General features: G+C 43.1%; 57 protein-coding genes, 1 pseudogene, 1 riboswitch and 1 other annotated feature (2 of these 60 cut by a window edge). Of the genes and pseudogenes, 16 read left to right on the top strand and 42 right to left on the bottom strand.

Annotation, left to right across the window (positions count from 1 at the left end):
- From ACFQ0V_RS05335 to ACFQ0V_RS05295, 9 genes are all read right to left on the bottom strand, one after another.
- Nucleotides 1–1,376, bottom strand: partial view of a DNA translocase FtsK gene (locus ACFQ0V_RS05335; protein ID WP_381010624.1) — the start only. 1,507 nt of this gene lie to the left of the window's left edge; the window shows 1,376 of its 2,883 coding nt (coding positions 1–1,376); it begins with the start codon at nt 1,374–1,376; its stop codon lies off the left edge, out of view.
- 117 nt (nt 1,377–1,493) lie between these two features.
- Complete coding sequence (gene ytpR, locus ACFQ0V_RS05330) at nt 1,494–2,093, bottom strand: YtpR family tRNA-binding protein (protein WP_381010622.1); 600 nt, start codon at nt 2,091–2,093, stop codon at nt 1,494–1,496.
- 1 nt (nt 2,094) lies between these two features.
- Nucleotides 2,095–2,913, bottom strand: a complete 819-nt coding sequence (locus tag ACFQ0V_RS05325) for a DUF1444 family protein (RefSeq protein ID WP_381010619.1) — start codon at nt 2,911–2,913, stop codon at nt 2,095–2,097.
- A complete protein-coding gene (locus ACFQ0V_RS05320) occupies nt 2,910–3,488 on the bottom strand; it encodes a hypothetical protein (RefSeq protein WP_381010616.1) in 579 nt (192 codons plus the stop codon). The genes ACFQ0V_RS05325 and ACFQ0V_RS05320 overlap by 4 nt, the downstream gene beginning before the upstream one ends.
- A 116-nt stretch (nt 3,489–3,604) precedes the next feature.
- Nucleotides 3,605–3,733: a YvrJ family protein gene (locus tag ACFQ0V_RS05315; protein ID WP_381010613.1), complete on the bottom strand. Its 129-nt coding sequence runs from the start codon at nt 3,731–3,733 to the stop codon at nt 3,605–3,607.
- Nucleotides 3,734–3,798: 65 nt separating this feature from the next.
- A complete protein-coding gene (locus ACFQ0V_RS05310) occupies nt 3,799–4,014 on the bottom strand; it encodes a DUF2922 domain-containing protein (protein ID WP_381010612.1) in 216 nt (71 codons plus the stop codon).
- Between the two features lie 13 nt (nt 4,015–4,027).
- Nucleotides 4,028–4,243: a DUF1659 domain-containing protein gene (locus tag ACFQ0V_RS05305; RefSeq protein WP_381010610.1), complete on the bottom strand. Its 216-nt coding sequence runs from the start codon at nt 4,241–4,243 to the stop codon at nt 4,028–4,030.
- 61 nt (nt 4,244–4,304) lie between these two features.
- Entirely contained in the window at nt 4,305–5,021 is a 717-nt protein-coding gene (locus tag ACFQ0V_RS05300) for a replication initiator protein A (RefSeq protein WP_381010607.1), read from the bottom strand.
- A 250-nt stretch (nt 5,022–5,271) separates the two neighbouring features.
- Complete coding sequence (locus ACFQ0V_RS05295; protein WP_381011855.1) at nt 5,272–6,330, bottom strand: M42 family metallopeptidase; 1,059 nt, start codon at nt 6,328–6,330, stop codon at nt 5,272–5,274.
- A 233-nt stretch (nt 6,331–6,563) separates the two neighbouring features.
- On the opposite strand from ACFQ0V_RS05295, the gene ACFQ0V_RS05290 reads away from it, so the two are divergent.
- A complete protein-coding gene (locus ACFQ0V_RS05290) occupies nt 6,564–6,878 on the top strand; it encodes a PepSY domain-containing protein (RefSeq protein WP_194561281.1) in 315 nt (104 codons plus the stop codon).
- A gap of 97 nt (nt 6,879–6,975) precedes the next feature.
- Here ACFQ0V_RS05290 and ACFQ0V_RS05285 read toward each other — a convergent pair whose 3' ends face one another.
- From ACFQ0V_RS05285 to ACFQ0V_RS05275, 3 genes are read right to left on the bottom strand one after another with little or no spacing between them, the layout of a single operon-like run.
- A complete protein-coding gene (locus tag ACFQ0V_RS05285) occupies nt 6,976–7,827 on the bottom strand; it encodes a YtnP family quorum-quenching lactonase (protein ID WP_381010603.1) in 852 nt (283 codons plus the stop codon).
- A gap of 15 nt (nt 7,828–7,842) precedes the next feature.
- On the bottom strand, nt 7,843–8,484 hold the full coding sequence (gene trmB, locus ACFQ0V_RS05280) for a tRNA (guanosine(46)-N7)-methyltransferase TrmB (RefSeq protein ID WP_381010600.1): 642 nt from the start codon (nt 8,482–8,484) through the stop codon (nt 7,843–7,845).
- Nucleotides 8,485–8,487: 3 nt separating this feature from the next.
- A complete protein-coding gene (locus ACFQ0V_RS05275; protein ID WP_381010597.1) occupies nt 8,488–9,447 on the bottom strand; it encodes an NERD domain-containing protein in 960 nt (319 codons plus the stop codon).
- A gap of 120 nt (nt 9,448–9,567) precedes the next feature.
- On the opposite strand from ACFQ0V_RS05275, the gene ACFQ0V_RS05270 reads away from it, so the two are divergent.
- The 3 genes from ACFQ0V_RS05270 (at nt 9,568) to ACFQ0V_RS05260 (ending at nt 13,402) form a co-directional block, all read left to right on the top strand.
- A complete protein-coding gene (locus ACFQ0V_RS05270) occupies nt 9,568–11,313 on the top strand; it encodes a GGDEF domain-containing protein (RefSeq protein WP_381010595.1) in 1,746 nt (581 codons plus the stop codon).
- Nucleotides 11,314–11,440: 127 nt separating this feature from the next.
- Nucleotides 11,441–11,662, top strand: a complete 222-nt coding sequence (locus tag ACFQ0V_RS05265) for a DeoR family transcriptional regulator (RefSeq protein WP_194561276.1) — start codon at nt 11,441–11,443, stop codon at nt 11,660–11,662.
- 186 nt (nt 11,663–11,848) lie between these two features.
- Entirely contained in the window at nt 11,849–13,402 is a 1,554-nt protein-coding gene (locus ACFQ0V_RS05260; RefSeq protein ID WP_381010592.1) for a BCCT family transporter, read from the top strand.
- Between the two features lie 46 nt (nt 13,403–13,448).
- Here ACFQ0V_RS05260 and ACFQ0V_RS05255 read toward each other — a convergent pair whose 3' ends face one another.
- Both ACFQ0V_RS05255 and ACFQ0V_RS05250 read right to left on the bottom strand, forming a co-directional pair.
- Nucleotides 13,449–14,165, bottom strand: coding sequence for a 16S rRNA pseudouridine(516) synthase (locus tag ACFQ0V_RS05255; RefSeq protein WP_381010589.1), 717 nt, complete (start codon nt 14,163–14,165; stop codon nt 13,449–13,451).
- Entirely contained in the window at nt 14,162–15,793 is a 1,632-nt protein-coding gene (locus ACFQ0V_RS05250) for a putative polysaccharide biosynthesis protein (protein WP_381011853.1), read from the bottom strand. Before ACFQ0V_RS05250 ends, ACFQ0V_RS05255 begins: the two co-directional genes overlap by 4 nt.
- A gap of 169 nt (nt 15,794–15,962) precedes the next feature.
- On the opposite strand from ACFQ0V_RS05250, the gene ACFQ0V_RS05245 reads away from it, so the two are divergent.
- Nucleotides 15,963–17,222 (top strand): BaiN/RdsA family NAD(P)/FAD-dependent oxidoreductase, encoded by a 1,260-nt coding sequence (locus ACFQ0V_RS05245; protein WP_381010586.1) that lies wholly within the window; start codon nt 15,963–15,965, stop codon nt 17,220–17,222.
- Between the two features lie 12 nt (nt 17,223–17,234).
- Nucleotides 17,235–17,888 carry a hypothetical protein gene (locus ACFQ0V_RS05240; RefSeq protein WP_381010583.1) on the top strand — a complete coding sequence of 218 codons (654 nt, stop codon included), beginning with the start codon at nt 17,235–17,237 and terminating at the stop codon, nt 17,886–17,888.
- Between the two features lie 42 nt (nt 17,889–17,930).
- Here the strand turns inward: ACFQ0V_RS05240 and ACFQ0V_RS05235 are convergent, their stop codons facing one another.
- The 8 genes from ACFQ0V_RS05235 to ACFQ0V_RS05200 form a co-directional block, all read right to left on the bottom strand.
- Nucleotides 17,931–19,214 (bottom strand): nucleobase:cation symporter-2 family protein, encoded by a 1,284-nt coding sequence (locus ACFQ0V_RS05235; RefSeq protein ID WP_381010581.1) that lies wholly within the window; start codon nt 19,212–19,214, stop codon nt 17,931–17,933.
- Between the two features lie 71 nt (nt 19,215–19,285).
- A riboswitch (purine riboswitch) is annotated at nt 19,286–19,390 on the bottom strand.
- A gap of 129 nt (nt 19,391–19,519) precedes the next feature.
- Nucleotides 19,520–20,803, bottom strand: coding sequence for a GntP family permease (locus ACFQ0V_RS05230; RefSeq protein ID WP_381010578.1), 1,284 nt, complete (start codon nt 20,801–20,803; stop codon nt 19,520–19,522).
- Nucleotides 20,804–20,883: 80 nt separating this feature from the next.
- Nucleotides 20,884–22,344, bottom strand: coding sequence for a CoA-acylating methylmalonate-semialdehyde dehydrogenase (locus ACFQ0V_RS05225; RefSeq protein WP_381010576.1), 1,461 nt, complete (start codon nt 22,342–22,344; stop codon nt 20,884–20,886).
- Nucleotides 22,345–22,702: 358 nt separating this feature from the next.
- Complete coding sequence (locus ACFQ0V_RS05220; protein WP_381010573.1) at nt 22,703–23,878, bottom strand: iron-containing alcohol dehydrogenase; 1,176 nt, start codon at nt 23,876–23,878, stop codon at nt 22,703–22,705.
- Between the two features lie 145 nt (nt 23,879–24,023).
- Nucleotides 24,024–25,766, bottom strand: coding sequence for a sigma 54-interacting transcriptional regulator (locus ACFQ0V_RS05215; protein WP_381010570.1), 1,743 nt, complete (start codon nt 25,764–25,766; stop codon nt 24,024–24,026).
- Nucleotides 25,767–25,926: 160 nt separating this feature from the next.
- Nucleotides 25,927–26,370, bottom strand: coding sequence for a GNAT family N-acetyltransferase (locus ACFQ0V_RS05210; protein ID WP_381010568.1), 444 nt, complete (start codon nt 26,368–26,370; stop codon nt 25,927–25,929).
- A gap of 52 nt (nt 26,371–26,422) precedes the next feature.
- On the bottom strand, nt 26,423–28,837 hold the full coding sequence (gene leuS / locus ACFQ0V_RS05205) for a leucine--tRNA ligase (protein WP_381010566.1): 2,415 nt from the start codon (nt 28,835–28,837) through the stop codon (nt 26,423–26,425).
- Nucleotides 28,838–28,885: 48 nt separating this feature from the next.
- Nucleotides 28,886–29,075: a binding site (T-box leader), on the bottom strand.
- Nucleotides 29,076–29,142: 67 nt separating this feature from the next.
- Nucleotides 29,143–30,318 (bottom strand): MDR family MFS transporter, encoded by a 1,176-nt coding sequence (locus tag ACFQ0V_RS05200; RefSeq protein WP_381010563.1) that lies wholly within the window; start codon nt 30,316–30,318, stop codon nt 29,143–29,145.
- Nucleotides 30,319–30,460: 142 nt separating this feature from the next.
- Between ACFQ0V_RS05200 and ACFQ0V_RS05195 the strand changes: the two genes are divergently transcribed.
- The 5 genes from ACFQ0V_RS05195 (at nt 30,461) to ACFQ0V_RS05175 (ending at nt 33,858) form a co-directional block, all read left to right on the top strand.
- Nucleotides 30,461–31,402 carry a TIGR01212 family radical SAM protein gene (locus ACFQ0V_RS05195; RefSeq protein ID WP_381010560.1) on the top strand — a complete coding sequence of 314 codons (942 nt, stop codon included), beginning with the start codon at nt 30,461–30,463 and terminating at the stop codon, nt 31,400–31,402.
- Complete coding sequence (locus ACFQ0V_RS05190) at nt 31,399–32,007, top strand: tRNA (mnm(5)s(2)U34)-methyltransferase (RefSeq protein WP_381010558.1); 609 nt, start codon at nt 31,399–31,401, stop codon at nt 32,005–32,007. Before ACFQ0V_RS05195 ends, ACFQ0V_RS05190 begins: the two co-directional genes overlap by 4 nt.
- Nucleotides 32,008–32,087: 80 nt before the next feature.
- Nucleotides 32,088–32,570: an RNA polymerase sigma factor gene (locus ACFQ0V_RS05185; protein ID WP_381010555.1), complete on the top strand. Its 483-nt coding sequence runs from the start codon at nt 32,088–32,090 to the stop codon at nt 32,568–32,570.
- A gap of 2 nt (nt 32,571–32,572) precedes the next feature.
- Nucleotides 32,573–33,112: a zf-HC2 domain-containing protein gene (locus tag ACFQ0V_RS05180; RefSeq protein ID WP_381010553.1), complete on the top strand. Its 540-nt coding sequence runs from the start codon at nt 32,573–32,575 to the stop codon at nt 33,110–33,112.
- Nucleotides 33,109–33,858 carry a YfjL-like protein gene (locus ACFQ0V_RS05175; RefSeq protein ID WP_381010551.1) on the top strand — a complete coding sequence of 250 codons (750 nt, stop codon included), beginning with the start codon at nt 33,109–33,111 and terminating at the stop codon, nt 33,856–33,858. The genes ACFQ0V_RS05180 and ACFQ0V_RS05175 overlap by 4 nt, the downstream gene beginning before the upstream one ends.
- Before the next feature lie 192 nt (nt 33,859–34,050).
- On the opposite strand, the gene ACFQ0V_RS05170 is transcribed toward ACFQ0V_RS05175, so the two are convergent.
- The 11 genes from ACFQ0V_RS05170 to ACFQ0V_RS05120 form a co-directional block, all read right to left on the bottom strand.
- A complete protein-coding gene (locus tag ACFQ0V_RS05170; protein WP_381010548.1) occupies nt 34,051–34,392 on the bottom strand; it encodes a hypothetical protein in 342 nt (113 codons plus the stop codon).
- Complete coding sequence (locus ACFQ0V_RS05165) at nt 34,386–34,646, bottom strand: hypothetical protein (RefSeq protein WP_381010545.1); 261 nt, start codon at nt 34,644–34,646, stop codon at nt 34,386–34,388. The genes ACFQ0V_RS05170 and ACFQ0V_RS05165 overlap by 7 nt, the downstream gene beginning before the upstream one ends.
- A gap of 432 nt (nt 34,647–35,078) precedes the next feature.
- Nucleotides 35,079–35,336 (bottom strand): hypothetical protein, encoded by a 258-nt coding sequence (locus ACFQ0V_RS05160; RefSeq protein WP_381010543.1) that lies wholly within the window; start codon nt 35,334–35,336, stop codon nt 35,079–35,081.
- A complete protein-coding gene (locus ACFQ0V_RS05155; RefSeq protein WP_381010541.1) occupies nt 35,297–35,572 on the bottom strand; it encodes a hypothetical protein in 276 nt (91 codons plus the stop codon). Before ACFQ0V_RS05155 ends, ACFQ0V_RS05160 begins: the two co-directional genes overlap by 40 nt.
- Entirely contained in the window at nt 35,535–36,254 is a 720-nt protein-coding gene (locus tag ACFQ0V_RS05150; protein ID WP_381010538.1) for an SDR family NAD(P)-dependent oxidoreductase, read from the bottom strand. The genes ACFQ0V_RS05155 and ACFQ0V_RS05150 overlap by 38 nt, the downstream gene beginning before the upstream one ends.
- A 58-nt stretch (nt 36,255–36,312) precedes the next feature.
- The gene (locus ACFQ0V_RS05145) at nt 36,313–36,690 is read right to left on the bottom strand and encodes an SET domain-containing protein (protein WP_381010535.1); all 378 of its coding nucleotides are present in this window, start codon (nt 36,688–36,690) and stop codon (nt 36,313–36,315) included.
- A gap of 64 nt (nt 36,691–36,754) precedes the next feature.
- A complete protein-coding gene (locus ACFQ0V_RS05140) occupies nt 36,755–39,826 on the bottom strand; it encodes an AAA family ATPase (protein WP_381010532.1) in 3,072 nt (1,023 codons plus the stop codon).
- The gene (locus tag ACFQ0V_RS05135) at nt 39,823–40,977 is read right to left on the bottom strand and encodes an exonuclease SbcCD subunit D (protein WP_381010529.1); all 1,155 of its coding nucleotides are present in this window, start codon (nt 40,975–40,977) and stop codon (nt 39,823–39,825) included. Before ACFQ0V_RS05135 ends, ACFQ0V_RS05140 begins: the two co-directional genes overlap by 4 nt.
- 132 nt (nt 40,978–41,109) lie before the next feature.
- The gene (locus tag ACFQ0V_RS05130; protein WP_381010527.1) at nt 41,110–42,078 is read right to left on the bottom strand and encodes a metal ABC transporter solute-binding protein, Zn/Mn family; all 969 of its coding nucleotides are present in this window, start codon (nt 42,076–42,078) and stop codon (nt 41,110–41,112) included.
- Between the two features lie 24 nt (nt 42,079–42,102).
- Entirely contained in the window at nt 42,103–42,963 is an 861-nt protein-coding gene (locus ACFQ0V_RS05125; protein ID WP_381010524.1) for a metal ABC transporter permease, read from the bottom strand.
- The gene (locus ACFQ0V_RS05120) at nt 42,960–43,706 is read right to left on the bottom strand and encodes a metal ABC transporter ATP-binding protein (RefSeq protein WP_381010521.1); all 747 of its coding nucleotides are present in this window, start codon (nt 43,704–43,706) and stop codon (nt 42,960–42,962) included. Before ACFQ0V_RS05120 ends, ACFQ0V_RS05125 begins: the two co-directional genes overlap by 4 nt.
- 265 nt (nt 43,707–43,971) lie before the next feature.
- On the opposite strand from ACFQ0V_RS05120, the gene ACFQ0V_RS05115 reads away from it, so the two are divergent.
- The gene (locus ACFQ0V_RS05115) at nt 43,972–44,511 is read left to right on the top strand and encodes a DUF1269 domain-containing protein (RefSeq protein WP_381010518.1); all 540 of its coding nucleotides are present in this window, start codon (nt 43,972–43,974) and stop codon (nt 44,509–44,511) included.
- Between the two features lie 41 nt (nt 44,512–44,552).
- On the opposite strand, the gene ACFQ0V_RS05110 is transcribed toward ACFQ0V_RS05115, so the two are convergent.
- On the bottom strand, nt 44,553–45,269 hold the full coding sequence (locus ACFQ0V_RS05110) for an NAD-dependent protein deacylase (protein ID WP_381010515.1): 717 nt from the start codon (nt 45,267–45,269) through the stop codon (nt 44,553–44,555).
- An 80-nt stretch (nt 45,270–45,349) separates the two neighbouring features.
- On the opposite strand from ACFQ0V_RS05110, the gene ACFQ0V_RS05105 reads away from it, so the two are divergent.
- On the top strand, nt 45,350–45,763 hold the full coding sequence (locus tag ACFQ0V_RS05105; RefSeq protein WP_381010513.1) for a phosphatase domain-containing protein: 414 nt from the start codon (nt 45,350–45,352) through the stop codon (nt 45,761–45,763).
- Between the two features lie 44 nt (nt 45,764–45,807).
- Here ACFQ0V_RS05105 and ACFQ0V_RS05100 read toward each other — a convergent pair whose 3' ends face one another.
- Nucleotides 45,808–47,364 carry a BCCT family transporter gene (locus tag ACFQ0V_RS05100; RefSeq protein WP_381010510.1) on the bottom strand — a complete coding sequence of 519 codons (1,557 nt, stop codon included), beginning with the start codon at nt 47,362–47,364 and terminating at the stop codon, nt 45,808–45,810.
- Between the two features lie 101 nt (nt 47,365–47,465).
- Entirely contained in the window at nt 47,466–48,677 is a 1,212-nt protein-coding gene (locus tag ACFQ0V_RS05095) for an MFS transporter (protein ID WP_381010509.1), read from the bottom strand.
- A 170-nt stretch (nt 48,678–48,847) separates the two neighbouring features.
- Between ACFQ0V_RS05095 and ACFQ0V_RS05090 the strand changes: the two genes are divergently transcribed.
- The 3 genes from ACFQ0V_RS05090 (at nt 48,848) to ACFQ0V_RS05080 (ending at nt 50,956) form a co-directional block, all read left to right on the top strand.
- Nucleotides 48,848–49,939, top strand: a complete 1,092-nt coding sequence (locus ACFQ0V_RS05090) for a nitric oxide synthase oxygenase (protein WP_381010507.1) — start codon at nt 48,848–48,850, stop codon at nt 49,937–49,939.
- Nucleotides 49,940–50,056: 117 nt separating this feature from the next.
- A complete protein-coding gene (locus ACFQ0V_RS05085; RefSeq protein WP_381010504.1) occupies nt 50,057–50,254 on the top strand; it encodes a YkvS family protein in 198 nt (65 codons plus the stop codon).
- A 45-nt stretch (nt 50,255–50,299) separates the two neighbouring features.
- Nucleotides 50,300–50,956 (top strand): hypothetical protein, encoded by a 657-nt coding sequence (locus tag ACFQ0V_RS05080; RefSeq protein WP_381010501.1) that lies wholly within the window; start codon nt 50,300–50,302, stop codon nt 50,954–50,956.
- Between the two features lie 46 nt (nt 50,957–51,002).
- Here the strand turns inward: ACFQ0V_RS05080 and ACFQ0V_RS05075 are convergent, their stop codons facing one another.
- The 6 genes and pseudogenes from ACFQ0V_RS05075 to ACFQ0V_RS05050 all read right to left on the bottom strand — a co-directional run.
- Entirely contained in the window at nt 51,003–51,443 is a 441-nt protein-coding gene (locus ACFQ0V_RS05075) for a MarR family winged helix-turn-helix transcriptional regulator (RefSeq protein ID WP_381010498.1), read from the bottom strand.
- 17 nt (nt 51,444–51,460) lie between these two features.
- Nucleotides 51,461–52,816 carry a TrkH family potassium uptake protein gene (locus tag ACFQ0V_RS05070; protein WP_381011850.1) on the bottom strand — a complete coding sequence of 452 codons (1,356 nt, stop codon included), beginning with the start codon at nt 52,814–52,816 and terminating at the stop codon, nt 51,461–51,463.
- Between the two features lie 118 nt (nt 52,817–52,934).
- Nucleotides 52,935–53,075: pseudogene (locus ACFQ0V_RS05065) on the bottom strand (SDR family oxidoreductase); the annotation flags it as partial.
- Nucleotides 53,076–53,193: 118 nt separating this feature from the next.
- Complete coding sequence (locus ACFQ0V_RS05060; RefSeq protein WP_381010496.1) at nt 53,194–53,958, bottom strand: TerC family protein; 765 nt, start codon at nt 53,956–53,958, stop codon at nt 53,194–53,196.
- Nucleotides 53,959–54,194: 236 nt separating this feature from the next.
- Nucleotides 54,195–57,269 carry an efflux RND transporter permease subunit gene (locus tag ACFQ0V_RS05055; protein ID WP_381010493.1) on the bottom strand — a complete coding sequence of 1,025 codons (3,075 nt, stop codon included), beginning with the start codon at nt 57,267–57,269 and terminating at the stop codon, nt 54,195–54,197.
- A 127-nt stretch (nt 57,270–57,396) separates the two neighbouring features.
- A protein-coding gene (locus ACFQ0V_RS05050; protein ID WP_381010491.1) for a peptide chain release factor 3 crosses the window boundary here: on the bottom strand, nt 57,397–57,671 show its 3' end. 1,291 nt of this gene lie beyond the right edge of the window; only the last 275 of its 1,566 coding nucleotides appear in the window; its start codon lies off the right edge, out of view; the stop codon is at nt 57,397–57,399.

Below are 57,671 nucleotides of genomic sequence, written 5' to 3'. Positions count from 1 at the left end.
TGCGTCGCTTGATGTTGGAGCGTCTCTCGCTTCTGTAATTTCTCTTTGTCTGATTTCAACATGACAACATTGAATGGAATCGTCGATGGTTTTTCTTCTTTTTCTTTTTCTTCTTCTAATTGTGTCATCGTCGAAATTTCATTCGATACGTGTTCGATTTTTTCATCTAATTGTTTTAAATGATCGAAGCGCTCTTCCAATGCATGCCCTAACTTTTCCGGACATATTTCTTCCTCTAACGCGCTGTTAGGTAAGTTTTCCGTACTTGCCACCTCAACCTGTTCTACTTCTGGCGTTGACGGCTCTTCGATATCTTCCGTCTCGTTTATGACAACATTCGTATTCTCTTCATCATTAGCAACGACTTCTTCTTGTTCTTCTATTGTTGAAGTCGATACTGTTCGTTCATCTGAAAAATCATCTTCTATCTTTTCTACTTTACGTAGTCGTTCGCTCATTTCATTTTGCAAAGCTCGTTCCTGTTGTTCTTCGCTGACAGGCACATCTTGCGGTTTTTTTGGGGCAGCGACTACTTTTTTCTCCTCTTGCACAATGACATCGTCCGTTCGTTGATTGTCATCATTTCCCCCTACTTGTTCATCAGAAGGAGCATAGGCACTCGTTCGTTGTGGAGACGGTGCTTCACTTAATTTTTCATCTCGTTTGGAAGAAGGCAATTTCTCTTCATTCATACTGTTAGCGATGCGATGTGCTTGTAATTTTTTAACGTATGGAACCGTTTGTTCTTTGTAAGTATTGTAAGAACGTTGATCTTCATCGATCGGTCGATTCGGATGTTTCTCAACCTCTTCTTGTTGTCTCCATTCGTCTTTTAAAGGGAGTGGTTCGTCCTTTAACTCTTGCAACGTTCGAATCGGTTGTTGAAAACCGTAAATCGGCGAAGGGACATCGCTCAATTTAAATGGTTTTCGCTCTTCTTGTGAGCTCTCAAATACTTTCGGACGCTCTACTTCCACCGTAGCAGGTTTTGACGGTCGCTCTACATGTCGTGGAACTTGTCTCACCTCTTTTTTTCTTCGCAATATTTGACGGTCGACGTGCGCTTGTTGTCGAGAACGATGATTCCTTCCGGGCCAACGCTCATTTTCATACAATGGACGTGGCACAAAATCTTCCAATTCATCCGTACAAAGAATGCGTTCTTCCCATTTCATTCGCTCTCTCGATACGTCTTGTTGACGTTCTACTAGTGGAAAAGTGAACGGTTTCGTACGTCCGCCTTTCTTCGCCGGAACTTGTTTCACTTCGGGTTGCGGTGCTTCTTGAACGACTGCGCGTTCTTCTTCTTGCTCAATATATTCATCTCGTTCGTCTTCAGTGTGAAATACTTTTTTTATTTTATTAAAGAAACTCATATTTAATCACTCTTTCAATTTCAGACATCTACTTATTTTATCATAGTTCCGATATTGACTTCAAAAATGTTACGTAAAAAAACGCTATGTGAGACTTCCCTCACATAGCGCTCTCTATTATGCGAAAAAATCTTCGCCCACTTGTCGTGATTCTTCCAATACGAGAATACCTTTTTGTTGTTCACCGTTCGGTAAATTCAATTCTTTCGCCGAGCAAATCATTCCTGTTGAAGGTACTCCGCGAAGTTCTGCGTCTTTAATGACGAGTCCAGAAGGCATGACCGCGCCTACTTTCGCGACGACGACTTTTTGGTCCGCATCGACGTTCGCCGCTCCGCAGACGATTTGTAACGGCTCTTCAGCCCCTACATCGACTGTACAAACGCTTAATTTATCTGCGTTCGGATGCTTTTCACGCGTCAACACATGTCCGACGACAAATTTCGGTGAAAGGTCCACGTCGAACTTGTAAGTGAAGCCTTCTTTTTCTAACACCGCTTCTAATTGTGCGACGAACTCTTCCGTTAATTTGATCGGTCCTTCCGTTTCGAGCGTTAATTTCTCACTCGCATTGAATACGTTCATGCCGACAACACGGTCGTCCATACGTACGACCGCGACGTCACCAAACTTTTCAACTGTCGGCTCTCCTGTCGCATCCTCTAAATCGATCATTAATGTGTCACCTAAATGTGCTCGGTTGTAAAATACGTTCATGTCAGTTGTCTTCTCCTTCGATTCGTTGATTTTTCGCTAAAATAAAGATCGGGTCTAACTTTCCTTCATCGTAAATGAAAGATAAAGAAGTGATCGGGACAGTACCGACTGTGAAGAAGTGCATCGTCATTTGCGCCAATACGTCATAACCGACGTTATTGCGTAAATCACCGATAATTAACACGTCTTGATGTGGCACGGATACTGTCATATGGCCTTCTACTTTTTCGCTCATCTCTTTTAAAAACGCGCGATTTAAAATACGTGTCGCATCGTAACCGTCGTTCATATTAAGAAAATAAAAAATATTGCCGTCCACTTCATCTTCTTTCATCTCGATCGGTAATGCTTGCGCTTTAAATAAGGCACGTTCTTTCAATTGTTCTTCACTCATGCCGAGTTGCGCTAAAACGTGTTCATCGATTAAACGGTACGTCGAGCCTAAATCGAGCGCGTAATAAATGCGCGTCTCCGCTGTATGATATTCCGTAATGAAACGATGACCTTCTTTTGATTTCTCGGGAAATGATGTCGAACGAATGACCGGTAATACGACCGCTTCTTCTCCGTTAAACCCTTCCGCTCGTTCGCGTGCCATCGAGCGAAATGTTTCATTAATAATATAGACGACTTCGTCTAACGCTTCAACTCCACGTGCAGTAATTTTCGCGCTAATTTCTGAAATGCCGAGCGTTAATCCTTGATGCCATTCACGATGGGTAATTTTCACACGCTCTTCTTTTCGGTTATAATCCCAATCGAGCTGATCTGCCATTTCGATTTTTTGTTTCAATGCTTCGATAATTTCTAATGGTTTCAAGCTGCTTCATCCTTTTCTTCTTTCAGCTCTTCTAACGGCTTTTCTTCAGGTTCTACGTCATTCTCTTCTTCCATAATTTCTAAAGAACGAATGAGTTGTACCATCGGCTCTACCGCTTTAGCGAGCTTTTTGTTTTTGTCGTACGTCGTTAACTTTCTTCCACCGACACCGACTGTCAGTTCTGAACGATTGTCATCGAGTTGCGTGACGATCACGTACATAAATTGACCGTCTTGCTCGTACACTTTCGTAATTTCGCCTTCTGTTTTTTCAATCGTCGTTTCGTACAACTGTTTACTTCTTTCATCTTCATTCGGATTGACAAATAAAATGTACGGGTTTTTTCCTTTTTCAAATAAAATATTAAACTCGTCAACTTCTTCCTTCATTTCAAACTTTTCTGGAACGTATAGTTGATAATGACCGATCGTTTCATTCGTTTCTGGAATCGGTTCTTTTACGAGCTCATCCATCTTTTCGAACGCGGCATCCGCTCCTTCTTCTGTCGTCGCATTACACGCTGCGAGAAGAAAAGTAAATGTTAACAGTAAGCCGAGTATTAACTTCTTATTCATAAGCACGCTCCTCTACATATTCGTCTTTTCATTTTAAAGCGAGTCGGAAACGTATGCAAACTTGTCGACTTAAAAAAGCGCAAGCCTACATTATTGTAGCAACTTGCGCTTTTCGGTCATTTCTGATTCGTTTCTAATAGTGCATGATGAATGGCCGTCAGTTTTTCTTCAATGCGGTGCAATAAATAAAAGGATAAAAATATTGGAAACCCGATTGTTTCGATAAACTGTAAAAATTCATTCATGCCTCTCACTCCTTTCTTACACGAAAAAGCCGAATGAAAGCGCTCGGCTCTCATTCGGCTTCTCTTTAGCGTGCATAGATGACGGACGTATCGCGAGCGACTACTTTCGCTTCGAGCGCTTCTGTTAACGCTGCGCCGTCAATGACGAAAGCGTTCGTCGCGATCACTTCCTGCATCACATCGACGACTTCTTCTTCCGTCACCGACTCTCGCGGATCAGGAATCGCATACGTGACACGTTTCCCGAGTGACGTTAAAAAGACGAGTTGTAATTCTTTCATCAATTATTCCTCCTTAATAAATTTCTGACGTTTGGCTCGTTTCCACTTGGAACAAAGCGCGTTCACTCAATGAAAACAGAGCATTCGCCGCTTGACGTAATGAATTGGCATCCGCTTCTGGATTGACGTTCGCGTACGTTTTAGAACGGAAGACTTCTTTTCCTTCATCGTTCAAGCCATTTTCATACGTGCATTTTAACGTTTGACGTTTAAAATGAAACTGCATCATCGCACTCCCTCCTTTCTACACCTCCTATATTCCGAGGAGCGGTTTCAATCTGGACTCTTTTTTATAAAAGATGCGGATAGTTGCTTGAAAACCATTTAAACAACGTGAAATAAATCGCTTCATACAAGTAACCAGACGGACTTCTCACTTCGCCGGAATGTTCGATATGGCGCACAGCTCGAATGAATGAACGACATACTTCTCTTTCTAATTGTTCATCTTCTTCCCAGCGAACAGGAAAATTCGCTCGCATTGAAAATTTACGTTTCGCTCCGTTCATAATGCCATAATATCTTTTCGCATCTTCAGGTGTGTGGCTATACAGGCGTATCGTTTCTCGAATGCGCTCTGGTAATTCGGTTGAACTGTAAAACGCTTCTTCTTCCAACTGTTCTTTTTTCTTCTGTCGTTCATGTTGTCCTTCATCCACTAAATCATCAGTAATATTCAACCCTTGTACTTTTTTCGGAAATAAAACGTATAAATAATTCGGCTCATTATTTCCTCTTCGTCTTTCTTTCAATAAATCAATCGCTTTTAACTCGCGTTTTACTTTCGCAATCGTCTGTCTACTTTTGATCCCTAGCCATTTCCCTAACGTATCATTCGTACAAATGACGTACACTTTTCCTTCGCTATCTTTCCATCCGTTTTTCACCGATAACTCGTGTCGGTGACGAAGTAAGCTCCACATCACTTTCGCTTGTAAACTAAGTTGATCGTACGGTGCTGTCGTAAAGAAAAAATGTGGCAATTGATAAAAGGCGTATCGATACAATTTGGCTCATTCCTTTCAAAACGTATCGGTGACGTTTCTTATTTTTTATCGTTCTACTTGTATGATTATATTTTGTGTGTCATTTTTGGACATCCGACGTCGTCTTTTTTAACGAACGGACGACAAAAAACTCACCGTCGCAAAAAGGGTGAGTGAATGTTCGTTGAAAAATGATAAATGGTGATGTTGCTTTTTATGTAATGAAAAAGCACCTTTCATCCGATTTTGAATGAAAAGTGCTTTCTGCAAATTATACGTTTTGTTTAATCGTTTCGACTGTCGTACGGTCGAGTGAACGGACGAGTTTCACGATCATTTCTTTCGCTGCTGCGTAGTCATCCGTATGGATGATTGAAGCGTGCGTATGAATGTAACGTGAGCAAAGTCCGATGACTGCGCTCGGCACTCCTTCGTTCGATACGTGAACTTGTCCTGCGTCTGTTCCACCTGGAGAGATGAAGTATTGATACGGAATGTTGTTCGTTTCCGCTGTGTCGAGAATGTACTCGCGAAGTCCGCGGTGTGTCACCATCGTTCGGTCATAAATGCGGAGTAAGAACCCTTCTCCGAGTTGTCCGAATTGGTTTTTATCGCCTGATGCGTCGTTCGCTGGGCTCGCGTCGAGTGCGAAGAAGATGTCCGGCTTAATCATGTTCGCTGCTGTTTGTGCACCGCGAAGACCGACTTCTTCCATGACGTTCGCTCCTGAATATAAATGGTTCGGAAGCTTGTCGTCTTTCACTTCTTTTAACAATTCGAGCGCAAGTCCACAGCCGTAACGGTTATCCCAAGCTTTCGCCATAATTTTTTTCGGGTTTTTCATCGGCGTGAATGGGCAAATCGGTAAAATTTGTTGTCCTGGACGGATGCCCATATTGTCCATTACGTCTGCTTTGTCGTCCGCACCGACATCGATCAACATATTTTTAATGTCCATCGGTTTATTGCGCACTTCATCGCTTAATAAATGTGGAGGAATCGAGCCGATTACCCCGATGACTGGTCCTTCATCCGTAATAATTTGAACGCGTTGTGCGAGAAGCACTTGACTCCACCAACCGCCGAGCGTTTGGAAACGAATCATACCGTTATCTGTAATGCCTGTTACCATGAAGCCTACTTCGTCCATATGGCCCGCTACCATAATCGTTGGCGCGTCCGCTTCTTCACTTTTACGCACGCCAAAAATGCTTCCGAGTCCGTCTTGAATGATATCGTCGACGAGCGGCTCCATCTCTTGACGCATGTAGTCGCGCACGAGGTATTCGTTCCCTGGTGCACCTGGTAATTCTGTTAATGTTTTAAACATATTTAACGTATCTTGTTTCAAAAAAATTGCCTCCTCCAGTTTAGTCTTCTTCATTGTACGCAATTTTTCGTCAAATTTCTACTTAAGTCTTTCGGAAAACGAAATATATCGACTTGTTGAAAATTTGTAAGGAAAATGGATTTTTTTCTTATTGAAAAGAGATGTCCTTAACGCTTTTTGATACAACTATGGTAAAATAGAAATGAGTTCAAACTTTTTAGGAGGTCATACAGATGAAATTAAAAGATTTTATTCTCGGGATCGCAACAGGTGTGGCAGCGACAATCGCTGTTCAACAAGCGATGACGCAAATTTCGAAATATGCGCCAGCGGACAACGTTTTAAATGAAGTGAAAAACGCGTTCTTAAAAGAAGGTCCAATCGAAGGTTCTTGGATCGTTATGCAGCCGGAAGAATACCAAAACGGTATTTTAACGACTGAAGTATACCGCGGTGGAATTACACGTCTCGACAACGGAAACTTACAACAGTTCGAATTCGTTGCGGACGCAAAAACAGGTACACTTTTAAACGTTACAGAAAAATAAGCACGACAAAAAATAGCGCAGCATTCGTTGCGCTATTTTTTATTTCATTCAAAACCCGCCTACTATCGAGTCGTCTCATGAGTAGGCGGGTTTTGAATTAGCGAGGTGCTGTGCTCTCGAGTGATTCCGTAATCGAGCGACCGTCTTCGCTAAATTGTACCATGCGATAAATCGCATCGTGATAAAAAATGAAGCGATACTGATTGTTTAACGCTTCTTCCATGTAACGTTGTTTCGCATAAATCGACGTCATCGGATAGTCATCATACGCGAGCACCCAAAGCGGGTTTTGATGCGCATGCGTCGGCATAATATCTGCCATATGGATGACTGTTTCTCCTTCGCGATCGATACGAATGACCGCATGCCCGTCGCTATGTCCTCCCGTATGTTCCATCGTCACACCAGGTGCGACGGTGCACGTTTTGTCGAAAGTTTTCACTTGCGAGACGAGTGGCTCCCAATTTTCGCGCCAATACGCATTGCGTGAGCGAATGTTCGGGTTGCGCAACTCGTCCCATTCCGTTTGTGAAACATAAATATCCGCATTCGGATAGATCGACGTCCATCCATCACCGTCACGCTTCGTCAAACCGCTCGCATGATCATGATGCATATGGGTCATCCAAATCATATCGATCTGTTCGGGCGTCAAGCCGAGTTCCCCTAAACTTTGCTCGACGCGTGATTCAGACTGAATGCCGAGATTGCGCTTCGTTTTATCCGGCCATTTATTATAGCCGACCCCTGCATCGATGAGTGCGTACTTCCCGCCTACTTCTACTAAAATTGGATCCGTTCGGAGCGGAATCGTATTGTTTTCAACTTCTGGATATTTTCGACTCCAAAGCGCTTTCGGTACGACGCCGAACATCGCGCCCCCATCTAAATAACAAAGTCCCCCGTCCAACCAAGTAAATGTTACGTCGTGAAATTTCCATACATCCATTTCTCCATCCCCTTTTTATTCATATTTCGCTTCTAAACGATAAATCGGATGCCCTTTTTCCGAAAACTTCTCTTCATATTCCGTCATAACATTGTCTGGAACATCATCTTCGTGAAGGTCGAGCGAAACGTCGAGCAATTGCATCCCATAATTCGTCATTGAGACGAGCGAGTATTCAAATAATCCACGGTTGTCCGTTTTGAAATGAATTTCGCCACCGTCTGGCATGACGTTCCGATATCTCGTTAAAAATGTTTTAAACGTGAGGCGGCGCTTTTCGTGACGCGCTTTCGGCCAAGGGTCTGAAAAATTTAAATAGACGAGCGCGACTTCCCCTTTGTCAAACATCTCTTCTAATTTCTCCGCATTGCCTCGAATTAAACGCAAGTTTGAAGGCGTCCCTAATTCAATCGCTTTTTCTACTGCAGAGACGACGACATTGTCGAAATGCTCGATGCCGATATAGTTGACATTTGGATTATTTTTCGCCATATTAGCGATAAATTGACCTTTCCCCGTACCGACTTCGATATGAATCGGATGGTCGTTCCCAAACTCTTCTGCCCACTTTCCTTTCAATTGTTCTGGTTGTAATTTTGCGATGTGGTCATTTTCTTGTAAGTAATCAAGAGCCCACGGTTTATGGCGTAAACGCATAATTTAAATTTCCTCACTTTCTTCTACATCCTCTTCCTCAGTCGGGAAAAGCATACTGTCTGCAGTCGTCTGGCAAAGTTGCAATAGACGATTTGCTGCACGATATTGCGCAAGTTTCATCGGAGCTGTCGATTGGCGACGCAACTGTTCGAACCATTCATCGAATGTGCGACGATCGATAATCGTCGTATCGAAAGGCACTCCTGGATAATCGATATACCCATTGCGTGAAAGCAACACTTTTTTAATCGGAAGCTCAATTTCTTCCTCCTGAAAAATTTGTTGCACGATCGACTCATTACGACTTAGTTCAATGAGTGGATTGAGCAATTTCTGTTCATGTTCACCATATTTCTTCACCCAAAAACGTTCACTTCCTCCGATGAAAGCTGCGACATCTTCGTGCTCAAGTACGGTGATTGTATAACATTGTACGGGCGTGAGCAAGAGTATATTCATCTCAACTGGCGCTTTTTTAATTTGAATGATCGGTTCATACATCATTAAAAAATTGTCAGGTAGCCGTTGTGTAAACTGTTTCATTAACGTATCTCGACGATATTTCGCATGGATCGTGGAACGTGAAAGCAATGTTGAACTCGCCCATTTCAACTGAAAATCATACAACTGCTCCGTATATTGGCGCTTCAATTGTTCAATCGAATTTGCAGATCCTGGAACGAAAGGATCGAACTGATTCAAAATGTCTTCATCGACCCGTTCCTCTTCTTCCTCTCGCTCAGGAGCTTTTTTAAAACGACGCGCAATCGATTGAAATAATGTCGGTTTTTCTTCAATCTCTTCCTCTTCTTCCTCAAAGAAAAAGCCGTCTTTCTGATTTTGCCATTGTAATTTTAAACGATCCCATTGATAACGCTTTAAACGAATAAATTGTGTCGTATAGTGGGATAAATCATTTTCGTAACGTGACACATAATCTAATATTTTTATTAATTGAGCCATTATTACACCTCAGTTTTACATTTTTTTACGATATCTTTACATTCCTTTAACATATAAGTAAATCAATTCATATAAGCTTGCATTATGTATGTTCGATATTTATTAGGGGGTTTTTGAATTATGGTAGTAAAAATCTTTGACGACTGCGCTTGCTTTGAATCTATTTTAACAGAGCGCAACGTCCAAACAGTCTTCCAACCTATTATCTCATTAAAAAACGGAGAAATATATGGCTATGAAGCACTGTGTCGTGGACCAGCTCAAACAAAATTCGTCAATCCTGAAGTGCTTTTCGAATTTGCGACCGAACAACAACGTCTTTGGGAACTTGAATTCCTTTGCCGCACGACAGCGCTCGAACGTTATGCGAACCTTCAGTTGGAAGGGAAATTATTTTTGAACGTCAACCCGAACATTATGAGTGATATTCGCTTTCGTGAAGGGTTTACGAAAGATTATTTAAGCCAGTTTTCCATCGATCCGGATGCGATCGTTTTTGAAATTACAGAAAAAGAAGCGATTCGTCACATCGCTCACTTCCAACAAACGGTCGACCATTATAAAAACCAACAATACCGTGTCGCGATCGATGACGTCGGGTCGGGATATTCTGGGCTAAATATTATTACAGACGTCCATCCTCATTTTTTGAAATTAGATATGCATTTAATTCGCAATATCGATCACGATGAAACGAAGCAATCTCTCGTGAAAAGCTTAGTAGACTTTGCGAATTTAGCGAATATTTTCATCATTGCAGAAGGAATTGAAACGACGGCTGAACTGTTAACTTTAATTAAATTTGGCATCCATTACGGACAAGGGTATCTCATCCAACGTCCTTCTCCACAAAAAGAGCCTCGCAATGAGGAGGTTCACACTATTATCATCCGAGAAAACGAACAAAAAAGCAATCTCGAACCGACACAAATTATTTCGACCTCTGTCGAACAAATTACGAAAGCGACACCGACTGTTCAACCGACGACTGTCATCAAAGAAGTGGCGACGATTTTTAAATCTTTACTCGTCGACGGGCTGTGCGTCGAGAAAGATGGCAAAATTCTCGGAGTCGTGACGAAGCAAAGGCTATATGCCGCACTGAGCGGACCTTTCGGATATAGCTTGTATAGCGATAAACCTGTGAGCGAAATTATGCAAACTGACTTCATTTCCGTCGACCGCTCAACTCCTATTAATATCGTCTCAAAACTCGCAATGATGAGAACAGACGACCAATTGTACGATTTTATTACGGTGACGAAAAAGAACGACTACTACGGGACCGTCACTGTGAAAGATTTATTAGAACAGACGATTCAAATCGAAATTAACTTTGCGAAACATTTAAATCCGCTCTCCGAATTACCAGGTAACTTAATGATTGAACAACAAATTCAACGGAATATCGAAGATGACGAGGGGTGCACAGTTTTATACATCGATTTAGACAATTTCAAACCGTATAACGACGTGTACGGCTTCGAAAATGGGGATGATGTCATTACAGCAGTCGCTCGCATTTTGAAAAAAATCGCCTCTCCTCTCGATTTCATCGGCCATATCGGTGGAGATGACTTCATTTTCATGACGACACAAGATCAAGCCGAACAGTTAGGAAAAGCCATCATTGAAAAATTCGATGACATCGTCCCTTCTTTTTACCGCGAAGAAGATTACGAAACGGGTCATATTCAAGCGACGAATCGTCACGGCGAAAAAGAAACATTCCCGCTTCTTTCCATTTCAGTCGCTGGCGTGCAAACTGCTCATTTTAACAGTTTGCATAAACTTGCGGAACGCGCGAGTGAATTAAAAAAAGTGTGTAAACAGCAATTCGGCAGTTATTTACTGATTGAACGATAATTTTTAACACGTTTTTTACAACTTTTTTGTCAAAATAAGGTATACTAATAATGAAAGGACGAATCGATTTCATAGTGTAGACGGAGTTCATTTGCATCAAGCGAAAAAACGACGGAAGGTGAATGCGATGAGTAATTCAACAGACAGGATGTTACGACGTGTCAAAGATGTGTATTTCTTTATTTTGGACAATGGGGTTGTTACAACGGATCGAATTGTTGAGGAATTCGGCGTCACAGCACGCACAGTCCAGCGCGACTTAAATGTACTCGAATATAATGAGCTCATTAAAAGTCCAACGCGCGGACAGTGGACAACAACTGAAATCGAAGTCGAACTTTCATCATAATGTGACCATGAAAAGCTGCGCGTAGCAGCTTTTTTTGTTCGTTACCTTTATTTTTTTATAAATTTTTACAATGTATAATTTGAATTTTTAAATTAAAAATGGTAAGTTTATACTTATTAAAAATATAAAGGAGTTGGCTCACATTTTTTCTAATCAAGAACCTCACATACTAGGCGGTGGCTTTCAATGAACCGTCACTTCTTAAAACATCCTGTTTTTCTCATTTCCTCAACTATTTTAATTTTATTAATTACATTCGGTTTACTGTTTTCGGAACAATTCAAAGATATTGCAGACGCTTTATTTAATTGGACAACGACGTATTTCGGCTGGTTTTATTTACTTGCGATTTTTGCAATCGTCATCTTTTTACTCGGGCTTGCGTTCACTTCTTACGGCTCCATTAAGCTTGGGAACGAAAATAGCGAACCTGAATTTTCATTTTTCTCGTGGATTGGCATGCTCTTTTCCGCAGGTTTCGGGGCAGGTCTCGTCTTTTGGGGCGTAGCCGAACCGATGAGTCATTATTTCTCTCCTCCATTTGAAGGAGTCGGCTCTAAAAGTGAAGAGGCTGCGCGCATTTCGATGGGGTATGCTTTTTTCCACCAAGGGATTAGCCAATGGTCGGTCTTCGCGTTAATGGGACTTGCGATTGCTTTTTTACAATTTAAAAAGAAAAAAGACGGACTCGTGTCAACAGCGCTTACGCCAATTATTGGGCACAATAAAACGGTGAAACATTCCGTCGATATTTTAGCGGTCATTTCAACGGTGATGGGTGTGGCGACGAGTGTTGGACTCGGTGTTTTACAAATGAATGGTGGATTAAATATCGCGTTTAACACACCGCAAACGCTCCTCATCCAAATGATTTTAATCATCATCATGGCGGTCGCTTACTTATTTTCAACGACGACCGGATTGAAAAAAGGGATTAAATATTTAAGTACATTGAACTTAGGGATGGCGATCGGTTTACTCGCTTTCGTCTTTTTCACAGGTCCTACCCTTTTCATTTTAGAAACATTTACACTCGCAATCGGCGATTTCATCGATCATTTCGTTTCGTATAGTTTACGCCTAGAGCCGTATGTCGAAGGGAAATGGGTGAAAGATTGGACGATTTTCTACTGGGCTTGGGCGATTGCGTGGAGCCCGTTCGTCGGAGCATTCGTCGCACGTGTCTCGAAAGGACGAACGATTCGAGAATTCATATTAGGCGTGATGATTATTCCACCGCTCATCGCTGCGTTTTGGATTGCGGTATTCGGAGGGACTGCACTTTATAACGATATGAATAACGGCACGATGATTGCGGAAGCGGTCGACCAAGATTTGACACAAGCTTTATTCGTCACATTCGACACATTGCCGATGACCGGTTTATTAAACGGCTTTGCGATCATTTTAATTTTCACTTTTTTAGTGACGAGTGCCGATTCGGCGACGTACATTTTAGCGAGTATGACGTCAGGTGGCTCTTCTACCCCACCGCTTGCGAATAAAGTCGTTTGGGGGACGATCATTGCAGCTACTTCCCTCGCCTTATTATCAGGTGGCGGACTCAATGCGCTACAAACCGCTTCTCTCGTATCCGCCTTACCGTTTACGATCATTTTAGTACTGCTCATCTTCTCCATCTTGTCGCTCTTAAAAAATGAAATGCTTCCGATTGAAGAGCGGGACATTCAACGGTTCGAAAAATTACAAGAAAGGGTCGAAGAAAATAATAACGATTAAAAAAAGGTTCACCGCTACTCATTTCAGTAGTGGTGAACTTTTTTCGTTAACGATAATTTTGTAATGCTTCGACTTCTTCTTCTGTCAACTCACGATATTCGCCTTCTCGTAAATGTTCATCGAGTTCAAGCGGCCCCATCGAGCAGCGCTTTAAATAGACGACTTCTTTCTCGACCGCACGGAACATGCGCTTCACTTGATGAAACTTTCCTTCTGTAATCGTGACGAAAATTTCATCAGGTCGCTCTGTCAATTCAAGCTTTGCAGGCTTCGTCTCATAGCCGTCATCCAATGTGACGCCCTCTTTAAAAGCTTCTACATCAGCGGCAGTTACCGCTTCGTCGATGCGCGCAAAATACGTTTTCGGCACATCGTTTTTCGGTGTGAGTAAGCGATGCGCCAGCTGTCCGTCATTCGTCAACAGTAAAAATCCGACCGTATCTTTATCGAGACGTCCGACAGGAAACGGCTCGAAATGACGTAATTCATCATCTAATAAATCGATGACCGTACGCTCTACATGATCTTCTGTCGCTGAAATGACACCGGCTGGCTTATTTAACAAAATGTAGACGAACTCGCGATAATGCACTTCTTCTCCGACAAATGTGACGACGTCTTTTTCGACATCCACTTTCACACTCGAATTTTTCACGATTTCGCCATTGACCGCGATCATCCCTTGTTTCGCATATTGTTTAATTTCTTTTCTCGTTCCATAGCCTAAATGGCCGAGCATTTTATCAATTCTCAATTTCTTCATCCTCTCGAAAACTTACCGACGAGTCGCGTAATGCGATCTCCGAGCAAACGTTGTAACAGTCCTGTACGGTAAGCGAGCACGCCGTAAACGACCGCTCCGACCGCTGCGCCGATTAAGACATATAAAAACGCAAGCCAACGTCCGTCCGCTGGTGCGATGGCACGAAGCCCTGTCAACGTCGCATAAACGACCGCAATCATCACAACGTTTAACAATAAAATGAGCACGAGACGACGGATGACCATCGTTGAGCGATAGTTGACGACTTTCATAATGATGCCGACGTTCATACCGACTGCGATGAAATATCCGACCGCCGTCGCATAAATCGCACCGTTCGCTTCAAACCATTGAATGAATGGAATGTTAATGACCATTTTCACCCATAAACCGAACATCGACGTAAAAATGATCCATTTATGACGGTCAATCCCTTGTAAAATGGCCGCCGTCACACTGTACATCCCGAACAAAATCGCAACGGGTGCGTAGTGCGCTAAAATGGAAGCCCCTGCTGCATCTTTTTCATACAAAAATGTATAAAACTCATCGGACAATACCATTAAACCGAGCACCATCGGAATCGTTAAGAAAAGCATAATTTGAAACGTTTGGTCGAGCGCACGAATAATTCCAGGACGATCTTTCCCGGTGAAATATCCGGTAATAACAGGAATGAGCGCCATCGAAAAGCCTGTCGCAACCATGACGGGAATCATGACGAATTTATGCGTCAATAAGTTGATCATCCCGAGATACATATGCGACACGTCTGCAAGTCCGATCGACGCCATCGCTTTTTTAAACGTCAACATATCGACCGCTTGATACATCGGGTTAATCGTCCCGACGAGCACGAACGGAATTAAATAACCAAACACTTCTTTATACATCGCCCAAAACGACACGTCTTCTCCAGAAGGGATACTTTGACGTCTTAACATATCGAATTCATCACGATATTTTTGCCAGTATCGATAAAGAACGAGCAATCCAGCAATCGCTCCAATGAAAGCCGCAAATACCGCGACATTGATCGCCATATCCGCCGTCCCTTTCATCACATAAACGACGAATGCCGCACCGCCGAGCACGAATAAAATGCGGACAATTTGTTCCACGAGTTGCGAAACGGCAGTCGGTTCCATTTTGTTATACCCTTGGAAAAATCCTCGCGTCAAACTGAGTAACGGCACGACGATTAAAGAGAAACTGACCCAACGAATGACCGTTGCGACTTGTTCAATCGTATACACTTCATCCGCTGGATTTTCAGCGGTTTCTGGGTTGACGATTCCAGCGATCGGTGTCGCTAATAAAAAGAGCGCAACGAATGCTGTCATTCCTGTAATCATCATGAGAACCATACCTGACTTCATTAAACGACGACCGGTTTCATAGTCGCCGAGCGTATTATATTTTGAAACATATTTAGAAATTGCGAGCGGAGCCCCTGACACCGCTATCGATAAAAATAAATTGTACGGAACGTAAGCATATTGATAAAGTGCCATACTTTCTTTTCCGACAATTGCATATAAAGGAATTAAATATAAAAGACCGAGCGCCTTTGATAAAAAGAGGCCGATCGTAATAATCGCAGTACCACGTATGAGAGTTGATGACATCTTCATTTATCATTCCATTCTATAATAATCCTTCTATAGTTTACCGCTCCATCGTCATTTATACAATATTCGTCCAACTGACTAAGACGACTTTCATCCACGAAAAGTTGCAAGTTTCAGCGCCACGTATGGTAAAATGAAACGAGAAAATGATGAAAGGTCGGATAGTATGACGGCATATGCCACAATTGTAATCGGAGGAGGACCTTCTGGCTTAATGGCTGCGATCGCTGCAGCAGAAAAAGGCGCACGCGTCCTCTTGCTCGATAAAGGAAAAAAACTCGGGACGAAACTTGCCATTTCAGGAGGCGGTCGTTGCAATGTGACGAATCGCTTACCCGTCGAAGAAATTATCGCCCACTTACCAGGAAACGGACGTTTTCTATACGGACCTTTTTCCGTTTTTAACAATGAAGACATTATACGCTATTTCGAAAATCTTGGCGTCCCTTTAAAAGAAGAAGATCATGGACGTATGTTTCCAGTTTCTAATAAAGCGAAAGATGTCGTCAGTGCGCTTCTTTCAGAGTTAGAACGATTACATGTCGACGTAAGACTCGAAACGAAAGTCGACAAATTGTTGATGGACGATGAACGAGTGCGCGGCGTGCGCTTAACGACAGGCGAAGATATTCAAGCGGACAACGTCATCGTCGCAGTCGGCGGGAAAGCCGTTCCTCAAACAGGGAGTACGGGCGACGGCTATCCGTGGGCAGAACGCGCAGGACATACGGTCACAACATTATACCCGACGGAAGTTCCTTTACTATCCGATGAGCGTTTCATCCGTTCAAAAGAGCTTCAAGGACTCGCCTTGCGAGACGTTGCGGTAAGCGTCTGGAATGCGAAAGGTAAAAAATTAATTACCCATCAAATGGATATGTTATTCACCCATTTTGGCATTAGTGGACCGGCCGTATTACGATGCAGCCAATTCGTCGTCAAAGAACAAATGAAAACGAAAAACAAACCGGTCAATGTCACAATCGACTCTCACCCAGAACAAAACGAAGAACAATTGTTCCAACAATTGCGCACGACTTGTAAAGAAGACCCGAAAAAAGCGGTGAAAAATAGTTTAAAATCTTTCGCACAAGAACGGTGGCTTTTATTTTTATTCGAACGTGCCGCAATCGAGCCAGATACACAAGGCGCGAGCATCTCTAATGAACAATTGCGCGCGCTCGCTCATGAATTTAAACAATTTACGATTTCGATTACCGGCACACAGCCGATCGAAAAAGCTTTCGTTACGGGCGGAGGCGTCAAAACGAAAGAATTAAACCCGAAAACGATGGAATCGAAGCTGAAACGAGGACTCCATTTTTGTGGAGAAATTATCGACGTTCACGGTTATACGGGCGGTTATAACATCACATCGGCACTCGTCACGGGAAGAGTGGCGGGCATGCATGCCGCAAACAGCTAAGGAGAGAACATGATGCAACCATCTGAACTCATTCCATTCCTCATGGTAGGAATGCTTCTATTATTTATCATCGCGATCGTTTGGCTCACTTTGCGCCAACGACCGAAACTAGCGACGACGATTAGCGCGATTCTTGTCGTTTTATACATCACAGCGTACGCGCTCTTTCCGACGTATCAAAAATACGAACATGAAAGACGCTATGTCACACTCGTAGAAGCGATATCAAGTCCTCATCTCGTCATTGAACGAGCGACGTTCGACCCGAAAACAGGCGACCGTGTCGGTGTCTTTTCCGTGTACGATGAACGGATTCCACAGTTCGGTTGGATGTACAAAGTGTCACGCAACAATGACATTACGAATGACGAAACGTGGTCTCGTTACGACTACCCTGCGAAAGACGAACTTTGGCAAGAAGTCGAATGGCTGTACTGGCAAGAGACAGAGACAGGTGCCATTACCGAACTGGACCGCTCAGAAGATGGTCCACTCGTCGCCTATGCATTTGAAACAGAAACCGAACGCGGCATCGCTCTTTTCCATTACGAAAAAGAAGGGATGACAACGCTCGCTTTCGAACATTCTCCGGAAGGCGCGACCGTCACATCACACAACAAGACATGGACGATTACGCGCTACGATGATACGTTACACATCCAATAATGAAAAACAATCCTTCACTCATACGGGTGAAGGATTGTTCGTTTATACGTGATTCGTCGGTTCACGACGCGGGCCGATCATATTGAAGAAAATATTTAAAACGATCGCCGTCACCGCTGCAGCGACGATACCATTTGACGTTAAAATTGAAATTTGTGAAGGTAATGACTGAAAAATTTCCGGCACGATCGATACACCGACACCGAGTCCAATCGCAACCGCTGCAATCATCGCATTTTCTGCAGAATGAATGACAGCAGGCGCTAACATTTTAACCCCTTGCATAATGACCATTCCGAACATCGCAATCATCGCCGCTCCGAGCACCGCTTCTGGAATGATCGTCGTCAATGCCGCAAGTTTAGGAACGAATCCTAAAATGACGAGCATAATACCGGTAATGACGATGACACGGCGACTTTTCACACCAGACATTTGCGTCAAACCGACGTTTTGTGAAAATGTCGTATACGGGAAGGCGTTAAACAATCCGCCGATAATAGAAGCGAGCCCTTCTGAACGATACCCACGCGCTAAATCTTTTGAATTTAACGGCTTATCACAAATATCTCCGAGAGCGAAATAAACCCCTGTCGATTCGACGAGTGACACCATCGCCACGAGCGTCATTAAAATGATAGAAGACGCGTCAAACGTCGGTACTCCAAAGTAAAACGGTTGAACGACGTGCACGACGTCCGCTTGTTGAACAGGAGTAAAATCGACCATTTTAAAGAAAATCGCAATGATCGTACCCCCGACGAGACCGACTAAAATCGCAATCGCTCGCAAAAAGCCTGTCGCGAAACGATAGACGACTAAAATGATGAGCAATGTCGTAAAGGCGAGCGTCATGTTCGCACTACTTCCGAAATCTGGTGAACCTAATCCGCCTGCCATATTGTTGACCGCAACAGGAAGCAACGAAATTCCGATCGTCGCAACGACTGTTCCAGTCACGACAGGTGGGAAAAATTTCACGAGCATTCCGAATACCCCGCCGATTAAAAAGATGATTGCACCCGATGCGATAATCGCACCGTAAATCGCGCCGATTCCTTTTTCACTTCCGATTTCGATAATCGGAGCAACCGCCGTAAACGTACATCCTAAAACGACGGGAAGACCGATTCCGATAACGCGTCCTGAATACACTTGCAATAGCGTCGCAACCCCACACATTAAAATGTCGATCGCGACTAAGTACGTCATTTGCTCCGAATTAAATCCGAGCTCTTTCCCGATGATGAGTGGCACTAAAATTGCCCCTGCATACATCGCGAGTAAATGTTGGATCCCGAGTGCGGTTTCCTTGCCTAAATTCACTTTCAGTTCCTCCTACTTGAATAGGCACTCTGACGCCATAAGTAGAACGCAAGAAAGTGCGTCACGATGTACGCACTTCTTTTTCTACTCATAGTCGACTTATTTTACGGTAAGTCGGTAGATACTTCTCTAGCCATATTCTAAAGAATTATATGAGTGACACTTTCAACAATTATTATGAAAATAGTATAGCAACATTTCATTCGTTTAGATAGAACAAATATAACGTATTCGTGAATTTTTCATACAATTGCATCGTTTTTCCTGTTCAATAGGAAATTTTTAACGATTCACTCGACAATGTTTTAATAAATTCCGAACGATGCGAAAATGATTGAAATAATTAATGCGAGTATTGGAATCGCAATCGTAATGACCGCGATATCTTTATAACTATCTTTATGCGTCATACCTGTAATCGCAAGTAAAGTGAGGACGGCTCCGTTATGCGGAAGTGCATCTAATCCACCGGAAGCGAGCGCCGCAATACGGTGGAACGCTTCTGGGCTAATGCCCGTTTGAATGGCGATGTCATAATATTGTGCACCGAGTGCTTCAAGCGCAATCCCCATTCCGCCAGATGCTGAACCTGTCGCTCCCGCAAGCAAGTTGATCGCAACCGCTTCTGAAATTAACGGGTTCCCTTTAATATTTAACAACCAATGTGTTAACGTTTCGAATCCTGGTATCGCTTTCACGACTGTCCCGAAACCGACAGCCGCACTCGTATTAATGATCGCTGTAACCGAACCTGTCGCTCCTTCGTTCATCGCTTTTACAAACGATTTGAATTTCGTAATATTCAATAAGAGCAATAAACCGATTCCTGTAAGCAATGCGACGATAACGTCCCATTTCAAAACGTTCAAGCTAATGATGACCGCAACAAGTGGTAAAAGAGATAAAATGACAGACGGTACGACCCCTGTATCTTCCACAATTTTTTGATCTTTCGGCTCTTCAAAGACGAAGCCTTTTTTACGCAACTGTTTTTCGCGTGTAATGAGGTAGAAATATCCTCCTCCGCCCATGACGAGTGTCGCGATGAAGCCCATGATCGGCGCTGCCATCGGAGTCGTCTGGAAATAATTCATCGGAATTAAGTTTTGAATTTGAGGCGTTCCTGGTAGCGCTGTCATTGTGAACGTGAGCGCACCGAGTGCAATCGTTGCCGGCAATATTTTACGGCTAATGTTCGCTTCGCGGAACATCGTTAAAGCGATCGGATAAACAGCGAACACGACGACGAATAAGCTGACGCCTCCGTATGTGAGGAGCGCTGTCGATACGGTAACTCCTAAAATCGCACGCTTCACACCGATGACGCGCGAGAAGAATAACGCGACCGAACGAGCCATCCCTGTATCTTCCATTAACTTTCCGAAAATCGCTCCGAGCATAAATACCGGGAACCATTCTTTCGCAAACCCTACAAAACCGCTCATGTACGTACTTTTATACGCTTCTAAAATGTCGAGTCCACCTGTAATTGCGACAATTCCTGCTGCAATCGGTGCAACCCAAATGATCGACCATCCTAAATAAGCTAATACCATTAAGATGACGAGCCCTAAAACGATACCAAACATCGCATTTCCCTCCTAAACCATCCATTTTTGGGTGAAAAAAAGATGCAGTGCGTACACTGCATCTTTCAACTAGGTATATGTTATACCCAACGACCAGTTAACACTTTTTTACGCGTATAGAAGTTCAATCCGTCTTTTCCGTTTGCGTGTAAGTCGCCGTAGAATGAATCTTTCCATCCTGAGAATGGGAAGAATGCCATAGGAGCTGGTACACCGATGTTTACGCCGAGCATTCCTGCATCGATCGTTTCGCGGAATGTACGTACGCTACCGCCATCTTTCGTGAAAATACATGCGCCGTTTGCGAAACGTGATTTGTTCGCAAGCTCGACCGCTTCTTCTAAGTTTTTCACGCGGCTAATTGAAAGCACTGGCGCGAAAATTTCATCTTCCCAAATTTTCATTTCACATGTTACGTTATCGAAAATTGTCGGTCCTACGAAGTAGCCGTTTTCTTTCGCTGCTTCATCGAGTCGTCCATCGCGAATTAATGTCGCACCTTCTTCTTCTCCTTTTTCGATATATTGGAGTGTGCGCTCTTTATGTGCGTCACGGATGACTGGGCCTAAAAATACGCCTTCGTCTAAGCCGTTACCGATTTGAATGTCGTTCGCTTTTTGAACGAGTGCTTCGATGAACTCATCTGCGATTGAATCTTCAACAGCTACAACCGCACAAGCCATACAGCGCTCTCCTGCTGAACCGAATGCTGCGTTTAAAATTTGTGTCGCCGCATTGTCGATGTTCGCATCGCTCAATACGATCGAGTGGTTTTTCGCTCCCGCTAATGCTTGAACGCGTTTTAAGTTGTCTGTTCCACGCTTGTACACATACTCTGCGACTGGCTGTGAACCGACGAATGAAATCGCTGCAATTTTTTCATGGTCTAAAATACCGTTTACGACGTTATGCGCTCCGTGTACGATGTTGAATACACCTTTCGGGAATCCAGCTTCTTCTACTAATTCAGCTAAGCGGTTCGCTAAAAGTGGTGTACGCTCAGATGGTTTTAATACGAATGTATTTCCTGTCGCAAGCGCCATCGGGAACATCCAGCAAGGAACCATCATCGGGAAGTTGAACGGTGTAATACCGCCAATTACGCCGATTGGGTAACGGTAAACGCCTGATTCAAGTCCTGTTGCGATCGATGGAAGTTGCTCGCCCATCATTAATGTCGGTGCACCTGCTGCGAACTCGACACATTCAATTCCGCGAAGAACTTCACCGTGTGCTTCTGTAAAGTTTTTCCCGTTTTCAATTGTAATTAATTTTGCAAGCTCATCCCAATGCTCAACGAGAAGTTGTTGATATTTGAACATGATGCGTGCGCGACGTGGAACAGGTACTTCTTTCCACTCTTGGAACGCTGCGTCCGCTACTTTTACCGCGTGATTTAATTCTTCTGCTGTCGATAATGGAACGTTTGCGATGACTTCTCCTGTTGCTGGGTTATATACAGGCTCGATGTTCGTTGATTTTGATTCAACCCACTCACCGTTAATGTAGTTTTTAACGACTTTCCGAAAGAAGTCTCCCATCCTCAAGGAATGTGAAGGTGCGAATAGCACCAATGAGTAGGTGGGAGATGAATTTCGGTTGGCTTTAGCCAAAGAATTTGGTAAAATATAGACATAATGTTCTTTGACAACTGGATATATGGAGTTGCATACGGAAATAAGAGCGAAAACCAAGCCCCTCGTATGCGTAAAATATCCAAGGTACTAAAAACATTGCGTATCAGTAGGGTTGGAATGCCCCGAATTCACGCTCGTGGAGAACACATAAGACTTGCTTGCAAGCTATGTTCGTGGAAGCGAGAAGCCCCCACTTCAAACGAAGTTCAGTGGTGGGTAGTTCACTGTTTTGTACTGTCATTGTTAAAATCCTCCTTCAAATTTAAAACGCATATGTGTAGCATGTCGTATACAATGCTTTAATTTCTTCTTTCGTCGGTACTTTCGGGTTGTTCCCTGGGCTACCGCTATCGAGTGCATCGTCCGCCATCTTATCGATCGCTTCATTGAATGCTTCCTCTTCAATGCCCCATTCTTTTAAGTTCGGAATGCTCAAATACTTACATAATTCTTTCACTGACTTAACCGCGACATCTGCCGCTTGTTCATTCGTTAAAACAGTATCTTCTTCTGCGAATAGGCGACCTAGATCAGCGAGGCGCTCGACGCAACTTTCACGGCTATATTCGAGAACGGCTGGGAGTAACATCGCGTTCGAAAAACCGTGCGGTACGTTAAATAAAGCACCGATTGGACGAGACATGCCGTGCACGAGACAAACAGATGCGTTCGAGAATGCCATTCCTGCTTGTAGCGCACCGATGGCCATCCCTTCACGAGCGGCAATGTTTTCGCCATCATCATATGCCACTTTCAAATTGCGCACGATGTATTTCATCGCAGAAAGTGCCATCACATCTGTCATCGGCTGTGCTTTTTTCGAAATGTACGCTTCGATTGCGTGACATAACGCATCGACACCTGTAGCCGCTGTGACACTTTTCGGACTCGATACAGAAAGCAATGGGTCGACAATTGCTACAGTCGGCATTAAGACCGGTTGTTTAATCATCATTTTGACGTGATTCGACGTATTCGTAATGACTGTCACATCTGTCGCTTCTGAACCTGTTCCTGCTGTCGTCGGAATTGCGATGTGGGGAAGACTCGCTTTTGACGCAATTTTTTGCTGGTTCATGTAGTCGCCGATGTAGCCACCATTTGTCGCTAAAATTGCAACCGCTTTCGCCGTATCGATACAGCTTCCGCCTCCGATTGAAACGACGAGGTCACACTGTTCTTTTTCCAAGACACTCATCGCTGCTGCGACATGTTCGTCAGTCGGTTCCGAGTTTACTTCTAAGAAGATAGCGCTTTCAACACCGACCTCTGAAAGTAAATCGATGCACTTTTGTACGTTACCGAGCTCTTCCATAATTTTATCGCTGACGATCAACGCTTTTTGACCGTACTGCTTCGCTTGGAAACCGAGTTTTTGTAACGCATTTTGTTGATAATACAACATTTGGGGAGTTTGAAACGTTTTACATTCTACCATACACACTTGCTCCTTTCTGTTTGAAACCTACACAAGAACTACACTCTTATGTATGAAAGCTACACTTTTATGTAGTTTATGTTGTTTAATTATGTTTTATTAATTTTACAACTAAAATAAGTGTAGCCCTAAGACTACACTTATGTCAAGCATCAATATTATATTTTTTCAACTTTTTATATAAGGTTGTACGGTGAATCCCTAATATTTCTGCGGTTTTCGACTTGTTTCCACCCGTTTTTTTCAATAAAGAAATAATGAGTTCCCGTTCATTTTCCCCTTGTTTCTCTTTAAATTGTTCCAAATTGACCGACACATTGTCTACATGTGTCGACACTTGTTCTTTTTTCTCCGTGAGCAACCAATCTAAATCTTCCACTTGAATCATTTCATCATCGCTCAACGTAATGACCCGTTCGATACTGTTGACGAGTTCCCGAACGTTTCCGGGCCATTCGTAATTTATCAATGCTTGCACAACTTCCGAAGTGAAGGTCTTCTCTGGCACGCGATGTTTCATGCAAAGCTGTTGCATGTAATGCGCGAGCAAAATCGGAATGTCTTCTTGTCGGTTGCGTAACGGTGGAATATCTAAATGGACGATGCTTAACGTTTCGAATAAACGTCGGTCAAATTGTTTAGAATGGAGTAACTCATCGACCGTCGTAGAAGAAGCAACGATGAGCCGAACGTCGATTTGTTGATCGACGAGCACATTGCCTTTCCCTTCTTCTAGAAATTCTAACAATTCATATTGCGTGTCCGCTGGTAATACGTCGATATTTTCAAGGAAGAGCGTTCCCCCGTCCGCTTCTTGAATGCGACGAAACAACATTTGCTTCACTCGTTCAGGTTCGTAACTGCGGCAGTCAAATGCGATAAATACTTCATCTCGGCGCGAGCTCAATTGATGAATCCCTTCTCCGAACGCTTTCTTTCCCGTGCCGCTCTCCCCTGTTAAAAAGACAGGAACTTTCGTGCGCGCTGCTTTACGTGCAAGACGTTTCAATTGGAAAATTTCTTTGCTGACGCCGACGATTTCTTCTAAACTCGCCATTTCTTTTTCCGTGTGTAGCTCTTGTTTTTGACTCATCTTCACGTTTTGTAATTGCAAGCTTTCGTAAATGCGATACACTTGCGACACCCCTTCGAAAATGAGCATTCCGATCGCTGCGACTACTTTCCCGTTGTGCCAAATCGGGATGCGGTGAACGATCATATCTTGTCCTTGAATGTTTTGAATGACTCCACGTTCCGGCATTCCTTTTTGAACCGTTTCATGCAAGTTCGTATTTTCAATTACTTCCGTCACGTGGCGTCCGAGCGCTTCTTCTCGTGGAACTCCTGTAAAATTGCTGTACGCTTCGTTAAATTCGATCAAATATCCATTTTCGTCAACGACCGCTATTCCTTCATACGCTTTTTCTAAAATGACGCTTAAAATTGCAGACATTCGCTCGTCATGCAAATCATTTTCTAGCATTCGAATAATATGTTTGACGACGGTTTCTTTCGTCAACAGTCCGAGTACTTCGCCCACTTCATTTTGGACGACGTATAAATCAATCATCTCTGCTGTACGTAACAATTCTGGCAATGCCACATCTTCTCGTACTGTTTGAATATTATCAAGCCTTGCAATCTCTTTTACAGGTGCTGACATTTCAATACACTGTTCATACGCATATCGCAAACTTGTGTCGTTCATGACACCGACAAACTGTCGCTGTTCGTCAACAATAATGAGCCACTTTTGTTTTAATTGTAATGCTTCTTTAATCGACACAGTTTGTAAAACTGTAACAAACTGTGTCGTCATCCAGTCCCCTACTGCGAGCGACTCTTCTCCTAGTTCCAACTGTATTAACTTATTTAAAAATGTCTCCATTGCTTCCCTCACCTTTTTATATTCTGCTCTATTTTATATGATTTGTAGCATCTTGGCGAATAATGATTGTTTCAAAATAGCGACAATGCTACACTATTTCTCTCTCATTATTTTACACTTCAACCAATTAAAGAGCGAGCACAATGAATAAAAAGGAAATTTACAAAGGGATATCTTTTTTCAAAACGATCATATGTTCAAGCAATACGCCATTTTCAATAATCGGTTCAGCGTAATGCTCTGTGAAAAAATGTTCGATTGTATAGGAATAAGTAAAACCACATGCTTCGTAAAATGGAACGGTGAGCCCGCTATCTCCTGTCCCGACAAACATCGTTCGCCCTTTATAATAGTCAAATAATTGTTCGAGCATTTGTTTTCCGTATCCTTGCTTGCGATAAGGGACGTCGATCGCCATATTTTTTAATTCGACACCTTCTTTTTCTTCTGTGACGACCGCAACGCCAATCACTCGTCCCTCTTCCAACGCGACATACAATGTGCCGCGGTTTAAATATGTGTCGATTTGGCTTTCTTCTTCATCCGCTTGCAATAGTAAAAGTAAGTACTCTTTTTTATGATGGTGAATCGTTTGTAAATGCATCGCTTTCTCCTCATGCAAAAAGCGCTAGCTATGGTAGGCTAGCGCTTCGTTATTAATTTGCTACAATGTTGACGAGACGTCCGGGTACTGCGATTACTTTGCGAATCGTTTTCCCTTCAATCATCTCTTGAATGCGCTCATTTTCAAGCGCTACTTTTTCGAGTTCTTCTTTCGTAATGTCGCGAGCGACTTCAATTTTCGCGCGCACTTTACCGTTAATTTGTGCGACGATTTCAACTGTATCATCGACGAGTTTACTTTCATCGTACGTTGGCCATGGCTCGTAAGCGAGTGATTCTGTTTCGCCGAGCGCTTGCCAAATTTCTTCTGCGATGTGCGGTGTGATCGGTGATAATAACGTGATGAAACCTTTCGCATAGTCTACCGGTACACGGTCTACTTTGTACGCTTCGTTCACGAATACCATCATTTGAGAAATTGCCGTATTATTATGCATGTTCTCGAAGTCTTCCGTCACTTTTTTCACCGTTTGGTGGTACACTTTTTCAAGTTCTCCACCCGCTTCGCCATTCACTTTCGCGCTCAATGTGCCATCTTCATTCATGAAGAGACGCCATACGCGGTCTAAGAAACGACGTGCGCCGTCGACACCGTTCGTCGTCCATTCTTTCGCTGCATCGAGTGGACCCATGAACATTTCGTATAAACGTAACGTATCCGCTCCGTGTGAGTTGACGATATCGTCCGGGTTAATGACGTTACCGAGTGATTTCGACATTTTAATGTTTCCTTCACCGAGAATCATTCCTTGGTTGAACAATTTTTGGAATGGCTCTTTCGTGTGAACGACGCCTAAATCGTACAACACTTTATGCCAGAAACGCGCATACAATAAGTGAAGAACTGCGTGCTCTGCCCCTCCGACATAAATGTCGACCGGCATCCATTTTTTAATTAATTCAGGGTCTGCGATCGCTTCTGTATTGTGTGGATCGATGTAGCGTAAGTAATACCAAGAGCTACCTGCCCATTGCGGCATCGTATTCGTTTCACGACGACCTTTCATTCCTGTTTCTGGGTCGACGACGTTCACCCATTCTTCAATGTTCGCAAGTGGTGATTCGCCTGTTCCAGACGGATGAATATTCGTCGCTTTCGGAAGTTCGAGCGGCAATTGGTCTTCCGGTACAGGTGTCATCGTGCCGTCTTCCCAATGAATCATCGGGATTGGCTCGCCCCAGTAACGTTGACGTGAGAACAACCAGTCGCGAAGACGGTACGTCACTTTCCCTTCTCCTTTACCGTTCGCTTCGAACCATTCGATCGCTTTAGCAATCGCTTCTTCTTTATTTAAACCGTTTAAGAAATCTGAGTTCACGAGCACACCGTCTTCAGTATGTGCTGCTTCTTCAATGTTACCGCCTGATACGACTTCTTTAATCGGTAAGTTAAATTCTTTCGCAAATTCATAGTCGCGCTCGTCATGTGCTGGTACTGCCATGATCGCCCCTGTTCCGTACGTTGCAAGCACGTAGTCCGCGATCCAAATCGGCATTTTTTCACCGCTCGCTGGGTTGATCGCATAAGCACCTGTAAAGACGCCTGTTTTTTCTTTTGAAAGTTCCGTACGCTCTAAGTCTGATTTCGACTTGATCGAATCAACGTACGCTTGTACTGCTTCACGTTGTTCTGGTGTCGTAATTTGTTCGACGAGTTTATGCTCTGGCGCAAGGACTGCATACGTCGCACCGAAAATCGTATCCGGACGTGTCGTGAACGCTTCGAACGTTTTATCCGTACCGTCGATTTCGAACGTTAATTGCGCTCCTTCTGAACGACCGATCCAGTTGCGTTGCATTTCTTTCAAGCTTTCTGGCCAATCGAGCTCATCTAAATCTTCGAGTAAACGGTCGGCATACGCTGTAATACGGAGCACCCATTGACGCATCGGACGGCGTTCTACCGGGTGACTTCCACGCTCTGAAAGTCCGTCGATTACTTCTTCGTTCGACAATACAGTACCGAGTGCTGGGCACCAGTTTACCGGTACTTCGTCGATATACGCGAGACCCATTTTATACATTTGGATGAAAATCCATTGCGTCCATTTGTAATATTCAGGATCTGTCGTATTAATTTCACGATCCCAATCGTAAGAGAAACCGAGCTCATTCATTTGACGTTTGAACGTTTGAATATTTCGCTCTGTAAATTCAGCAGGGTCGTTCCCTGTATCTAATGCATACTGTTCTGCTGGAAGTCCGAACGCATCCCATCCCATCGGGTGAAGAACATTATAGCCTTTTTTGCGCTTATATGAACTTAAAATATCCGTCGCGATATACCCGAGCGGGTGACCGACGTGCAAACCTTGTCCTGACGGATAAGGGAACATGTCTAACGCATAAAAATTCGGTTTATTCTCATCTTCTGTCGTTTTATATGTTTTGTTCTCTAACCAATAATTTTGCCACTTTTTCTCAATCTTCTTGTGATCATAAGCCATTGTGTAAAATCCTCCTTCAAATTAAAAAAACTCCCGCCCCTTGACTACGCAAGGGGCGAGAGAGTTATCCCGCGGTACCACCCAAATTGACATCATTCATGTCCACTTCAAATCCTTAACGCGGATGAGACGTATTCGCTCTGTAGGTGAGTTCGTGAGGTTCATTTTACAGACTTGCACCGACCGTCTGCTCTCTAAAAAAATGTTGCTCCTTACTAGTCTACTTCATTGCGATGAATTATTTTGACTACTATGTAGTGTAACTGAACTTTCGACAATTGACAAGCTTCCACAGAATGTTTTTACTATTGTCGCAATTGTTCCGCTTTTCGTAATGGACGGTCGTACAAAATCGTCGTCATAAATGTGATGAGTAAGAGCGACGTCAACAGTAAAATCATCGTATGCATATCGTACAAATCGACAAATACTCCCCCTGCGACTGGGCCGATCATTTTACCGATCGTTGCGGCTGAGTTGACGATTCCTTGATAAAATCCGTTGCGGCCTTTTGGTGCGAGTTGATTCGCAATCGTCGGAATGGCAGGCCATAATAAAATTTCACCGAATGTTAACACAACCATCGCCATTAAAAATTGTCCGAACGTTTCCGCAAAGCTGACGAAAATGAACGACCCGAAGAAAATCGTTAACCCGATGAGCATTTGCACTTTCAATTGATTTTCAAAACGTTTCACAATCGGCGCTATGATCGGCTGACCGAGTAAAATGACGACTCCGTTCACCGTCCAAATTAAACTATATTGCGTTAACGTCACACCGAGCGATAAAGCATGCGTCGAAATCGTCGTCGACCATTGTGAATAAATGATCCACGTGACGAGATAACCGAGCGAAATGATGAGCAAAGCATAAAACGGCGCTTTTTGTCGAATTTCTTTTCGCTGGTTGAGCACAGTTGCAGGTCCTGTATCTGCCACTAAATTGCGATAACCGAAAAAGGCGAGAAATAAAAAGCCGATGTAAAACGCTAAATTCGCGCTAAAAATCGCATCGATATTACGTCCGGCAACTAACCCCGCAACAGCAGGACCGATCGCGACACCGATATTGTTCGCCAAATACATCGCGTTAAACGCTTTTCGTCCCCCTTCTGGCCAAACTGCTCCAATCATCGCGTACAAACTCGGAAAGACGATACCACTACTAAATCCGAGAATCGTTAAAAAGATTACATACGGTACGAAGTCGTGGCGAAAAACGAGCACGATGAGTGCCAAAATCGAAATGACGCTCCCGAGCATCAATGTCCGATATCCCCCTAACTTATCGAATAACACGCCACCGAGTAAATTTCCGATGACTCCTGCCCCTGCATTCGCCATTAAAACGAAGCCCGCGACCGTCAATGTTTTCCCTAAATACTCGTGCATATAAATCGTATTGAGCGGCCATAAAAAAGAAGCCCCTACAATGTTAATAAACATCCCAAAAATTAAAAGCCACGCGCGCTTCGGCATTATTTCGCCTCCCTAACTAAAAAGATTCTCCAAACAGTTTAAACTTTCTACTCGAAAAGAAAAAGCCTTTATGAAAATGTTCTTCATTTCAGACGATTTTCTGCGTAAATAATGATACAATTTTGTCGAGGAGTTGAAGAAAGTGAACGGATTATTCCCCTTTCCATCAGAAGGAAAACGGTATTATACATTATCGAAACATTTGAAAGAAGTGTTCGGTGAAAAAACTTTTAAAGTATCGCTCGATGCAGGATTCGACTGTCCGAACCGAGACGGCACCGTCGCTCACGGCGGATGTACGTTTTGCAGCGTAGCAGGGAGTGGAGATTTCGCGGGAGACCGCGTCGACCCGATCGACGTTCAGTTTCGCGAAATTGAAAACCGCATGCAAGATAAATGGAAAGGTGGCAAAACGATCGCCTATTTCCAAGCGTATACGAATACGCACGCACCGCTTCCCGTTTTGAAAGAAAAATTTGAAGCTGCGCTCGCTCAACCCGGCGTCGTCGGATTATCGATTGCGACGCGTCCCGATTGCTTACCTCCTGACGTCGTCGACTATTTGGCAGAGCTCAATGAACGGACGTATTTATGGATGGAACTCGGCTTGCAAACCGTCCACGAAGAAACCGCGACGCTCATTAACCGTGCGCACGACTTCGAAACGTATAAAGAAGGTCTCGACAGTCTTCGCAAACATAACATTCAAGTGTGCAGCCACATTATTAACGGATTGCCTGGCGAATCGCTCGACATGATGATGGAAACGGCACAAGAAGTCGCAAAGCTCGACATTCAAGGGTTGAAAATTCATTTGCTTCACTTATTAAAAGGAACGCCGATGGTGAAGCAATATGAAAAAGGGATATTAAACTTTTTAACAGAAGAGGAATATGTCCGTCTCGTCGTCGATCAATTAGAAATGATCCCATCCGATGTCGTCATTCACCGCATTACAGGCGACGGTCCTGTAGAAGACTTAATCGGACCGATGTGGAGCGTGACGAAATGGGAAGTGCTCAATGCGATCGACCGCGAACTCGAAAGACGCAATAGTTATCAAGGAAAAGGAGTAAAACGATGAATCAAAACATTATCATCCATCGCGTTTTGCCGATGACGAAACGACTCATTCAGCGCGTGACGAATGAAGGGGACGTCGTCGTCGATGCGACGGCAGGTAACGGCAATGATACGCAATTTTTAGCAGAAACCGTCGGACCGAATGGACGTGTTTTTGCTTTCGACATTCAACAAGAAGCGCTCGATGCGACAAAAGAACGGCTCGAACAAAATGATTGTTTAACGCAAGTTCAACTCATTTGTGACAGCCACGCCAATGTGAAAAAATACGTCGAAGCCCCGATTAGTGGCGCGATGTTCAATCTCGGCTATTTACCGTACAGTGAAGACCTCTCTGTCGTCACACGAGCGGAATCGACAATCGCTGCAATTGACGCCTTGCTCGACTTATTAAAAAAAGACGGCATCATTACCGTCTCGGTATACGACGGACATCCAGGCGGCCCTGAAGAGCGCGACGCCTTGCTTGAATATGTGCGCACACTATACCAAAAAGACGTCCATGTCGCACGCTATGAACTACTCAATCAACGAAATAATCCACCGTTTATGCTCGCCTTTGAAAAAATGCGCGACTTTACGACACATGAACGAATTGAATGCTGACAAATTTGTCAGCATTTTTTTGTAACGAAAATGCATCCGTCGACACTAACTAATGAGTCAAATGAAAAAGGAGGGGTTATGTGAACACGTTAGAACGCGCGTATATGGACGTCCAACCGAAATTGTATCGCTATTTTCTCGCGCAATTGTACGACCGAGAAATGGCGGAAGATTTAACACAAGATGTATTTTATACCGCTCTCAAACGACTCCACACATTTCGAGGAGAAGCTTCTTTAGAAACGTGGCTCTTTTCCATCGCTCGCTTTCATTTACTCAATTACATTCGTTCGAAAAAGAAAGATCCGATTTTGCAAGAAGAATGGGCATTGCAATTAGCACGGGAAAGTACAGAAGAGGAATGGCTCGTCAAAGAAGAAACACGCACCATTCTCGCCTTCATTCAAACATTGCCCTCCCCACCTAAAGAAGTGATGACATTACGGTTGTTCGGAGAACGCTCTTTCGCTGAAATTGGTCAACTGCTCGGAAAAAGTGAAACATATGCCCGCGTCACGTTTCATCGGACGAAACAAAAAATGCAACAACGATTGGAGGAATGAAGATGAACCGATGTGCGATTGTGGAAGATTTACTTCCTTTATACGTCGACGACTTATTACAAGAAGAGACGAAGCAATGGGTAGAAGAACATTTGCCACAATGTCCTTCTTGCCAAACCGCTTTAGCCCAAATGGAAGAAGTGATTACCGTCGACTTACCGAATCCGAATGAAGAGGCGGCGAAGACGATTAAAAAAGTGACACGCCAAATGAAACGGTATGAATTTATACTCGTCACCCTCGCCTTTTTACTCGCGATGCGAACGACAATCATTCCGGAGCTGACCTTTAATGGCTTATGGGCATACGCTTTGCTCGGCGGCTTACTATACGCCTTTTACAGAACGTGGTTGCCCCCGATCGTGCTAAGCTTCGTCCCTTCTTTTTTATATTATGTACAAGATGATTTCGGAGACGCTTCCTTTACGGAAATCATCATCAGTGTCGCAAGTATGGGAACCATTTACACGCTCGTCTCACTCATCGGCGCTTTTATCGCTTACGCTTGGATTCAAGCTTTACAAAAGGAGGAACAACGATGAAAAAGAAAATTTGGCTCGGCATCGCGATTACAATTACACTCGTTTTCGCATTCATTGCCAATGCATTCACTGGCAATCCGCTTTCCAAAACGATCGCCAAACAAAATACGGAACAGTTTTTACAAAAGACGTACCCTGAAGAAACGTTTCATATTGAAAGAGGATGGTACAATTTTAAAACAGGAACGTATGATTTTACCGTAACAGGTGATCAACTGCCACAAGAAGTTGAAATGATGCGCGCTGGATTTTTCGGTCAACACTCCCATTATGATGGCGTGCGCGATAGCCGTATGGACACATCATTAAATCGTCGCCTAAACGAACAAGCAGGCGCTTATTTAATCGAGGCCTTTCGTTCAGGAGCGCCACATATACGAGGAGTCGACATGGAGTTTTCCGTCATGCGAGGAGAATTGCCGACGCATACCGATTGGTCACCGACTTTATCTTTCGTTGAAGAGCCGTGGCTCATGATTATGATGGACGCGACGAATGTTTCAGTCGAGCAGTTTGAAGAAGAAGTGCAATTTATGCAAAAAACACTCGAAGACCTCGGCATCCAATACCAATCCGCTTCCGTCAACGCCCAACTATGGGACGAGGAAACGTACGAACTGAACCGACAAGAAGCGGAAATGAACCCCGAACTCGATATCGACCGTGACGACTTCTGGTACTTACGCTACTCCGCCTCATTCAACTCAAAAACGAAAAAAATTGAAACAGAAGTGTACGACCAATAAAGTTTTAAAAGTCCCCCTCGATATAAATGTTCAACCATTATATCGAGGGATTTTTTATTGCCTATCTAAAACAACCTTCTTTATTTTCAAGCTTTTTTATTGAATTTTTTTGACTCGCATGTTATATTTTATTTAGTTACAGGAATATCATTCTCTGTATCGAACCTCGCGGACAAGTTCTGGCGAGTTTTTTTATTTATTTTGATAATAAATCCTCTCCGTGTGAGAAAGTTCTATCTTATCTTTCATAATTTCCCAAAAATCTACGAAGTACTGATCCTCAACTCTAATATTCCCAAAATATCCTTCCTGAAATTCAATATTTCGATCGTCTATTGGTATTAAACCAATGTCCTTATAATGCTTCAAACGCGTCTCACAAGAAATCATCGAACATAAAAAATCTACTACTTCTAAACCACAATGATTAGGCGAATGTCCATGCCCCACTTCCTCTTTTCTAATAAATCTTATTTCATCTAGTATTTCCGCAACTACATCCTGATTCACCGTATCCGTTCCAACTGTTAACATATGTCCATTTTTACCTTGTCCGACTCTCCGGAACATAACATTTTATAATCTACAAAATGCATAGCTTTCTTTGCATTTACATTATATTTGGCTCGAAAGGCATTCCATTTTTCTTCGAATTCTTTTTGATAATATCCCTTTTCAAACAACACAGTCGTTATAGAATATTCTTGAAGCTGAATTCCTAATTTTCGAATCATTAATTCTGTTAAATGATTTCTTTGTGATTCATCAATGTAAGCATAAAGTTCCATAGTCAAAATCTCCTTCTTTATTTTTCTACATGATATTGGATTAATACATCATATCTAATCATTTTGAGGGGGAGAAGAGTCTATTAAGAATTCTATTCTACTTTTGAAAAAGAGCACAAACTTATCAATAAATATAACAATAACGATGTATACTTTCAATTAACCCCTTATAATTATAAAGGTTTCCATAGTATAAATGCACATGACAAAAAAAGCATAGTTCACACACTCAACTATGCTTTTCTGCTCACTTTACCTTTCTACAAAGGTTGCAGTTCAATCATAACATATTCACTTTTCGTCCCGATACGAATCGGAGGTCCCCCAGAAACCTGCGCCGGATGAGACGATGGCGACGTTTCCGTTTTCTTTCCGTAACATGCCGTAGTCGACCGGAAAGATTTTTTGCGTAATGAGATGAAACGGCCACATTTACCCGCGATGTGTATGTCCGGAGACGATCAAGTCGATGCGGTCGTCGTAATCAAGCACGGTCGACGGCTGATGGTCGAGCATAAATACCGGCTTTGACGAATCGACAGCATCGAGCACTTGTTCAATGGAATGGCGCTCGCCGCCTTGGTCACCGATCGGACGAACATCTTTTCTTCCAACGACGACGAACGGTCCGACATCGACGACTTCATCTTCTAATAAATGACGAACGCTAACAAGCCGAGCGCCATCCAATAACTCCCGAGCTGCCCGAATAAAGAGCCGATACTTTTCGTCCGCACCGCTACGACAGCGATGCTCATCACCGTAAGGACAAAAACGATGCTATAAATCGGCAAGGCGAACCGTGGAAACTGTTTCGCTAACGTCCAGGTACAAATCCGTGCATACTTCCGTAAAGCGCTAAAATGAGCGTGAGGACGACGTACATCATTACTCGACGTCTCGCACGTCAGCGATAATACGTTCATTCATCCATTCGCTACGCAAAAACGCGAGCAAGCGAGCTGCCGTTTCTTCAGGTGTCGCAAGTGCGCCTGTTTCTTTATAGTCGATAAAGCGCTCTAAAAGAGGGAAATGCGATTCATCGCTCGAACGAATGACCTCTTGCATATTCGTGTCGATAATCCCTGGCGCAATCGAAACAATTTGAACAGGATACGGTTGCTTTTTCTGTTCTTCATGAACGATTGTCGAAAAATGGTCGAGCGCGGCTTTCGTCGTTCCGTACACACCCCAACCGTCATACTGTTTGCGCCCAGCACCTGATGAAATGTTCATAATGCGCTTGGCAACGTCTTCATTTTGCAATGCGGAAATGAACGCATTTGCTAATTGAATCGGTGCTGCTACGTTCACATCGAGCGCACGCTCAATCGCTTCTCGCTCTAACGAACCGACAAGTCCGATCGGTTCGACGATACCCGCATTGTTAATTAACGTAAACGATGTCGCTTCGTCTAGATGACGTTTAACGAATTGCTCGATTTCAATCGTCGCCGCATCCGCCGTCACGTCCACTTTCACTAAATTGCGTCGTGCCTCATCATTCGTACGTGCCAATCCGTACACGATATGCCCTTCACTCTCTAATTGATCCATTAACGCTTTCCCAATCCCTTTTGATGCACCTGTCACAATGTATACTTCCATTTTATTTCCTCCTTTTGTTGAAAAAGCCCCCTTCCACATGGCGCGGAAAGGGTACTCATTATTCTTCGTTAAACCAGAGGGGATCGTCATTATCTTCTTCCCCATTGTAATTAATTAACACTTCTTCTCCCGCTTCAATATCTGTATATGCATAAAAATCGAACGTTTCATTATCGAAATCAATCTCATACGTCACATTCGGTGTGTACGAATGGTTAAAGAGCATCCCGTATCCTAATAAAATCGCCGTACGGCCAATGCCGTATTCAAATGCGTAATCCGCGAGCAACGTTTTTTCAATATGTTCATGTTGGTCATTCGGATACGCTAAAACAGGAGCTTTATGCAAAAGTGTTCCTTTTTTAATATTTTCTGTCGCAAACACACCGCGTGTGTAATCACCATTACTTAATGGAGAGTTTTTGATTTCGATCATCATTTCGCCTACCTACATTTTAGATTTGTTGTCTCACTATACCATAGTTGCGAGCGACAATCTCTTAATTTGTAACGACGCGTAACTCACTATGACCATCTTTCGTCTTATTTACTTCGATGCGAGACGGAATCGCTTGCTTTAATTCTTCGACGTGAGAAATGACACCGATCATACGTCCTGACTTTTGCAAGTCGATTAATACGTCGATCGCTTGGCGCAACGACTCGTCGTCGAGAGAACCGAACCCTTCATCGATAAATAACGTTTCGACTGAAATCGCTCCTTGGAAACTTTGAATGACATCACTCATGCCGAGCGATAAACAAAGGGAAGCTAAAAACTTCTCGCCTCCACTCATCGTTTTCACATCGCGCGCTTGTCCTGTGTAACTGTCATAAATGTCTAAATCTAATCCACTTTGACGGTTATGTCTCGCTTGTTCTTCACTGCGCACGAATTGATATTGCCCGCGTGACAATTGATGGAATCGAACGTTCGCCGCTTGAATGACGCGCTCTAAATATTCGATTTGAATATAACGTTCAAACGACAATTTTAAATGGTTTTGACCGCGTAATAAATCGTACATTTGAATGAGTTCGCCTACTTCTTTTTCTAATGCAGCGAGTTTTTCCGCACGTTGTTCTACTTCTTTTACCGTCTCATCAATTAAAGCGATACTTGAGCGCATCAGTAAAACGAAAGCGTTCATCTCTTTCAATTCTTCTCGCACTCGTTCCACGTGACGTTGCCATTCTGTTTCATCCACTTTTTCTTTTCCTTTTAAACGTTCTTGTAGTTCCGCAATTAACGTCGTCGTCATATGACAATCCGTTTCATATTGTTGGATCGTCTTGCGTAGTGATTCAATTTCAGGAACGTCTTGAAGCGCTCGTTCATAATCCGCTTCATCTTGAAACTCCGCTAATGTAAGTTGTTCATCGAAAATAGCTCGCGCTTCTTTCCCTTCTTCGATTAAACGTTGCCAACGCTTTTCCGTTTCCGTAACACGTTCTTGCGCTAACGATTTTTGTTCGCTCCATTTTTTCCAAGCTTCTTCTGCTCGCTCGCGGTCTTTTTTCATCTTGTCGTAGTTTAACTGCATACGATGCAGTTCTGACGTGAAGGCGCGAATATCGCGTTGCTCTTCACCGAGCGACTGCTTCACTTGTTGTAAAATAGCGCGTTGTTCAACGTACGCCCCTTCGCTTTGACGCGCTCTTTCTTCCGCTTGACGTACCGCTTGCTCCGCTTCTTCTACTTGCTTATGCAACGCTTCTACTTTCGGTTCTAATTGTTCGACTTTTTGACGCTCTTTTTCAATATGGTCTAATGCCGCTAATGTCGTTTCAAACATTTCTCTTAATTGAGGTAATGTCGCACGTACTTCTCGCTCCACACGCGCCGCTTCATAACGGTTGTACTCACTTACTGCATGTTGGTATTGCTGTTCGTATTGATAATACGTGCGCTCCGCTTCTTGCAACAACTTGCGCTCACTTTGAACGACTCGTTCATCGACGGACGTTTCTTCTTCTTCCGTAATGAAATGATCTAAACTTCCGCAAACCGGGCAAGGTTCGCCCCCTACTAAATGTTTGCGCAAGCGGATCGCTTCATTGCCGAGCCATTCTTTTTCGAGCTTTTCTACTTGGCGCGTCAATTGTTGCACCGCTTGACGTTGTGTCACATAATCCGCTTCTAATGACTGTGCTCGCGCTCCCCATTTTTCCAAATGCTCCAACAGTTCCATTTGTTTTTCATACGCTTGACGCTCGATCAATTTCTTTTCATACGGACGCACTTCATGGCGTGCTCGCTTTAACTCTTTTTCCTGTTCTTTTTGTTCGCTCGTCAATTGTTCGAGTTTTGTGCGCGCTCGTTCTGCAATCGTTGTCGCTTCTGTCCAGCGCTGTTTTGCTTTTTGTTTTGCCTGCATCGTCTCTTCTACTTTTTCGAAAAGTGGCAGACGTTCTTCCATTTGAACGATCGCACGATGTAAATGAGCGAATTCTTCCTCTCGCGCTTTCCACTCCTTCACGCGTGTTGACGCTTGGCTCTCTTCTTCCATCGCTCGTTCTAATTCGACGTGCAATGTTTTTAGACGTTGTTGTTCTTCTTTCGCTACTGCTCGCAAACGGTTCAGTTGATTGCGGTATTCATTTAACGGACGCGCTTTTTCTGCTCGCTGCAACCTCACACGCTGTTCTTCAATCGTTTGTCTTTCTTGCTTCAATTGTTCGTCTCGTTTCAACTGTTCGGCAAGCTTCGCAAAATCGGCATTTAAAGCTTCCGCTTCTGCTAAACGTTTCATCACTTCTTGTTCGCGCTTTTCTAACTCGTGAACTTTCCCTTCCCCGCTCTCAAGCTTTTCGACGTACATGCGACGATCATTCGCGACGAATTTCGTCCAATGGTTTACATGCAATGTCGTCTGTCCGTGCAGTTGTTTCAATTCTTCATTCTGATAAGCGGTTTTTTCAACGCGGGAAGCGGTCATTAATAAGTCTCGTCGGTTCGATTCATACGCTTGTCTTCCTTCTTTCACTTCATCTTTCATCACTTCAATTAAAGCCTCGTACCGTTCCGTTTGGAAAATTTTCCGCAACATCGCTTCTTTTTCATCCGTCGACGACGTTAAAAATTTACGAAATTCTCCTTGTGGCAACATGACGAGTTGCTTAAATTGCGTCGCAGTAAAGCCGATTAACTGCTCGATTTTATCATTCACTTCCGTAATAATTTGACGATCGACCGCTTGGAGCAATTTTCCGTCGACGATTTCATAAAGTTCAGCACGCGCTTTCGTTTCGTTTTTATTGCCAGGTTTCGTATACGGTAATTGACGCATCACTTCAAAAACTCGCTCTTTAATCGAGAAGCGCAATGTCACGACGGACGGTTCGTCACCTTTTGCGAAGTCACTGCGCAAATTACGCGCATCTTCTTTCCGGTCCTCCCCACTCGCTTCTCCGTAAAGCGCATACGTTAAAGCGTCAAAAATCGTCGTCTTACCTGCCCCTGTAGAACCGGAAATGACGAATAATTGTTGAGCAGCGAGCTCTGTAAAATCAATTTCCTCGGTATCTTTATATGGACCGAATGCTGTCATTTTTAAATAAAGTGGTTTCATCGTTCACGTTCCTCCTTTAAAACACGATCATTTAAACGTTCAAATAAAGCGAGCATCGTTTCCGTCGGTTGACCCTCAGAAATGTTCGAGAAAAATGCAGTGAACAATTCAGTATCTGTCATCTTTTCTGCTTGCACGTATTCAATCGCTCCTTCTGTCGGACGATAAAATAATTTACGTTCGACGTGCATCGCATTCGGGAATACTTCACGAATTTTTTCCATCGGTTGCAACACCGTCTCCTCATCAAGCAATGTGACGTACACATAATCTTCCGAGCGCTCTTCTTTTAATAAATCAGCTAAATAACCTTCCACTCTTCTCATATCTCGTCGAATGTGATATGGACGTTTGTCAATTGTACATTGTCCTTTTGCATCTAATTCGACGACCAAATACCCTTTTTTATGATGTTGTTCTGATATAGAATATTTTAGTAAAGAGCCTGAATAACGAATCGTTTCATCTCCGATATGGTGTGCTTGGTGGAGATGCCCGAGCGCTGTATAATGGAAATCTTTGAAACGCTCGCTGCTCACATATTCCGCACCACCAATCGATAAAGGACGCTCTGAATCACTCGTCATCGAATCGTCTTCCTCACCCATTTTCGTCACGAAGGCATGGCTGACCGCTACGTGACGAGCTTGTTCGTCTAAAGTTGGAGTCAGTCGCTCGATGATCGCTCGCATCGCGTCATCATGTGTTTTAATCGTATCGTCATCATAAGCGAGTCGCGCAATGCTCGGGTCGACATACGGGATTAAATGAAAATGCACAGGCCCGTACTCATCTTCTAAAATGACAGGTTCTAACTCATCATCGAGCGAACCTGAAACGAAATAGCGCCCGCCACGCATAAAGGAACGGCCAAATTGTAATCGCGTTGCGCTATCATGGTTCCCTGCAATCGCTAACACTGGAATGCGTAAATCGTAAGCGAGCGCTGTAAGCACTTCATCAAATAAATTGACCGCTTCAATAGGAGGAACTCCTCGATCGTAAATATCTCCCGCGATAATGATGGCGTCGGGTCGCTCTTCTTTCATCTCTTCAATAAATCGCGTCAAAGTGTAACGTTGATCTTCCGTCATATGAACACCTTGCACGAGTTTTCCTAAATGCCAATCAGCAGTATGTACTATTTTCATCGTTCACCACTCCTTTACTATCTTCTTTCCATTATACTATTTTTTAACAGCATGTTTATGCTTATACACAAAAAGACAAAATGAGAAGCGTCAATGCCTCCCATTTTGTCTGTGTGTCACATCTTATTGAAATTATTTTGTAAGTCCAGCGTGAATCGTTTCGATGTTTGATTTTAAGAAACCAGTGTACGATTCTCCTTCACTACCTGGTTTTCCAAGCTCATCTGAATAAATTTCAGCGAAAATTTCTGCACCTGTTTCTTTCGCTACTGTTTCCATCGGACGTTTGTCGACGTTCGATTCTACAAATAACGTATCAATCTTATTTTCTTTAATAAATTCAACTAACGATTTAATTTGTTCAGGCGTACCATTTTCTTCCGTATCGATCGCCCAAATGTATCCTTCTTTTAAGCCGTAACGGTCTGTCATGTATTGGAATGCACGTTCACTCGTTACGAGAATACGTTTTTCTTCTGGAATTTCATTAATTTTTTCTTCGTACATTTTATCGATCGCTTCTAATTCTTCTAAAAATTTCGCACCATTTTCTTCGTATGTCGCTTTATTATCTGGATCGATCGCAATTAAACCTTTCATCGTATTTTCAACCATTTGAATACCTACTGCTGGTGATAAAAATGCGTGTGGGTTAATTTCTTCTTCTTGCCCATCATCTGAAGTTAAGTACATCGGCTCTACGCCTTCCATCACTTCAAATACTTGATCGTCTGACTTGTTTACTGTACCGACTAATTTAAAGAACCAACCTGATTCTCCACCTTCAAGGTTTAAACCGTTATAAAATAATGCATCTGCATCTGTCGCTTTTTTAATATCTTCTGGCAATGGCTCGTATTCATGCGGGTCTGTACCGATTGGAACCATCGAGTGAACGTCGACTAAATCTCCACCGACTTCATTTAAAATGTCATGAATGATTGAAAACGTTGCGACGAGTTGTAATTTTTCTTTATCGTTAGAAGGTGTGTCCCCTTCTTCTTTCTCACTTGATTGCCCGTTGTCATCATTGCTACAAGCAGCGAGTAAAAATACTGCCATAATTGACATGAGGCCGAACTTCCAAAACTTCTTCAACATGTTAAAACTCCTTTTCTAAAAAAATTATTGTCCAACTGCTGTTTTATTTTTTCGCATTTTTAATGCACGCCATACGACACCATGTTTCGGTGAAAAGAGTAATGCTGTGATAAAAAATGCTGTTGTGACTAAAACGATAGCAGCCCCTGAAGGCCAGTTGTAAATAAAACTAATGTACAAGCCGATCACTGCGGATACAGCACCGAGAATCGACGAAATGACAATCATATGCGATAAACGGTTCGTTAATAAATATGCTGTCGCTGCTGGCGTAATGAGCATCGCGACGACTAAAATGATACCGACTGTTTGCAATGACGCTACTGTCACGAGTGTCAGTAACACCATCAAGCCGTAATGGATCAATTTATTCGATAAGCCGAACGATGCCGCTAACGTCGGGTCGAACGTGCTGACGAGAAACTCTTTGAAAAAGAGCACGATCATCAATAATACGAAAATGCCGACTCCGAGTGTAATCCACATATCAGAATCCCTCACGGCGAGCACGTTCCCGAATAAAATACTCGTTAAGTCCGTACTCGTATTCGCCTTTCCGATTAAAATAATCCCGACGGCGAAAAAGGCAGAAAATACGATACCGATTGACGTATCATTTTTAATTCGGCTATTTTGCGTAATGAAGCCGATACCGAAAGCTGTAAGCAATCCGAAAACGACCGCTCCGTAAAAATAGCTAATGCCGAGCATGTACGAAATCGCAACACCAGGTAAAACAGCGTGACTAATCGCATCTCCCATTAAACTCATTCCACGCAAAATGATGAACGAGCCGAGAACACCGCTAATAATACCGACGATAATCGCGGTAAATAACGCTTTTTGTAAAAATTCGTAGTTTTGAATATCTTGAATAAAACTCATGAGCTCGCCACCTCTAAAGAATCCCATAATGAATATTGAGATTTAAATGCACGCTTCATCGTTTCAGGTTGCATCACATTGTCAACGGTACCTGCCCCGACGATTTCGCGGTTCACGATAATTAAATCATCGAAATACGATTTCACTTTCGTCAAATCGTGATGGACGACAAATGCTGTCTTTCCTTCATCTCGAAGTTCTTTTAGCAAACTGATGATGAGCGCTTCACTCGTCACATCAATCCCGACGAAAGGCTCATCTAAGAAAAAGTACTCGGCTTGTTGAGCGAGTGCTCGAGCTAAAAAGACACGTTGCTGTTGGCCACCAGAAAGCTCGCCGATTTGATGATCAGCATACGATTCCATCCCGACTTTCTGTAAACATTCATGCGCCCAAGTACGCTCTTTCTTTCCTGGTCTTTTGAAAAGACCGAGAGATGGATACGTACCGAGCACGACCATATCGAGCACAGTGATAGGGAAATCCCAATCGATCGTCGCACGTTGTGGGACGTAAGCGATCGTTTTACGCATCGCTTTCACATCTTTTCCGTCGATTGTTACCGTTCCGCCATCTGTCGGAATGAGTCCGAGCATCCCTTTCATCAAAGTCGATTTCCCTGCGCCGTTCGGTCCGATAATACCGATTAAACGGCCACTTTCCATGTTAAAAGATACATTGTTTAATATTTGATTGCCGTAATACGATACGGATAAATTGTTCACTCGTATGGAATTTCCCATACTCTCACCTTCTCATTCAGCTTTTTATTTTCGTTCAGGAAAACATTTTTCCTTTAGGAAACTTCAATGTAAAAATAAAACTTGCCCTCACGCAACTCTAGAGTAAAAAAACATTCTTTCCCTAGAGCAACTATAACGCTATATTAAATCATTCTTTTTAAAAAGTAAAGGATAAATGATTGTTTTTCTCAATTGATTTTGTTAGAAGTAGGAATTTGTTGGCATTCATGGTAAACTATCCTCATATAATGAAGGAGGAGTTAAGATGGCTGAAAACGTATTCATCATTAAATTTGAAGAAGAAAGTAAATCGTATCAAACTTTTTCTGAATTAAAGCAAATGCATGCGACGAAACAAATTGTCGGTGAACAGATGGGTGTTATTTTGAACGATGCGGATGCTGGCATTCAAATAAAAGACTTCCTAGATTTCACAGGAACAGACAAAACAGCGCGCGGCAGCATTATCGGTGCACTCGTCGGCATTATCGGTGGACCGCTCGGCATTTTACTCGGCTGGATGGGTGGTACATTTATCGGAGCGACAGGTGATGCGCGCGAAATTAAAAATGCGATGAACGTCTTCGAACAAGTAACATCATTTATCGCACACGGTCAAACAGGTGTCATTTTAATCGCACGTGAAGAAGATTTCGAAACGATTCAAAACTATGCATATGAGCTCGGCGGACAAGTTGTACGCCTTAACGGAGATTACGTGCGAGACCAAATTAAACAAGCACAGCTCGCACAGTTCGAACTCGAACGCGATGCGCGCAAACGTTGGAAAGATCGAAATAAATAAAACGAAAGACCATCCCACACAAATTAGCAGGATGGTCTTTTCTATGACTGTAATTCTGCTTGAATGCGGCGTAAGTAGTCACCGATTTTTTCGTTTTTAATACAACGATCGGCGAAAGCATCGTATTGTGTTTCGTCTTGATTGACGATAATTAATGTCGCGTCATGTTCAACTGCGATAAGCGGGTATTGATTTGCTGGGGAGACGGTCAATGAAGAACCGAGCACGAGAAATACATCCGCTCCTTCACTCATAAGTGCAGCTTCCATTAAAGCGCGTTCATCTAACATTTCGCCGAATAAGACGATCGATGGGCGTAGGGGACCGCCGCATTCACAGTAATATTGTTCGTCTTCGTAACGTTTATTGCTATATACTTTGCCACACGTTTCACAATGCACTTCTTTCAACGTTCCGTGCAGTTCGATGACGTGGCGTGAGCCTGCCTCTTGATGAAAACCGTCGACATTTTGTGTAATGATCGATGTCACATACCCTTTTCGTTCCCAATCAGCCAAAATGTAATGACCTTCGTGAGGACCGTATTCGTTCACCCCGATGACGCGATTGCGATAAAAGTCGATGAACGTATCGAACTGACCATTCAACGCGTCGACGGTTGCTACTTCGGACGGATCGTACTTCGTCCACATCCCGTCTTTCGCTGAACGAAAATCCGGTAAGCCGCTTTCGGTCGACATGCCCGCCCCAGTGAAAACGACAACCTTCTTTCCTTCTTTTATTAACTGTGCTAACATTTCATCACATCCTTATTTCCATTCCTCTATATAGTAGCACGAGCGAATGGACTTTTCGAACAATTGGAGGGAGAATGACGATGAGCAGAACGACATATCAAAGTTTACTCGATGGAAAAGTGTATATCGGAGGGATTGACGCCGTCGAAACAGCGGATGCTGAACATCAAATCGATGCCTTTTTCGATTTGCGTGGCACACGCGACGGAGACGTCCACGAAAAAAGCGTCTACACACCACTAACAGACGGTGAAGAAGCAACGAGCTTACAACGCGCCGTCCAACAAATGAAAGAAGCGGTCGAAGCTGGCGAAATAATTTACATGCATTGCAATACAGGACGCGGGCGCACAGGGGCAGCCGCTACCGCTTTATTGCTGGAACTCGGTGTCGCATCATCAGTAGAAGAAGCCGAACAAATGGCGAAAGAAGCGCGTGATGTAATCGATATCCGTCCGAATTTCCGTGAAGCATTGCAACAACTGTACAAATAACAAAAGAGCCGTCTCCTTTCATCGTAAAAGGAGCGGCTCTATTTTTATTTTTCGTCGCGCTGTTTTTGCGCTTCTTTTCTTATTTTTTCAAAATGACGAATATCTTCCGGCCTTACCGTAATCGGCTCTCTCCTCAACACTTTGCCCATCGCAAACATTAAAATGACGAGAAATACGGTAAACGGTAAAGCTGAAACGAGCGATGCCGTCTGCAATGCGTTCAGTCCTCCAGCGAATAAAAGAACTGCCGCAATCGCCGACATGAGCACACCCCAAATCGTTTTCACGATCATCGGTGGAAGCAAATTACCTCGCGTCGTCATACTCGCTAAAATGTACGTCGCTGAATCCGCACTCGTCACTAAAAATGTAATGACGAGAATGATCGCAAGAATTGACAATACGTTCGTAAATGGTAGTTGTTCCATCGTGACGAATAACGCGCTCGTCACATCGAGATCGACCGCTTCCGCAATCGCTGTACCATTGTTTAAATCGCTATACAATGCTGTTCCACCGAGTGTCGCTACCCACATCATCGCAAAGACAGGCGGGATGATCATCACCCCTGTAATGAATTCACGAATTGTACGTCCTCTCGACACACGAGCGACGAAAGCCCCGACGAACGGGCTCCAGGCAATCGCCCACGCCCAATAGAAAATCGTCCAATCACTCACCCACGTACCGCCTTGATACGGCTGAAGACGCAAACTATATTGAATGAAATTCGTAATGTAATCTCCGACCGCTACCGTAAACGACTCCATAATGAACACTTTCGGACCCATAATGAAGAAGAAAGCGAGTAACGCGATAGCGAGCGCTAAGTTGAAGTTTCCTAAATAACGAATTCCTTTATTTAATCCTGTTGAAGCTGACAACATGTACGCACCGAAAACGAGCACGATAATAATGAGTTGAAGCTTGAAATTATTTTCCCATCCGAAGACAGATTCTAATCCCCCACCCATCTGCATCACACCGAGTCCGATCGACGTCGCAATTCCCATCACTGTCGCAATAACAGCGAAAGAATCGATGCCGCCTTTTAAATATTTATTCGATCCGACGACCGGTTCGAGCGCCGTCGAAATGAGACCATCTTTCTTTTTTCGAAACTGCATAAATCCGATGACGAGACCGACTAAACCGAAAATCGCCCATTGTGAAATACCCCAATGGAAAAAGGCATAGCCCATCGCGACACGCGCAGATTCCGCTGACTGGTCAGGCACTCCTTCAAATGGTGCATTGAAATAATGACTCATCGGCTCTGCGACTCCCCAGAACACGAGTCCGACACCGAATCCTGCAGAAAACAACATCCCAATCCATGTGAAAAATGGATAGTCTGGTTTCGCATCATCGCCACCGAGACGAATCGCGCCATATTTACTAATGGCTAAAGCGAATAAAAAAACAATTAAAATAAAGACGGTTAATAAGTAAAACCACCCGAAATTCACTTGCGTAAAATCATATAAAATTGTAGCGACACGCTCAAAGCTATCTTTCGCTACCGCTCCTAGTACGACGAGTACAAATACTGTAATCGACGAAATTAAAAATACCGGGTTTTTCCAAAACCTGTCATCCAACCAAATCGACTCCCTAATGTTTTAAAGTATAAAGGTACTTACCCTTTATAAATACATTAAAACATAAAAGTGCGATTCATTACAATTTTATTATGATATGTTTACATATTCGTCTGTTCTGGTTGCCCATCTTTCGGTAAAAGTAAACCGACTAAACCTAAAAACGGTAAATAACTTGCGACGATCATCGTATCCATCACACCGATACGGTCCATTAAGTTCCCGATAAATACAGCACCGACCGCTCCCATACCGAAAGCGAGTCCGACTGTTAAGCCAGCCATCATTCCAATCTTACTCGGAATTAACTCTTGTGCATAAACGACTGTCACCGAGAAGCTCAACATAATGAAAAATCCGATGATCGCTAAAAATACGCCGATCCAAGTGGCTGAGATGAACGGTAATCCGAGCGCAAATGGCAATGGGACGAGCAATGATAAAATGATGACATTTTTCGTTCCGATACGATCGGCAATCGGCCCGCCAAAAAATGTTCCGATCGCACCGAATGCTAAAAATAAGAAAATGTAGAGCTGTCCTTTTTCAATCGTATAGTCATAGTTTTGCATGAGATGGAAGACGTAAAAACTAGACATACTCGTCACGTAAAAAGAACGCGCGAAAATAATGACCATTAAAAGTCCGAGTGCGATTCCGATTTTTTTCTTCGTTAAATGACCGAGCGTTGAAACGAGCACTTTTTTCCGTTTCGACGTTCGCTCTTTTTCAAGTTGTTCACGATACCAAAACGACACACGCGTCAATAATAAGACAGCTGCGAATGCGACAAGTACGAAAATAGCTGCCCCTTTCTGCCCGAGACGGACTAAAACGAAGGCGCTAATTAAAGGAGCGAGCGCTTGACCGGTATTCCCTCCCACTTGATAAATCGATTGCGCAAGACCACGCTTTGAACCTGCGGATAAAAACGAAACTTTTGACCCTTCCGGATGGAATACCGCAGACCCTAATCCGAGCAATGCGACCGATGCGATAATGAGCCCGTAGCTCGAAGCGAACGCAAGACCCGCCATCCCAATCGCTGACAATACCATCGCAAGTGGCAAAGCGAACGGACGCGGTTTTTTATCGCTAATGTATCCGACGACCGGTTGCAAAAGTGCCGACACCATATTTAATGTGAATGCTATAAATCCTAGTTTCGTATAAGAAATGCCGTGCGACTTTTCTAAAATCGGGAACATCGCCGGAACGACTGCTTGAATCGCATCGTTAAATAAATGCGCAATCCCGATCGCGACCATGATCGCATACGTCGGTTTCGTAAAATATTGATTTTCCTTTGTCATAATCCACCTCTTTCTCTTCCATTCCGTTATTATAACAAAACAATTATGAATTGCGTGAAAATATGTATTTTATGTGAACATCAAACATCTATTTTTTATAATGTTTTCACAGTCTCTTTTCCGTTCATATAAATCATTTAAGCTTATAAGAGAAGGAGTTGGATAATACGATGAACGATGTCTTAAAAGAAGCGATCCATTTTTTACACACATATTATGCAGAAAATGAATTACCGATAAATGAGCGAGATGCTCGAATTGAAGCTGTCACAAAAGAAATTGAGGAGACGAAAACGTACACTCATACGTTTGAAGAATTGAGTTACGGTGCTAAACTTGCATGGCGCAATAGCAACCGATGTATCGGACGACTTTTTTGGAATCAATTGCACGTCTTTGACGAGCGAGCTACGACGAATTTAGAAGATGTGATGAACGCTTTATTTCGACATATCGAATATGCGACGAACGACGGAAAAATCCGTTCCACAATTACAATTTTCCCTGCTAAACGCCCAGATGGCACTGAGCCTATCCGCTTACGCAATCATCAGTTATTACGCTATGCAGGCTATGATACGACGGGAGATCCCGCTTCTCGTGCATTCACGAATTTTTGCGAATCTCTCGGCTGGCAAGGGGCTAAAACTCCCTTTGACATTTTACCGCTCGTCATTGAAAATGAACATGGGGAACAATTATGGCGTAACATTCCCTCTTCCATCATTCGTGAAGTGCCGATTACACACCCCGAGTATGACTTTACACCGCTACGATTACAATGGTATGCGGTACCGATCATTTCGGATATGATTTTGGAAATTGGGGGCATTGAATATACAGCAGCTCCGTTTAACGGATGGTATATGGGGACAGAAATTGGCGCGCGTAACTTTGCGGATACCGACCGCTACGATCAACTACCTGCTGTCGCTCAATTGCTCGGACTCGACACATCTTCAAACCGTGCACTTTGGCAAGACCGTGCACTCGTCGAATTAAACATTGCTGTTTTGCACTCGTATGAACAACATGGCGTCACACTCGTCGACCATCATACAGCGAGCAAGCAATTCGAAATTTTTGAAAAAACTGAGGAAAAAGCGTGCCGACATATTACAGGTAACTGGACGTGGCTCATTCCGCCTCTCGCACCAGCGACGAGTCATATTTTCCATCGTCCTTATGACAATACGACATTAAAACCGAACTTCTTCTATCGTAAAAAAGAACAAACTGGATGTCCATTCCATATGAAATAGTCCTCCATTTTTTAACAAAATGACGACATTTCAGCAAATTCAGTGCAAACTCTTTCGGAAACGTGTAAACTATGGCACATTAAAGTGAAATAACTTATGACAAAGGAGACACGGATTATGAAAATTGCAGAAGTAGGAAATATTATTGAATTTAAAGAAGGACTTCAAGGTATTGTGGAAAAAGTGAATGAAAACTCGGTCATCGTCGACCTCACGTACATGAAAAATTTCGAAGAACTCGAAATGGAAGAAAAAACAGTCATCAATCATAAGCGTTACAAAATTATCGCAAAGTCAAAAGATGCAACGAAATAATTTTTGAAACGTCTCTATGTATGTAAAGAAAGGATGGGATTTTGTATGAAGAACAAAGTAGCACTCGCCTTGTTCGCTTCACTTCTCCTCGTTCTCGGAGCGTGTGGAACAGAAAAAGCTGAAAAAGAACAAGAAAAAGACAAAGTTGAACTCGAAGAACAAAATGCCGCACAGTCTGATGAAATAGAAGAGCAAGAAGAAGAGAAAGCAGAAGAGGCAGAAGAAACAACGCCGACTGAAACACCTGCTGCAAAGCCAAATAAAGAAGAAGCAAAACCAGCAGCTCCTGCCACACAAGATGGAGAAGTCATTCAAACAGACCGCTATGCGATTACACTGTTAAAAGGCTATACATTTATGGAAGAAGAGCCGGGACGTGACATCGTTTCACTTTCAGCAGATGGTCAAACGTTCATGCGTTTAGAAGTGGAAGAGTTTACGCAAGATGCGTACGACTTTTATAAACAAAACGGCCTCGAATTAGCACAAGCGATCGCAGGTGATGCAGAAGTTCATACGAACGATCCAGTGAGCTTACAAAATGCGAAACAAGCAATGAGCTACCAAACGAAAATTAGCGAATCAACAATTTCTATTTTCGTCTTTGAAATGAACGGTAAAGTCGTACGTGCAACAATTTACGACGAACCGACAGAAAAGTATACAAATGAATTCGCAGAAATGTTATCTACGATTAAATAATAAAAATGAGCGAGCCTGACGTAGGCCTGCTCATTTTTTATTTCTATTACAATTGTCGAATCGACAATCCGAGTTTTTTCGTTAAATGAATTAATGTATCCATCTCTTCATCCGATAACTCATTCATCAACTCTGCTAATTGGCGCTCATGTTCAGGAAATATTTTTTCAATGAGCGCATGTCCTTCTTCTGTAATATTAATATGAATGACACGACGATCTTCTGGACAACGTTCGCGGCGCAACAATTGCTTTTTCTCCAATTGATTAATCACGTACGTCATCGAACCGCTTTGCAACAATATTTTTTGCCCAATTTTTTGAATAGGCTGTGGGCCTTTATGATATAAGAGCTCCAATACAGCGAATTCCGTCGGATTTAAACTGTGCGCTTCGAACACACCGTTGGCCGACTCCATTAACACTTTACTCGCGCGTGATAAGACGACGAATAATTTCAATGATTTTTCAATTCGTGCTTCTTCCATATCACACTCTTCCTTTCTTAACCGATAATCACTCGCTCTTTCGGATAACGATAAGCGATTTTATTTTCTTTTCCACCTAATGTGTATAAAAATGAAATTAATCCGACACGACCGATAAACATGAGCAACATTAAGATGACTTTACCAATCATACTTAAATCACTCGTAATGCCGAGCGACATCCCACACGTTCCGAACGCTGACGTAATTTCAAATAATAAAGCGACGACAGGTACATCTGGTTCTGTTAACAGCAATGTGATGAGCGCGGTAATGACCATAAAGCCCGCTAAAATGATGACCGCATATGAACGGAACACGTCAACTAATTTAATTTGACGCTTAAATACGTGAATGACATCATTTCCTTTTGCGAAATTAATTAAAAATAAGACCGCAATCGCTAATGTCGTCGTCCGAATCCCGCCACCGACCGAACTCGGGGAAGCTCCGATAAACATGAGCGTACTAATGAAAATATCCGATGCTTCTGTAAACTGCGTCACATCAAATGTCGTCAACCCTGCGGAACGTGCAGACACCGAATGGAATAATGACGTGAAAAATTTCTCATGCCATGCCATTCCACGAAAAGCATTCGATGATTCCATCGCATATAAGACGACGGTTCCGAATACGAGTAAAATACCGAATGTTACAGTCGTAATTTTTGTAAATAGTGAGAAGCGGAAACGCACTTTATCGTTACGACGTTTTACAAAGCTTTTCACTTCAATTAAAACAGGGAAACCGATCGCACCGAGTACAATTAAAATCATGACAATCGTCTGAACGAAGTAATCTCCGAAGTAAGGCATGAGAGACGCCTCTGTAATGTCAAACCCTGCATTCGTCGTCGCTGAGACGGCCATGAACATCCCGTGCAAAAAAGCTTCATTCCACGTCGCATAAAACTGCTTCAAATAAATAGATAAAATAAGACCACCCGTCAACTCAATGACGAAAATAATTTTAATAATTTCTTGAATGAGATGGACGACACCTTGTAAAGAATATTGGTTATGGTCCACCATAATGAGCTGACGTTCGCGCAAGCCTATTCTTTTTTTAATTAATAACCAAAAGAATGTACCGAGTGACATAATGCCGATACCGCCAAGTTGCAAGACGAGCATTAACATGACGAGACCGAATGTCGTATATGTACCACCGATACTGATCGTCGATAACCCCGTGACACTCACCGCGCTCACCGCAGTGAATAAACTATCAATAAACGTAACATGAACTCCTGGTAAATATACTCCAGGCAAGTTCAGCAAAATATACGATACGGTAATCGCCATAAAGTAATAGAACACGATCAATTGAGCAGGCGTATATTTATTAATTTTTTCAGGCGAAATCCGCATCCGTTTCATGAACGATTTCTTCCTTTCTAAATGGTTGCTATTCAAGTATTTTAATCAACTTCACTCCAAAAGGAAAGAAAAAAAGAGAAAAGACATTCAGCCTCTTCTCTTCCACACTTTAAATCGCTGTCACACCACCATCTACAGGAAGTTCTACACCTGTAATAAATGATGCATCGTCCGAAGCTAAAAAGAGCATCGCTTTCGCAATTTCTTCCGGCTTACCGTAACGTTTTAACGGCGTGTTCGCCATGAACCATTGTTTATATTGCTCCGCCTATTCATTACATTCAGTATATCGTACTTTCTTCCAAAAACGAAAGAGAACGTGCACCAAAAGATACACATTCGCTTTTTCATTCATTATTTAGTTACTTTTAAGCAACTTTTTTATTTTGACGAACACTTGAAAAATAACCGTACAAGACGAGACCGATTAAGACGATCCAGAACGTCATTTTCCACAATGTCGATTGTGGGAATGCAGGGTCGATAATTTGTAAGCTTTCGTGTGCTAGTGTTAAAACGAGCAATTTCACTCCGACCCATCCGACGATTAAATAAGCTGCCACTTCCAACTTCGGATATTTTTCAAGTAAGACGATAAATTTACGTGCGGCAAATCGAATTAAAATTAATCCGATAATCCCACCGATGAAGATGACCGCAAACTGTCCACCGTTAATGCCACCGATTTCAAAATCCCCGAGCGCTGGCAATGTCACTGCGAGTGCGACAGCTGCTAACATCGAATCGAGTGCAAACGCAATGTCTGCTAATTCGACTTTTAAAACCGTCATCCAAAAACCAGATTTTTTACGCGGTTTTTCCAATAAATCTTCCGCCGTTTCGCTCGACTCGTGATATAAGTCGTATAAGCTTTTAGCCGACATGAACAGTAAGTAAGCTGCTCCGAGTGCTTGGATCCACCAATATTTAACGAGTGTCGTAATTAAAAAGAGTGCTGCAAATCGGAAGACAAACGCCCCGAGCAATCCGTAAAACAATGCTTTTTTCTGTTGAACTCTCGGTAAATGACGCACCATCACTGCCATGACAACAGCGTTATCTGCTGATAATAAACCTTCCAATAAAATGAGCACGAGCAACACCCATGCATACTCCAATAAAATTGTTTCCATTAAATCTTCCTCCTTTTTTGCAAACAAAAAGAGACCTCGCCTAATAAATAGGCAAAGGTCTCGCTAATTTAGATTTAATCTAAGCTCTCAACACCGATGACTTCCGTCATGTATTGACGACATTGAGATAGGATTTCTCCTAAAGCTACTCCCCTTTGACAACTGTCAAAGTGATATGAAATTGTCGGGATCTTGTTTGTACAATTAGTATACCACAATCTCCCGACTTGCAAACATTATTTTACGTCTTCCGGCCAATTTTTCTTACTTCTCGTTTGGCTATCAAATAAGCTGTACATGACCGGTACGATATACAATGTCAGCAATGTTGAGGTGAGCAATCCACCGATGACGGCGATTCCCATCGGTTGGTTCATTTCCGTACCTTCTCCAATTCCGAGCGCGAGCGGTAATAAGCCGAGAATTGTCGTCAAGGCCGTCATTAAAATCGGACGGACCCGAACTTCTGCTGAGTGAACGATCGCATCATATGAATGCATGCCCTTCTCTTTCTGTTGATTAATGTAATCAACGAGCACAATTCCGTTGTTGACGACAATCCCGACGAGCACGAGCACTCCGATGACAGCTGTTACGCTGAGCGGTGTATTTGTTAAGAATAACCCGAGCGCTACCCCAATGACCATCAGTGGTACGGAGAACATGATAACGAATGGATATTTAAACGATTCGAACTGCGCTGCCATCACGATATAAACGAGCACAACTGCGAGAACGATCGCTAACAACATATCGTTAATTGCACTTTCGAACAGTTCACGATCCCCACCGTAATTCATGTCGATTTCTTCTGGTAATTTTAACTTATCAATCATATCGTTCACTTGTGTCGTCATTTCACCGAGCGAGCGATCTGATTCGTATTTTACTGTGAACGAGACAGAATGCGCTTGATCGACACGCTGAATCGATACTGGCGCTTCTGCGATGGCGACTGTCGCAACATCCTGTAAATTGATATACGTTCCGGCAGGTGTTAACAATTTAATTTGTTTCAATTGATCGATACTATCGCGGAATTTTTCATCGTATTGGACATACATCGCGAGCACTTCTTCATCTTCTCCGACGATTTGAGTCGCGAATGTACCTCGTGTTACCGAGTTGACCGTTTGTGAAATTTGAGCAGGTGCTAATCCTTGTTCTGCTGCTTTTTCACGATCTACCGTGACGTGAACTTCCTCAACTGTATCTCCTAATGTGTTCGACACTTCGAGTACTGATTTCATATCTTGAAGTTCTTCATCGACTTCCTTCACTGCTTTTTCTAAGCGAGATTCATTCGTATCACTTAAAGAGAACGTGACCGTATTCGGCTCAGAACCAGCTGCTGTTTGTAAGTTGAAGTTCACTGTCGCACGATCTTCTAATAAATCGACAATTTCAGGTTGAACCTCATCGACAAATTCGAAAACAGAACGGCTTCGATCTTCGAGTGGCACCATTTTAATATAAATTTCTGCGACGTTCGTTTGCGCAGTGCCTTGCGCCATATTTTGTTGCGTACCGCCGACTAAGCTGACATACACTTCAACGTCTTTTTCACGCTGTAATTCTTCTTCAATTTCTTTTACAATTTTATCCGTTGATTCGATCGAGGCACCATTTGGCAATTCGACCGCTACTGAAACGAACCCTTCATCGGTAGGTGGTAAAAATTCTGTGCCGACACGCGTCAAACCGAAAATACTTGCACCGAGCATGATGATCGTTGCTAATAATACGACCGGACGGTTATCGAGCGCCCAGCGAATCGTGCTTCCGAAACGATTGCTCTTTTTCGTACGACGCTTGCGTGCTGCTAACAATTCTAAATCTGGCGTTTTTAACATTTTGCTCGCCATCATCGGAACAACCGTTAAAGCGACGACGAGTGAGGCGAACAAACTAAAGGAAATCGTCAATGCGAATTCAGTGAAAATTTGACCGATTAGACCGCTAATGAAAATAACAGGAACGAAGACGGCTAATGTCGTCAATGTCGATGCAGTAATCGCACCGCCAATTTCTTTCGCTCCGTCGCGAGCAGCAATATTCGATTCTTTCCCCATCGCTAAATGTCGCTCGATATTTTCGATGACGACGATCGCATTATCGACGAGCATCCCGATACCGAGTGCGAGTGCACCGAGCGTCATAATGTTGAGTGAGAAGTCTGCGAAAAACATGAGTACGAACGTCACGATAACAGAATAAGGAATCGCAACCCCGATAATGATTGGACTTTTAATTCCGTGTAAGAAGACGAATAAGACGATCATCGCGAACAATCCACCGAGTAGTAACGACTGTCCGATATTGCCGATCGCTAAATTGACGTAATCTCCTTGGTCAAATAAAATGTCCGCTTCGACTTTTTTATATTCTTTTTTATCGAGTAAGTCATCGAGCGTCGATTTAAACTCTTTCGATACGCTCGCTGTATTCGCTCCTGACTCTTGCAATACGTTGACGAGAACAGCTCGGTCATCGTTCGCACGTGTGAGCGCCCCTGAGTCCGCATCGTGAATGTCAACCGTTGCGACGTCTTTCACACGAAGCATCTCTCCTGCTTCTGTACGACCTACAACGACATCTCGAACATCATCTAATGTCGTCAATGAGCTAATGATACGCGTCGTTAATTGTTTTCCATCATCCGTCTTAATCGGCTCTCCTGGCATCGAAACGTTATTCGCTTGGATCGCTTGGACGATATCCGATTGTGCGAGACGATTTTTTTGTAACTCTTCTTCGTTCAATACGACTTTAATTTCTTCTGTCACTTTCCCTGAAACGGTAACACTTGCGACACCTTTCGTACGGCGTAACTCCGTTTCAAGTTCTTCGGCGAGCGGTCGAATGTCGACATCTTTATCCGTTGAACGCAATGTCAATTGAATGACCGGGAACTGCGACGGGTCAAACTTCATAAAGCGTGGCGCTGAAGCCCCTTCAGGCATCGGCACTTGATCGACGCGTTGCATAATGTCTAATTGCACATCATCAATGACGGTCGACCAGTCAAACATGAGCAAAATGAAGTTCGAACCTTCTTGTGAAATCGACTGCATCGTCTTTAATCCCGGTGCGGTCGACAAACTTTGTTCTAATGGCTTTGTCACTTTTTCATTCACTTCTGTCGGTGAAGCACCATCGTAATTGGAAACGACGACTGCGACAGGAGGATTTAATTCTGGTATTAACGTCACCGGTATTTTGAAGAAAGAGACCGCTCCTAAAATGATGACGAGGAACATTGTCACAATCGTAAAGACCGGACGTTTTATCGAAAACTCACTAATTTTCATATCGGGTATCCTCTCTTTTTAAACATTACTTATCATTTTATGCAAACTGCCCTCTTAGTTCAACGAACTTCCCTTCAAAAATACACGATGTAACAAATTCGTCATACTATCTGTACATATTTTGTACTTACAGTAAACCGTAAAGACGAATGTCTGGATATTTATCATTGAACCAACGTAAAGCGAACTCATTTTCAAATAAGAAGACGAGGTTATCGTATCGGTCTTTCACGAGCATAGAACGAGGACCTGTCATCGCTTCTGTCACATCTTCCTCATTTTCGATCCAGCGCGTCACTTTTGAACCGATTGGCTGCATTTGCACTTCGACATTGTATTCATTGCGCATGCGATGTTCAAACACTTCGAACTGTAATTGTCCGACCGCTCCGAGCATCACTT

This window comes from Savagea faecisuis (assembly GCF_042675605.1).
Lineage (GTDB): Bacteria > Bacillota > Bacilli > Bacillales_A > Planococcaceae > Savagea > Savagea faecisuis.
Note: the sequence above shows the minus strand (reverse complement) of the source record. Positions and strands in the feature narration are given on the sequence as shown.

Coding starts and splice junctions, on each gene's coding strand:
- ACFQ0V_RS05115 (WP_381010518.1), top strand. CDS start 43,972: ATGGCTGAAAACGTATTCATCATTAAATTTGAAGAAGAAAGTAAATCG.
- ACFQ0V_RS05315 (WP_381010613.1), bottom strand. CDS start 3,733: ATGAATGAATTTTTACAGTTTATCGAAACAATCGGGTTTCCAATATTT.
- ACFQ0V_RS05230 (WP_381010578.1), bottom strand. CDS start 20,803: ATGTTTGGTATCGTTTTAGGGCTCGTCATCTTAATGGTATTAGCTTAT.
- ACFQ0V_RS05110 (WP_381010515.1), bottom strand. CDS start 45,269: ATGTTAGCACAGTTAATAAAAGAAGGAAAGAAGGTTGTCGTTTTCACT.
- ACFQ0V_RS05305 (WP_381010610.1), bottom strand. CDS start 4,243: ATGATGCAGTTTCATTTTAAACGTCAAACGTTAAAATGCACGTATGAA.
- ACFQ0V_RS05200 (WP_381010563.1), bottom strand. CDS start 30,318: ATGCCGAAGCGCGCGTGGCTTTTAATTTTTGGGATGTTTATTAACATT.
- ACFQ0V_RS05105 (WP_381010513.1), top strand. CDS start 45,350: ATGAGCAGAACGACATATCAAAGTTTACTCGATGGAAAAGTGTATATC.
- ACFQ0V_RS05180 (WP_381010553.1), top strand. CDS start 32,573: ATGAACCGATGTGCGATTGTGGAAGATTTACTTCCTTTATACGTCGAC.
- ACFQ0V_RS05285 (WP_381010603.1), bottom strand. CDS start 7,827: ATGGATGTATGGAAATTTCACGACGTAACATTTACTTGGTTGGACGGG.
- ACFQ0V_RS05055 (WP_381010493.1), bottom strand. CDS start 57,269: ATGAAAATTAGTGAGTTTTCGATAAAACGTCCGGTCTTTACGATTGTG.
- ACFQ0V_RS05060 (WP_381010496.1), bottom strand. CDS start 53,958: ATGGAAACAATTTTATTGGAGTATGCATGGGTGTTGCTCGTGCTCATT.
- ACFQ0V_RS05260 (WP_381010592.1), top strand. CDS start 11,849: ATGAACCGTCACTTCTTAAAACATCCTGTTTTTCTCATTTCCTCAACT.
- ACFQ0V_RS05075 (WP_381010498.1), bottom strand. CDS start 51,443: ATGGAAGAAGCACGAATTGAAAAATCATTGAAATTATTCGTCGTCTTA.
- ACFQ0V_RS05215 (WP_381010570.1), bottom strand. CDS start 25,766: ATGGAGACATTTTTAAATAAGTTAATACAGTTGGAACTAGGAGAAGAG.
- ACFQ0V_RS05165 (WP_381010545.1), bottom strand. CDS start 34,646: ATGGAACTTTATGCTTACATTGATGAATCACAAAGAAATCATTTAACA.
- ACFQ0V_RS05290 (WP_194561281.1), top strand. CDS start 6,564: ATGAAATTAAAAGATTTTATTCTCGGGATCGCAACAGGTGTGGCAGCG.
- ACFQ0V_RS05090 (WP_381010507.1), top strand. CDS start 48,848: ATGAACGATGTCTTAAAAGAAGCGATCCATTTTTTACACACATATTAT.
- ACFQ0V_RS05220 (WP_381010573.1), bottom strand. CDS start 23,878: ATGGTAGAATGTAAAACGTTTCAAACTCCCCAAATGTTGTATTATCAA.
- ACFQ0V_RS05265 (WP_194561276.1), top strand. CDS start 11,441: ATGAGTAATTCAACAGACAGGATGTTACGACGTGTCAAAGATGTGTAT.
- ACFQ0V_RS05295 (WP_381011855.1), bottom strand. CDS start 6,330: ATGTTTAAAACATTAACAGAATTACCAGGTGCACCAGGGAACGAATAC.
- ACFQ0V_RS05150 (WP_381010538.1), bottom strand. CDS start 36,254: ATGGAAGTATACATTGTGACAGGTGCATCAAAAGGGATTGGGAAAGCG.
- ACFQ0V_RS05070 (WP_381011850.1), bottom strand. CDS start 52,816: ATGCGGATTTCGCCTGAAAAAATTAATAAATATACGCCTGCTCAATTG.
- ACFQ0V_RS05250 (WP_381011853.1), bottom strand. CDS start 15,793: ATGTCATCAACTCTCATACGTGGTACTGCGATTATTACGATCGGCCTC.
- ACFQ0V_RS05095 (WP_381010509.1), bottom strand. CDS start 48,677: ATGACAAAGGAAAATCAATATTTTACGAAACCGACGTATGCGATCATG.
- ACFQ0V_RS05085 (WP_381010504.1), top strand. CDS start 50,057: ATGAAAATTGCAGAAGTAGGAAATATTATTGAATTTAAAGAAGGACTT.
- ACFQ0V_RS05080 (WP_381010501.1), top strand. CDS start 50,300: ATGAAGAACAAAGTAGCACTCGCCTTGTTCGCTTCACTTCTCCTCGTT.
- ACFQ0V_RS05255 (WP_381010589.1), bottom strand. CDS start 14,165: ATGAAGAAATTGAGAATTGATAAAATGCTCGGCCATTTAGGCTATGGA.
- ACFQ0V_RS05210 (WP_381010568.1), bottom strand. CDS start 26,370: ATGCATTTACAAACGATTCACCATCATAAAAAAGAGTACTTACTTTTA.
- ACFQ0V_RS05310 (WP_381010612.1), bottom strand. CDS start 4,014: ATGAAAGAATTACAACTCGTCTTTTTAACGTCACTCGGGAAACGTGTC.
- ACFQ0V_RS05225 (WP_381010576.1), bottom strand. CDS start 22,344: ATGGGAGACTTCTTTCGGAAAGTCGTTAAAAACTACATTAACGGTGAG.
- ACFQ0V_RS05140 (WP_381010532.1), bottom strand. CDS start 39,826: ATGAAACCACTTTATTTAAAAATGACAGCATTCGGTCCATATAAAGAT.
- ACFQ0V_RS05130 (WP_381010527.1), bottom strand. CDS start 42,078: ATGTTGAAGAAGTTTTGGAAGTTCGGCCTCATGTCAATTATGGCAGTA.
- ACFQ0V_RS05190 (WP_381010558.1), top strand. CDS start 31,399: ATGAATCAAAACATTATCATCCATCGCGTTTTGCCGATGACGAAACGA.
- trmB (WP_381010600.1), bottom strand. CDS start 8,484: ATGCGTTTACGCCATAAACCGTGGGCTCTTGATTACTTACAAGAAAAT.
- ACFQ0V_RS05240 (WP_381010583.1), top strand. CDS start 17,235: ATGCAACCATCTGAACTCATTCCATTCCTCATGGTAGGAATGCTTCTA.
- ACFQ0V_RS05120 (WP_381010521.1), bottom strand. CDS start 43,706: ATGGGAAATTCCATACGAGTGAACAATTTATCCGTATCGTATTACGGC.
- leuS (WP_381010566.1), bottom strand. CDS start 28,837: ATGGCTTATGATCACAAGAAGATTGAGAAAAAGTGGCAAAATTATTGG.
- ACFQ0V_RS05135 (WP_381010529.1), bottom strand. CDS start 40,977: ATGAAAATAGTACATACTGCTGATTGGCATTTAGGAAAACTCGTGCAA.
- ACFQ0V_RS05175 (WP_381010551.1), top strand. CDS start 33,109: ATGAAAAAGAAAATTTGGCTCGGCATCGCGATTACAATTACACTCGTT.
- ACFQ0V_RS05270 (WP_381010595.1), top strand. CDS start 9,568: ATGGTAGTAAAAATCTTTGACGACTGCGCTTGCTTTGAATCTATTTTA.
- ACFQ0V_RS05155 (WP_381010541.1), bottom strand. CDS start 35,572: ATGAACGTATTATCGCTGACGTGCGAGACGTCGAGTAATGATGTACGT.
- ACFQ0V_RS05125 (WP_381010524.1), bottom strand. CDS start 42,963: ATGAGTTTTATTCAAGATATTCAAAACTACGAATTTTTACAAAAAGCG.
- ACFQ0V_RS05275 (WP_381010597.1), bottom strand. CDS start 9,447: ATGGCTCAATTAATAAAAATATTAGATTATGTGTCACGTTACGAAAAT.
- ACFQ0V_RS05145 (WP_381010535.1), bottom strand. CDS start 36,690: ATGATCGAAATCAAAAACTCTCCATTAAGTAATGGTGATTACACACGC.
- ytpR (WP_381010622.1), bottom strand. CDS start 2,093: ATGAACGTATTTTACAACCGAGCACATTTAGGTGACACATTAATGATC.
- ACFQ0V_RS05320 (WP_381010616.1), bottom strand. CDS start 3,488: ATGAATAAGAAGTTAATACTCGGCTTACTGTTAACATTTACTTTTCTT.
- ACFQ0V_RS05170 (WP_381010548.1), bottom strand. CDS start 34,392: ATGTTAACAGTTGGAACGGATACGGTGAATCAGGATGTAGTTGCGGAA.
- ACFQ0V_RS05245 (WP_381010586.1), top strand. CDS start 15,963: ATGACGGCATATGCCACAATTGTAATCGGAGGAGGACCTTCTGGCTTA.